The organism is Kitasatospora sp. NPDC057518 (genome assembly GCF_042802075.1).
GTDB lineage: Bacteria > Actinomycetota > Actinomycetes > Streptomycetales > Streptomycetaceae > Kitasatospora.
Map to the genome: position 1 here is coordinate 1 of NZ_JBHVEU010000001.1, position 54120 is coordinate 54120.

Annotated in this window: 56 protein-coding genes (1 of these 56 only partly in view); 35 read left to right on the forward strand and 21 right to left on the reverse strand. The window is 74.6% G+C overall.

What is annotated here, in order from left to right:
* Positions 1-34 precede the first annotated feature (34 nt).
* On the reverse strand, positions 35-1123 hold the full coding sequence (locus ACFU7Z_RS00005) for an NADH:flavin oxidoreductase (RefSeq protein WP_380774942.1): 1089 nt from the start codon (positions 1121-1123) through the stop codon (positions 35-37).
* Between the two features lie 382 nt (positions 1124-1505).
* On the opposite strand from ACFU7Z_RS00005, the gene ACFU7Z_RS00010 reads away from it, so the two are divergent.
* From ACFU7Z_RS00010 to ACFU7Z_RS00040, 7 genes are all read left to right on the forward strand, one after another.
* Positions 1506-2258, forward strand: coding sequence for an oxidoreductase (locus ACFU7Z_RS00010; RefSeq protein WP_074002290.1), 753 nt, complete (start codon positions 1506-1508; stop codon positions 2256-2258).
* A 29-nt stretch (positions 2259-2287) separates the two neighbouring features.
* The gene (locus tag ACFU7Z_RS00015; protein ID WP_049658615.1) at positions 2288-3484 is read left to right on the forward strand and encodes a cytochrome P450; all 1197 of its coding nucleotides are present in this window, start codon (positions 2288-2290) and stop codon (positions 3482-3484) included.
* Complete coding sequence (gene car, locus ACFU7Z_RS00020) at positions 3481-6966, forward strand: carboxylic acid reductase (RefSeq protein ID WP_380774944.1); 3486 nt, start codon at positions 3481-3483, stop codon at positions 6964-6966. Before ACFU7Z_RS00015 ends, car begins: the two co-directional genes overlap by 4 nt.
* A gap of 12 nt (positions 6967-6978) precedes the next feature.
* Positions 6979-7326: a nuclear transport factor 2 family protein gene (locus tag ACFU7Z_RS00025; RefSeq protein ID WP_049658964.1), complete on the forward strand. Its 348-nt coding sequence runs from the start codon at positions 6979-6981 to the stop codon at positions 7324-7326.
* A gap of 96 nt (positions 7327-7422) precedes the next feature.
* Positions 7423-8466 carry a glycosyltransferase gene (locus tag ACFU7Z_RS00030; protein WP_380774946.1) on the forward strand — a complete coding sequence of 348 codons (1044 nt, stop codon included), beginning with the start codon at positions 7423-7425 and terminating at the stop codon, positions 8464-8466.
* A gap of 123 nt (positions 8467-8589) precedes the next feature.
* Positions 8590-10200 (forward strand): cytochrome bc complex cytochrome b subunit, encoded by a 1611-nt coding sequence (locus ACFU7Z_RS00035; protein WP_380774948.1) that lies wholly within the window; start codon positions 8590-8592, stop codon positions 10198-10200.
* Between the two features lie 31 nt (positions 10201-10231).
* Complete coding sequence (locus tag ACFU7Z_RS00040) at positions 10232-10708, forward strand: PPOX class F420-dependent oxidoreductase (RefSeq protein ID WP_074002287.1); 477 nt, start codon at positions 10232-10234, stop codon at positions 10706-10708.
* 146 nt (positions 10709-10854) lie between these two features.
* On the opposite strand, the gene ACFU7Z_RS00045 is transcribed toward ACFU7Z_RS00040, so the two are convergent.
* Positions 10855-11124, reverse strand: a complete 270-nt coding sequence (locus ACFU7Z_RS00045) for a DUF1876 domain-containing protein (protein WP_049655118.1) — start codon at positions 11122-11124, stop codon at positions 10855-10857.
* 178 nt (positions 11125-11302) lie between these two features.
* On the opposite strand from ACFU7Z_RS00045, the gene ACFU7Z_RS00050 reads away from it, so the two are divergent.
* The 4 genes from ACFU7Z_RS00050 to ACFU7Z_RS00065 all read left to right on the forward strand — a co-directional run bounded on the left by ACFU7Z_RS00050 (position 11303) and on the right by ACFU7Z_RS00065 (position 15193).
* Positions 11303-12208, forward strand: a complete 906-nt coding sequence (locus ACFU7Z_RS00050) for a YndJ family protein (protein WP_380774950.1) — start codon at positions 11303-11305, stop codon at positions 12206-12208.
* A complete protein-coding gene (locus tag ACFU7Z_RS00055) occupies positions 12205-12717 on the forward strand; it encodes a DUF1990 family protein (protein ID WP_380774952.1) in 513 nt (170 codons plus the stop codon). Before ACFU7Z_RS00050 ends, ACFU7Z_RS00055 begins: the two co-directional genes overlap by 4 nt.
* A 1070-nt stretch (positions 12718-13787) precedes the next feature.
* Positions 13788-14435 carry a hypothetical protein gene (locus tag ACFU7Z_RS00060; protein ID WP_380774954.1) on the forward strand — a complete coding sequence of 216 codons (648 nt, stop codon included), beginning with the start codon at positions 13788-13790 and terminating at the stop codon, positions 14433-14435.
* On the forward strand, positions 14432-15193 hold the full coding sequence (locus tag ACFU7Z_RS00065; RefSeq protein ID WP_380774956.1) for a hypothetical protein: 762 nt from the start codon (positions 14432-14434) through the stop codon (positions 15191-15193). Before ACFU7Z_RS00060 ends, ACFU7Z_RS00065 begins: the two co-directional genes overlap by 4 nt.
* On the opposite strand, the gene ACFU7Z_RS00070 is transcribed toward ACFU7Z_RS00065, so the two are convergent.
* Genes ACFU7Z_RS00070 through ACFU7Z_RS00080 form a run of 3 tightly spaced genes read right to left on the reverse strand, consistent with a single transcriptional unit; the run spans position 15161 to position 17116 of the window.
* Positions 15161-15922 (reverse strand): zf-HC2 domain-containing protein, encoded by a 762-nt coding sequence (locus ACFU7Z_RS00070; RefSeq protein ID WP_380774958.1) that lies wholly within the window; start codon positions 15920-15922, stop codon positions 15161-15163. The genes ACFU7Z_RS00065 and ACFU7Z_RS00070 overlap by 33 nt on opposite strands.
* Positions 15919-16491 (reverse strand): sigma-70 family RNA polymerase sigma factor, encoded by a 573-nt coding sequence (locus ACFU7Z_RS00075; RefSeq protein ID WP_082345936.1) that lies wholly within the window; start codon positions 16489-16491, stop codon positions 15919-15921. Before ACFU7Z_RS00075 ends, ACFU7Z_RS00070 begins: the two co-directional genes overlap by 4 nt.
* A 46-nt stretch (positions 16492-16537) precedes the next feature.
* Complete coding sequence (locus ACFU7Z_RS00080) at positions 16538-17116, reverse strand: hypothetical protein (RefSeq protein ID WP_380774960.1); 579 nt, start codon at positions 17114-17116, stop codon at positions 16538-16540.
* A 188-nt stretch (positions 17117-17304) separates the two neighbouring features.
* Here ACFU7Z_RS00080 and ACFU7Z_RS00085 point away from each other — a divergent pair, with 188 nt between their 5' ends.
* Entirely contained in the window at positions 17305-17694 is a 390-nt protein-coding gene (locus ACFU7Z_RS00085; RefSeq protein WP_049655132.1) for a co-chaperone YbbN, read from the forward strand.
* Between the two features lie 99 nt (positions 17695-17793).
* Here the strand turns inward: ACFU7Z_RS00085 and ACFU7Z_RS00090 are convergent, their stop codons facing one another.
* Positions 17794-18756, reverse strand: coding sequence for a helix-turn-helix transcriptional regulator (locus ACFU7Z_RS00090; protein ID WP_380774961.1), 963 nt, complete (start codon positions 18754-18756; stop codon positions 17794-17796).
* Between the two features lie 174 nt (positions 18757-18930).
* On the opposite strand from ACFU7Z_RS00090, the gene ACFU7Z_RS00095 reads away from it, so the two are divergent.
* From ACFU7Z_RS00095 to ACFU7Z_RS00115, 5 genes are all read left to right on the forward strand, one after another.
* Positions 18931-19665: an alpha/beta fold hydrolase gene (locus ACFU7Z_RS00095; protein ID WP_375875211.1), complete on the forward strand. Its 735-nt coding sequence runs from the start codon at positions 18931-18933 to the stop codon at positions 19663-19665.
* 144 nt (positions 19666-19809) lie between these two features.
* On the forward strand, positions 19810-20148 hold the full coding sequence (locus ACFU7Z_RS00100) for a hypothetical protein (RefSeq protein ID WP_117487249.1): 339 nt from the start codon (positions 19810-19812) through the stop codon (positions 20146-20148).
* The gene (locus ACFU7Z_RS00105; protein WP_380774962.1) at positions 20145-21668 is read left to right on the forward strand and encodes a dihydrolipoyl dehydrogenase family protein; all 1524 of its coding nucleotides are present in this window, start codon (positions 20145-20147) and stop codon (positions 21666-21668) included. The genes ACFU7Z_RS00100 and ACFU7Z_RS00105 overlap by 4 nt, the downstream gene beginning before the upstream one ends.
* A gap of 128 nt (positions 21669-21796) precedes the next feature.
* Positions 21797-22891 (forward strand): glycosyl hydrolase, encoded by a 1095-nt coding sequence (locus ACFU7Z_RS00110; protein WP_074002277.1) that lies wholly within the window; start codon positions 21797-21799, stop codon positions 22889-22891.
* A gap of 124 nt (positions 22892-23015) precedes the next feature.
* Positions 23016-23765 carry a GNAT family N-acetyltransferase gene (locus ACFU7Z_RS00115; protein ID WP_380774963.1) on the forward strand — a complete coding sequence of 250 codons (750 nt, stop codon included), beginning with the start codon at positions 23016-23018 and terminating at the stop codon, positions 23763-23765.
* Between the two features lie 84 nt (positions 23766-23849).
* On the opposite strand, the gene ACFU7Z_RS00120 is transcribed toward ACFU7Z_RS00115, so the two are convergent.
* Positions 23850-24812, reverse strand: a complete 963-nt coding sequence (locus tag ACFU7Z_RS00120) for a DUF4436 family protein (RefSeq protein WP_375875214.1) — start codon at positions 24810-24812, stop codon at positions 23850-23852.
* 156 nt (positions 24813-24968) lie between these two features.
* Here ACFU7Z_RS00120 and ACFU7Z_RS00125 point away from each other — a divergent pair, with 156 nt between their 5' ends.
* The gene (locus ACFU7Z_RS00125) at positions 24969-25979 is read left to right on the forward strand and encodes a LacI family DNA-binding transcriptional regulator (protein WP_049654763.1); all 1011 of its coding nucleotides are present in this window, start codon (positions 24969-24971) and stop codon (positions 25977-25979) included.
* Between the two features lie 85 nt (positions 25980-26064).
* On the opposite strand, the gene ACFU7Z_RS00130 is transcribed toward ACFU7Z_RS00125, so the two are convergent.
* The 3 genes from ACFU7Z_RS00130 to ACFU7Z_RS00140 all read right to left on the reverse strand — a co-directional run bounded on the left by ACFU7Z_RS00130 (position 26065) and on the right by ACFU7Z_RS00140 (position 27785).
* On the reverse strand, positions 26065-26583 hold the full coding sequence (locus tag ACFU7Z_RS00130) for a GNAT family N-acetyltransferase (protein ID WP_049654760.1): 519 nt from the start codon (positions 26581-26583) through the stop codon (positions 26065-26067).
* Positions 26584-26702: 119 nt separating this feature from the next.
* Positions 26703-27164 (reverse strand): molybdopterin-dependent oxidoreductase, encoded by a 462-nt coding sequence (locus ACFU7Z_RS00135; RefSeq protein WP_074002275.1) that lies wholly within the window; start codon positions 27162-27164, stop codon positions 26703-26705.
* A gap of 153 nt (positions 27165-27317) precedes the next feature.
* Entirely contained in the window at positions 27318-27785 is a 468-nt protein-coding gene (locus ACFU7Z_RS00140; protein ID WP_074002590.1) for a MarR family winged helix-turn-helix transcriptional regulator, read from the reverse strand.
* Positions 27786-27915: 130 nt separating this feature from the next.
* On the opposite strand from ACFU7Z_RS00140, the gene ACFU7Z_RS00145 reads away from it, so the two are divergent.
* Positions 27916-28698, forward strand: a complete 783-nt coding sequence (locus tag ACFU7Z_RS00145) for a dioxygenase (RefSeq protein WP_380774965.1) — start codon at positions 27916-27918, stop codon at positions 28696-28698.
* 36 nt (positions 28699-28734) lie between these two features.
* Here ACFU7Z_RS00145 and ACFU7Z_RS00150 read toward each other — a convergent pair whose 3' ends face one another.
* Positions 28735-29382: an NAD(P)-dependent oxidoreductase gene (locus ACFU7Z_RS00150; protein ID WP_049654755.1), complete on the reverse strand. Its 648-nt coding sequence runs from the start codon at positions 29380-29382 to the stop codon at positions 28735-28737.
* Positions 29383-29573: 191 nt separating this feature from the next.
* Between ACFU7Z_RS00150 and ACFU7Z_RS00155 the strand changes: the two genes are divergently transcribed.
* Positions 29574-30191, forward strand: a complete 618-nt coding sequence (locus ACFU7Z_RS00155) for a maleylpyruvate isomerase N-terminal domain-containing protein (protein WP_380774967.1) — start codon at positions 29574-29576, stop codon at positions 30189-30191.
* 9 nt (positions 30192-30200) lie between these two features.
* On the opposite strand, the gene ACFU7Z_RS00160 is transcribed toward ACFU7Z_RS00155, so the two are convergent.
* Genes ACFU7Z_RS00160 through ACFU7Z_RS00170 form a run of 3 tightly spaced genes read right to left on the reverse strand, consistent with a single transcriptional unit; the run spans position 30201 to position 31592 of the window.
* Positions 30201-30587: a VOC family protein gene (locus ACFU7Z_RS00160; protein ID WP_049654752.1), complete on the reverse strand. Its 387-nt coding sequence runs from the start codon at positions 30585-30587 to the stop codon at positions 30201-30203.
* 4 nt (positions 30588-30591) lie between these two features.
* Positions 30592-31137, reverse strand: coding sequence for a GNAT family N-acetyltransferase (locus tag ACFU7Z_RS00165; RefSeq protein WP_241852856.1), 546 nt, complete (start codon positions 31135-31137; stop codon positions 30592-30594).
* Positions 31134-31592 carry a group II truncated hemoglobin gene (locus ACFU7Z_RS00170; protein ID WP_049654748.1) on the reverse strand — a complete coding sequence of 153 codons (459 nt, stop codon included), beginning with the start codon at positions 31590-31592 and terminating at the stop codon, positions 31134-31136. Before ACFU7Z_RS00170 ends, ACFU7Z_RS00165 begins: the two co-directional genes overlap by 4 nt.
* Before the next feature lie 242 nt (positions 31593-31834).
* Between ACFU7Z_RS00170 and ACFU7Z_RS00175 the strand changes: the two genes are divergently transcribed.
* Genes ACFU7Z_RS00175 through ACFU7Z_RS00185 form a run of 3 tightly spaced genes read left to right on the forward strand, consistent with a single transcriptional unit; the run spans position 31835 to position 34644 of the window.
* Entirely contained in the window at positions 31835-32599 is a 765-nt protein-coding gene (locus ACFU7Z_RS00175; RefSeq protein ID WP_380774968.1) for an SDR family NAD(P)-dependent oxidoreductase, read from the forward strand.
* A 20-nt stretch (positions 32600-32619) separates the two neighbouring features.
* Positions 32620-33057: a MerR family transcriptional regulator gene (locus ACFU7Z_RS00180; RefSeq protein ID WP_380775017.1), complete on the forward strand. Its 438-nt coding sequence runs from the start codon at positions 32620-32622 to the stop codon at positions 33055-33057.
* Positions 33058-33108: 51 nt separating this feature from the next.
* Positions 33109-34644, forward strand: a complete 1536-nt coding sequence (locus ACFU7Z_RS00185) for an AMP-binding protein (RefSeq protein WP_380774969.1) — start codon at positions 33109-33111, stop codon at positions 34642-34644.
* Between the two features lie 18 nt (positions 34645-34662).
* On the opposite strand, the gene ACFU7Z_RS00190 is transcribed toward ACFU7Z_RS00185, so the two are convergent.
* Entirely contained in the window at positions 34663-35487 is an 825-nt protein-coding gene (locus ACFU7Z_RS00190) for a LuxR C-terminal-related transcriptional regulator (RefSeq protein WP_380774970.1), read from the reverse strand.
* Positions 35488-35634: 147 nt separating this feature from the next.
* On the opposite strand from ACFU7Z_RS00190, the gene ACFU7Z_RS00195 reads away from it, so the two are divergent.
* The 3 genes from ACFU7Z_RS00195 (at position 35635) to ACFU7Z_RS00205 (ending at position 37707) form a co-directional block, all read left to right on the forward strand.
* The gene (locus ACFU7Z_RS00195) at positions 35635-36453 is read left to right on the forward strand and encodes a TIGR03084 family metal-binding protein (protein ID WP_380774972.1); all 819 of its coding nucleotides are present in this window, start codon (positions 35635-35637) and stop codon (positions 36451-36453) included.
* A gap of 71 nt (positions 36454-36524) precedes the next feature.
* The gene (locus ACFU7Z_RS00200) at positions 36525-37139 is read left to right on the forward strand and encodes a hypothetical protein (protein WP_380774974.1); all 615 of its coding nucleotides are present in this window, start codon (positions 36525-36527) and stop codon (positions 37137-37139) included.
* 85 nt (positions 37140-37224) lie between these two features.
* Positions 37225-37707: a hypothetical protein gene (locus ACFU7Z_RS00205; RefSeq protein WP_380774976.1), complete on the forward strand. Its 483-nt coding sequence runs from the start codon at positions 37225-37227 to the stop codon at positions 37705-37707.
* Between the two features lie 57 nt (positions 37708-37764).
* On the opposite strand, the gene ACFU7Z_RS00210 is transcribed toward ACFU7Z_RS00205, so the two are convergent.
* The 3 genes from ACFU7Z_RS00210 to ACFU7Z_RS00220 form a co-directional block, all read right to left on the reverse strand.
* A complete protein-coding gene (locus ACFU7Z_RS00210; RefSeq protein ID WP_380774978.1) occupies positions 37765-41013 on the reverse strand; it encodes an error-prone DNA polymerase in 3249 nt (1082 codons plus the stop codon).
* Between the two features lie 121 nt (positions 41014-41134).
* A complete protein-coding gene (locus ACFU7Z_RS00215; protein ID WP_380774980.1) occupies positions 41135-42823 on the reverse strand; it encodes a DNA polymerase Y family protein in 1689 nt (562 codons plus the stop codon).
* A gap of 1 nt (position 42824) precedes the next feature.
* Positions 42825-43460 carry a hypothetical protein gene (locus ACFU7Z_RS00220; protein WP_380774982.1) on the reverse strand — a complete coding sequence of 212 codons (636 nt, stop codon included), beginning with the start codon at positions 43458-43460 and terminating at the stop codon, positions 42825-42827.
* Between the two features lie 383 nt (positions 43461-43843).
* On the opposite strand from ACFU7Z_RS00220, the gene ACFU7Z_RS00225 reads away from it, so the two are divergent.
* From ACFU7Z_RS00225 to ACFU7Z_RS00235, 3 genes are all read left to right on the forward strand, one after another.
* Positions 43844-44503, forward strand: coding sequence for an ArsR/SmtB family transcription factor (locus ACFU7Z_RS00225; RefSeq protein WP_380774984.1), 660 nt, complete (start codon positions 43844-43846; stop codon positions 44501-44503).
* Positions 44500-45255: an SRPBCC domain-containing protein gene (locus tag ACFU7Z_RS00230; protein WP_380774987.1), complete on the forward strand. Its 756-nt coding sequence runs from the start codon at positions 44500-44502 to the stop codon at positions 45253-45255. The genes ACFU7Z_RS00225 and ACFU7Z_RS00230 overlap by 4 nt, the downstream gene beginning before the upstream one ends.
* A 104-nt stretch (positions 45256-45359) precedes the next feature.
* The gene (locus tag ACFU7Z_RS00235; protein WP_074002260.1) at positions 45360-45932 is read left to right on the forward strand and encodes a dihydrofolate reductase family protein; all 573 of its coding nucleotides are present in this window, start codon (positions 45360-45362) and stop codon (positions 45930-45932) included.
* A 58-nt stretch (positions 45933-45990) separates the two neighbouring features.
* Here the strand turns inward: ACFU7Z_RS00235 and ACFU7Z_RS00240 are convergent, their stop codons facing one another.
* Positions 45991-46830: a class I SAM-dependent methyltransferase gene (locus ACFU7Z_RS00240; RefSeq protein ID WP_380774989.1), complete on the reverse strand. Its 840-nt coding sequence runs from the start codon at positions 46828-46830 to the stop codon at positions 45991-45993.
* 123 nt (positions 46831-46953) lie between these two features.
* On the opposite strand from ACFU7Z_RS00240, the gene ACFU7Z_RS00245 reads away from it, so the two are divergent.
* Positions 46954-47544 carry a DinB family protein gene (locus tag ACFU7Z_RS00245; RefSeq protein WP_049653774.1) on the forward strand — a complete coding sequence of 197 codons (591 nt, stop codon included), beginning with the start codon at positions 46954-46956 and terminating at the stop codon, positions 47542-47544.
* A gap of 76 nt (positions 47545-47620) precedes the next feature.
* Here the strand turns inward: ACFU7Z_RS00245 and ACFU7Z_RS00250 are convergent, their stop codons facing one another.
* Positions 47621-48178, reverse strand: coding sequence for an ATP-binding protein (locus tag ACFU7Z_RS00250; RefSeq protein ID WP_380774992.1), 558 nt, complete (start codon positions 48176-48178; stop codon positions 47621-47623).
* A 358-nt stretch (positions 48179-48536) separates the two neighbouring features.
* Between ACFU7Z_RS00250 and ACFU7Z_RS00255 the strand changes: the two genes are divergently transcribed.
* The 5 genes from ACFU7Z_RS00255 to ACFU7Z_RS00275 all read left to right on the forward strand — a co-directional run bounded on the left by ACFU7Z_RS00255 (position 48537) and on the right by ACFU7Z_RS00275 (position 53237).
* Positions 48537-49133: a hypothetical protein gene (locus tag ACFU7Z_RS00255; RefSeq protein WP_241852854.1), complete on the forward strand. Its 597-nt coding sequence runs from the start codon at positions 48537-48539 to the stop codon at positions 49131-49133.
* A gap of 125 nt (positions 49134-49258) precedes the next feature.
* Positions 49259-50395 carry an SUKH-4 family immunity protein gene (locus ACFU7Z_RS00260; protein ID WP_074002256.1) on the forward strand — a complete coding sequence of 379 codons (1137 nt, stop codon included), beginning with the start codon at positions 49259-49261 and terminating at the stop codon, positions 50393-50395.
* 117 nt (positions 50396-50512) lie between these two features.
* Positions 50513-50836, forward strand: a complete 324-nt coding sequence (locus ACFU7Z_RS00265; RefSeq protein WP_049653768.1) for a DUF6191 domain-containing protein — start codon at positions 50513-50515, stop codon at positions 50834-50836.
* Between the two features lie 439 nt (positions 50837-51275).
* Entirely contained in the window at positions 51276-52337 is a 1062-nt protein-coding gene (locus ACFU7Z_RS00270; protein ID WP_380774994.1) for a DUF2332 domain-containing protein, read from the forward strand.
* A gap of 141 nt (positions 52338-52478) precedes the next feature.
* Positions 52479-53237, forward strand: a complete 759-nt coding sequence (locus tag ACFU7Z_RS00275; RefSeq protein WP_375875231.1) for a MerR family transcriptional regulator — start codon at positions 52479-52481, stop codon at positions 53235-53237.
* Between the two features lie 171 nt (positions 53238-53408).
* On the opposite strand, the gene ACFU7Z_RS00280 is transcribed toward ACFU7Z_RS00275, so the two are convergent.
* Positions 53409-54120, reverse strand: partial view of an FtsX-like permease family protein gene (locus ACFU7Z_RS00280; protein WP_380774997.1) — the 3' portion only. It continues 1682 nt past the right edge of the window; only the last 712 of its 2394 coding nucleotides appear in the window; the start codon falls outside the window, past its right edge; it ends in the stop codon at positions 53409-53411.

Genomic DNA, 54120 nt, shown 5'->3' on the forward strand with positions numbered 1-54120 from the left:
CCTCCTTCTGTCAGCCGGTCAGCCGGTCCGGTGGTCAGACCAGGGTCGCGAGCACCGACGGGTCGTACGGGACCGCCCCGGCCAGCCCGCCGCCGAGCGCCCGCTCCGCCCAGTCGGGGTTGGCCAGCAGCGGCCGGCCGACCGCGACCAGGTCGAACTCGTCGCGTTCCAGCCGCTCGACCAGCTCCTCGATGCCGGTGAGCCCGGCCGGCCGGGTGAAGCCGTCGGTGAACACGCCCTCGCCGTACTGGCGGTCCAGGCCGACCGAACCGACCGTCACGGCGGCCCTGCCGGTGAGCTTGCGCGCCCAGCCCGCCAGGTTGAGGTCGCTGCCCTCGAACTCGGGCAGCCAGTAGCGGCGGGTGGACGCGTGGAAGGCGTCGACCCCCGCCTCGGCCAGCGGGGTCAGCAGCTGCTCCAGCTCCTCCGGGCTCTCCGCGATCCGGGCGTCGTAGCGGCCGACCTTCCACTGGGAGAGCCGGAAGAGGACCGGGAACCCGGGGCTCACCGCCGCCCGGACGGCCTGCACCACCTCGGCCGCGAAGCGGGCCCGGGAGGCCGGGTCGCCGCCGTAGCGGTCGGTGCGGCGGTTGGTGCCGTGCCACAGGAAGTCGTCGATCAGGTAGCCGTGCGCGCCGTGCAGTTCGACCCCGTCGAACCCGAGCCGCTCGGCGTCCGCGGCGCCGCGCGCGAACGCGGTCACGGCGTCGTCGATGTCCTGCTGGCTCATGGCCCGCCCGGCCGGGCCGCCGTCCAGGCCGATCCCCGAGGGCCCCTCGGCGGGCGGTTCGGTGCCCGGGCGCTGCACCCCGGTGTGCCACAGCTGCGGGACGATCCGGCCGCCGGCCGCGTGGACCAGCGACACCACCCGGGACCAGCCCGCCAGCGCCTCCTCGCCGTGGAAGTGGGGGACCCCGTCGTAGGCCGCGGCGGCGGGGCGGCCGATGTAGGTGCCCTCCGTGACGATCAGCCCCACCCGGTGGGCCGCACGGCGGGCGTAGTACTCCGCGACGTCCGGGCCCGGCACCCCTCCGGGGGACTTCATCCTGGTCATCGGCGCCATCACGATCCGGTTCGGGACCGTCAGGTCGCCCACGGTGAACGGCTCTCCCAAGCCCGCCATTGTTCCTCCCGAGTTCGTCTGAATTCCGGGCCGGACACCCCGGTCGATATCCCGCCGAACCGCGGCGGTGTTTCCGTCCGTCTCATACCGGAGGTCCGTGCGTCGGCAATTCGACGATTATCGGGGCTATCGTTCCCGGCGTCCAGCGGCATCGGCCCGCCCGGCGGCCGACCGCCTTTCTGCACCGCGCCAGGCGATGCACTGCATCGACACAATCTTCTTGACCTTGCCGAAGCGGGTCGCGGATAGTGGTCCGCGGTGGTTCCGCGCCGCCCTTCCGCACCGGCACCGGGCCGTACCCGCCCGTACGCCGAAAAGCGTCTCTTCTGCCGAAAGGCGTCGCGGACAGGTTTTCCGACCAGGGAGAGGCGGCGGAACCGGAATGGAACGGGAATTGGCCGGAAAGCGGGCGGTGGTGACCGGCGGAAGCCGCGGCATCGGCGCCGGCATCGCACGGAAGCTGCTGGAGAGCGGCGCCACCGTCGTCACCACCGCGCGCAAACCGACCGGGGACACCCCGGCCGAATCCGCCTTCGTACCGTCCGACCTCAGCACGGCGGCCGGTGTCCGGGAATTCGCCGACACCGCGCTGGAAATCCTCGGCGGCGTGGACATCGTGGTCAACAACGCCGGCGGCTGTCGGACCTTCCAGAGCGCACTGGACATCGAGAAGGACTGGCAGTACACCGTCGACATCAATTTCCTCTCCGCCGTCCGGCTCAATTCCGCACTCGTCCCCGCGATGCGTTCGGGAGGCGGCGGCGTCATCGTCCACATGTCCTCGATCGCCACCGTCTCGTCCTATCCGGTGATCCTGCACTACGCCGCCGCGAAAGCCGCCCTGGAGGTCTACCACAAAGGGCTGGCGACCGAACTGGCGCCGGACGGCATCCGGGTCGTCGCGCTTTCCCCCGGGAACGTCATGACGCCGGGCGCGGACGAGGCCCGGGACGGGATCGCCGACTACCTCGGGCTCGGGACGGACACGGCGGACTGGGCCGAGGGGATCCCGCTCGGCCGGATCGGGCGCACCGAGGACATCGCCGAGGCCGTCGGGTTCCTGGTGTCCCCGCGCGCCTCCTGGATCACCGGCAGCAACCTCGTCATCGACGGCGGGCGGATCGCGGCACTGTGACCGCCCCCGGGACCGGAAGGACTGACAACATGACCGCGACGGACGACGGGCCCCGCGCCTATCCGTTCGGCCCGACGCACCGGCTCGACATCGACCCGGAGCTGGCCGCGGTCTGCGGCGAGCAGCCCGTGCTGAGGGTCCGTCTGCCGTTCGGCGGGGACGCCTGGCTGGTCAGCCGCTACGCCGACGTCCGCGCCGTGCTGGCCGACCCCCGGTTCAGCCGCGCCGAGGCGGTCGGCGACCACGTGCCCCGCACGGTCTCGGCCGGCCTCCCCCGCACCTCGATGCTGAGCATGGACCCGCCCGAGCACACCCGGCTCCGGCGCCGGGTGGCCAACCCGTTCACCCTCCGCCGGGTCGAGGCGCTGCGGCCGCGCGCCCAGGAGATCGTGGACGAGCTGCTGGACGCGATGATCGCGTCGGGCTCGCCGGCCGACCTGACCAAGGCCCTGACCTGGCCGCTGCCGGTCACCATGATCTGCGAACTGCTCGGGGTGCCGCTCGCCGACCGCGACCGGTTCAACTCCTGGGTCGACGGCCTGCTGACGCTCTCCGACCCCGAGCTGTCCGCCCGCGACCGCGGGCACCTGAACGACTACCTGGCGGGCCTGGTCGCCGAACGCCGGGTCCACCCCACCGCCGACCTGCTCGGCGAACTGGCCTCCGTCGAGGGCGAGGAGAACGCGCTCACCGAGGAGGAACTGGTCGGCCTCGGGGTCAGCCTGCTCTCCGCCGGCCAGGAGGCCACCGCCAACCAGATCGGCAACTTCGTCTACACCCTGCTGACCCGCCCCGAGCTGTGGCGGGAGCTGGTCGCCGATCCCGGCCTGATCCCCGGCGCGGTGGAGGAACTCTCCCGGGTCGTCCCGATCAGCGCCACCGCCGGGTTCACCCGGATCGCCGTCGAGGACCTGGAGCTCAGCGGGCAGAAGATCCGCGCCGGCGACGCCGTGGTCGCCGAACTCGGGCTGGCCAACCGGGACCCGGAGGTCTTCGAGCAGCCCGACCGCATCGACTTCCACCGCAGCGCGTCCCCGCACGTCACCTTCGGGCACGGCGTGCACCACTGCCTCGGCGCGCAGCTCGCCCGGATGGAACTGCGCACCGTGCTCGGCTCCCTGGTCCGCCGTCTGCCGGGGCTGCACCTCGCCGTCCCGCCCGAGCGGATCAGCTGGCGCACCGAACGCCTCATCCGCGGGGCCGACGCCCTGCCGGTCGCCTGGTGAGCTCCGCCACGGCCGGGGCCGGCCACCGTCCGGGCGCGACGGGGCAGTCGGAAGGGCCGGGCGCGACGGGGCAGTCGGAGGCCGTACGGGCGGCGCTCGCCGATCCGGCCACCAGCCCGGCCGAGATCATGGCGACCGTCATGGCGGCCTACCGGGACCGGCCCGCCCTCGGCGAACGCGCCCGCGACCAGGCGACGGGGCGGCTGCTCCCGAGGTACGACACCGTCAGCTACGGGGAGTTGTGGGCGCGCGTCCGGGCGCTCGCCGGGGCCTGGGCGCACGAGCCCGGGTACCGGCTGGCCCCGGGCGACCGGATCTGCGTCCTCGGCTTCAGCAGCACCGACCACGCCACCGTCGACCTGGCCGGCGTCCACCTGGGCCTGGTCTCCGTGCCGCTGCACGCCAGCGCGCCGCTCTCCCAGCTGGCGCCGATCGTCGCGGAGACCGGGCCGCGGCTCCTCGCCACCAGCGTCGAACGGCTGGACACCGCCGTCGCCGCGGTGCTCGGGCAGTCGTCGGTCCGCCGCCTCCTGGTGTTCGACCACCACCCCGGGGTCCCCGCCGAGCGCGCCGCCGTCGAGGCCGCCGCCCGGCGGCTGGCCGAGGCCGGCGGCACCGCCGTGCTCGACACGCTCACCGCCGCGGTCGGGCGCGGCGCCCTGCTGCCCGACCCCCCGCTGCACGTCCCCGCCCCGGGCGAGGACCCGCTGGCCCTGCTCCTCTACACCTCCGGCAGCACCGGCGCGCCGAAGGGGGCGATGTACCCGCAGCGCCTCGCCCGCAACGCGTGGTGGGGATTCGTCTACGGGCCCGCCGACGTGCCGTCCGTCGTCGTCCACTACATGCCGCAGAGCCACCAGGCGGGCCGGATGTCGGTGCTGGGCACGCTCGCCCGGGGCGGCCTGGGCTGCTTCACCGCCAGGAGCGACCTGTCCTCCCTGTTCGAGGACATCGCGCTGGTCCGGCCCACCGAGCTGACCATGGTCCCCCGGATCTGCGACATGCTCTTCCAGCGGTACCGCGGCGAACTCGACCGGCGGGCCGGCGAGCCCGGCGACGTCGACGCGGCCGTCAAGGCCCACCTGCGGGAGACCGTCCTGGGCGGGCGGGTGGCGAAGGCCTTCTGCGGGACGGCGCCGCTGTCCGCCGAGGTCGCGGAGTTCGTCGAGTCCTGCCTGGGACTGCACCTGTACACCGGGTACGGCTCGACCGAGGCCGGCGGGGTGCTGCTGGACACCGTGGTGCAGCGCCCGCCCGTCCTCGACTACAAGCTGGTCGACGTCCCGGAGCTGGGCTGCTTCCGCACCGACCGGCCGCACCCGCGCGGCGAGCTGCTGCTCAGGACGAGCGCCGCCATCCCCGGGTACTACCGCCGGCCCGAGCTCACCGCCGCCGTCTTCGACGAGGACGGCTACTACCGCACCGGCGACATCATGGCCGAGGTCGGGCCGGACCGGCTGGTCTACGTCGGCCGCACCAAGGACGTGCTCAAGCTGTCCCAGGGCGAGTTCGTCACCGTCTCCCGGCTGGAGGGCGTCTTCCTCGGCAGCCCGCTGGTCCGGCAGGTCTTCGTGTACGGCAACAGCGAACGCTCCCACCTGCTCGCCGTGGTGGTGCCCACCCCGGAGGCGATCGCCCGCGCCGACGGCGACCCGGCCGCGCTCAAGCTGCTGATCGACCGGGAACTGCGGCGCACCGCCCGGGAGAACGGGCTCAACCCGTACGAGGTGCCCCGGGACTTCCTGGTCGAGACGGAGCCCTTCAGCCCGGCCAACGGCCTGCTCTCCGACAGCCACAAGCTGCTGCGCCCCCGGCTCCATGAACGCTACGGCGCGGCCCTGGAGCGCCGCTACGCCGAACTCGCCGACGAACAGGGCCGGCAGCTGCGGGAACTGCGCCGGACCGGTGCCGACCGGCCGGTCCAGGAGACCGTGAACCGGGCCGTGCGCGCCGTCCTGGGCCGGGCCGACGCCGGCGCGGACACCGGCGCGCGGTTCACCGAGCTCGGCGGCGACTCGCTCTCCGCGCTGTCCTTCACCACCCTCCTGAAGGAGGTCCTGGACGTCGAGGTGCCGGTCGGCGTCGTCCTCGGCCCGGCCACCGACCTGGCCGGGGTGGCGGCGTACGTCGAGGCCCGGCGCACCGCCCCGGGGAGCAGGCCCACGGCCGCCTCCGTGCACGGCGGCGGCGCGACCGAGGTCCGGGCCCGCGACCTCACCCCGGACCGGTTCATCGACGCCCCGACCCTGGCCGCCGCGCCGGGCCTGCCCGGCCCCGCGGAGTCCCCCCGGACCGTCCTGCTGACCGGCGCCAACGGGTTCCTCGGCCGCTTCCTCTGCCTGGAGTGGCTCCGCCGGCTGGCCCCGTCCGGCGGCCGGCTGGTCTGCCTCGTCCGCGGCCGCACGCCCGCCGACGCGGCCGAGCGGCTCGACCGGGCCTTCGGCGCCGGGGGCGAGGCGTCCCGGCGGTACCGGGAACTGGCCGCCGGCACGCTGACGGTCCTCGCCGGGGACCTCGCCGAACCGCGCCTGGGCCTGGACCGGGCGGTGTGGAACGGGCTGGCCGAGTCGGTGGACCTGGTCGTCCACCCGGCCGCGCTGGTCAACCACGTGCTGCCCTACGCCGAGCTGTTCGGCCCCAACGTCGCGGGCACCGCCGAACTGGTCCGGCTGGCGCTCACCGAACGGCTCAAGCCCGTCACCTACCTGTCCACCGTGGCCGTGCGCGGCGGAGCCGGGCCGTCCGCGCTCGACGAGGACGCCGACGTCCGGGAGGCGATCCCGCGCCGCCGCCTCGGCCGCGGCTACGCCGACGGGTACGCCGCGGGCAAGTGGGCGGGCGAGGTGCTGCTGCGGGAGGCCCACGAACGGTACGGCCTGCCGGTCACCACGTTCCGGTCGGGCATGATCCTCGCGCACAGCAGCTACCCGGGACAGCTGAACGTGCCCGACGTGTTCACCCGGCTGGTCCTCAGCCTGGTGGCCACCGGGATCGCGCCGCGGTCGTTCCACCGCGGCGGCGCGCCCGCGCGGTACGACGGCCTCCCGGTCGACTTCCTCGCCGAGGCGGTCACCGCGCTGGGCACCCCGGGCCCGGACGGCTACCGCACCTACAACGCCTGGAACCCGCACGACGACGGCGCCTCCCTGGACACCCTCGTGGACTGGCTGGTCGAGGACGGCCACCCGATCCGGCGCGTCGACGACTACGACGACTGGTTCGCCCGCTTCACGACCGCGGTCCGGGCCCTGCCGGAACGGCAGCGCACCCACTCGGTGCTGCCCCTGCTGCACGCCTTCGAGCAACCGGGCGAGGACCGGCCCGCCCCGGCCCCGCGGTTCCGGGAGGCCGTCCGGGCGGCCGGGATCGGGCCCGACCGGGACGTGCCGCGGCTGTCCCCCGCCCTCGTCACCAAGTACGTCACCGACCTGCGCGGCCTCGGCCTGCTCGACCGGCACCCCTCCCCTTCCCGCCCGCACTGAACGGAGAAGCCCATGGACCAGGACCTCGACGCGACGGTGGACGCCGGACTGCGGCTGCTGGAGGCACGCGACCTCGCCGGCTTCCGGGCCCTGTGCACCCCCGGCGCCACGGTGTGGCAGAACGACGGCGACGGCACCCGGCCGATCGACGCCCGGCTGGAGCGGATCGCCGCGTTCTTCGCCACCGTCGACTCCCTGCGGTACGAGGTCGTGCGCCGCTTCCACAAGCCCGACGAGGTGCTCCAGCAGCACGTCCTGGTGCTGGAGGCGCCGGACGGCACCCGCAGCCGGGTCCACGCCACCACCTACTTCCGCTTCGAGGACGGGCTGATCGCCGAGATCGAGGAGCACCTGCAGTAGTCCCGGCTCCCTGGTTCCCTGGATCCGGGGGTCCGTGGGTCCGGGGATCCGGGGGTCCCTGTTCCGCTCAAGTCGCTGGTTCGTCAAGGAGGTTCGGTGACCGGCCGAGTCGTCTACGCGTCGTTCGAGTTCCAGTTCCCGCTGGGCGGCATCCGCGTCCTGAACCAACAGGTCGCGCTGTTGCGGGCCGCCGGCGTCGAGGCGTACCGCTGGACGCCCACACCGGGCTTCCGCTACACGTGGTTCGACGACGACGTGCCGACGCTGTCCGGGATGACCCTGGACCTCGGCCCCGAGGACGTCCTCGTGCTGCCCGAGGTCAGCGTGCTCCCGGGCCGCGACCCGGCGCCCGGCGGCCGCAAGGTCGTCTACTCGCAGGGGCACTACGTCCACTTCCTGACCTGCCCCGCCCCCGGCCCGTACCCGGGCTGGTCGGCCCGGCCGGCCCTGTGGACGGTCTCGAAGGCGGGCGCCGACATGCTCCGCCGCGCCCTGCCCGGGTTCGAACCGCACCTGGTGCCGAACACCGTCGACACCGGGCTGTTCCGGCCGGCGTCGACCGGGCGGGTCCGGCGCATCGCGTGGATGTCCCGCAAGCGCCCCGTCGAGAGCACGCTGCTCCACCGTCTGCTCCACGCCGACCCGCGGTCCAGGGGCGTCGAGCTGTACGACATCCACGCGGTTCCGCACGAGGAGGTCGCCCGCGTACTGTCGGACACCTCGGTGTTCATCGCGCTGGGAGCGCCAGAGGGCGAGGGCTTCGGCCTGCCGCCGGCCGAGGCGATGGCCAGCGGCTGCCTGGTGACCGGTTACGCCGGCGGCGGCGGAGCGGAACTGTTCGACTCGCCGTCCGCGTGGCGGATCCCGGAGCTCGAAACGGACCGGCTGGCGGACCGGGCCCTGGAACTGCTCGACCTGCCCGGCCAGGACGAGGTGCGGCGGGCGGGCCGCCGCTGGGTCTCCGAGCGGTACACCACCGAGGCCGCGGTGGAGGCGCTGCTCGACGGCATCCGCAAGGCGCGCGCCCTGCCCGGCGGCGCGGCTCCGGCCACCCATCCGACCGCCTGGATGGAGGAGTTGCTGAGGCGCTTTCCGATCCCGCCGGAGGCGTACGCCCGGATGGAACCACCGACCGTCTAGGACCCGCCGCCCTCCGGCGCACCGACCACCCCGAATGGAAATGGGGATTACCCCCCGGTTATCGTGGGCACCAGTGCGAACCGGGGACTCCTCCCCGCTTCCTTCGGACCAAGGTGCGTGCACATGACCCGGAATCAGAGCCCTGGGCGGGGGCAGCGGGCCGCCGACTGGGCGGACGGCCGGCTGGGGATCTACTCCCTGGCCAGGGCGAACCTGCGGAAGATCTTCCCGGACCACTGGTCCTTCATGCTGGGCGAGATCTGCCTCTACACCTTCGTCATCATCATCCTGACCGGTGTCTGGCTGACGCTGTTCTTCAAGCCCAGCATGGGCGAGGTGGTCTACGCCGGCTCGTACGTGCCGCTCAAGGGCGTCCCGATGTCGGAGGCCTACGCCTCCACCGTGGACATCAGCTTCGAGGTGCGCGGCGGCCTGCTGATCCGGCAGATCCACCACTGGGCGGCGATCGTCTTCGTCGCCGCCATGTTCGTCCACATGATGCGGGTGTTCTTCACCGGCGCCTTCCGCAAGCCCCGCGAGATCAACTGGGTGTTCGGCTTCCTGCTGCTCTTCCTCGGCATGCTGGACGGCTTCTTCGGCTACTCCCTGCCCGACGACCTGCTCTCCGGCACCGGCATCCGGTTCATCGAGGGCTCGATCCTCGCCGTGCCGCTGGTCGGCACGTACATCCAGATGTTCCTGTTCGGCGGGGAGTTCCCCGGCCACGACATCGTGCCGCGGTTCTTCACCATCCACGTGCTGCTGATCCCGGGCATCATGCTCGGCCTGCTGGTGGCCCACCTGATCCTGGTCTTCTACCACAAGCACACCCAGTGGGCGGGCCCCGGCAGGACCGAGAAGAACGTCGTCGGCATGCCGCTGATGCCGGTCTACCTGGCCAAGGCCGGCGGGTTCTTCTTCCTCGTCTTCGGCATCGTCGCGCTGGTCGCCGCGATCGCGACCGTCAACCCGATCTGGGCATACGGCCCGTACCGCCCCGACCAGGTCTCCACCGACGCCCAGCCCGACTGGTACATGGGCTTCGCCGAGGGCCTGATCCGGATCATGCCCGGCTGGGAGATCGGACTGTGGGGGCACACCCTCAACCTCGGGGTGCTCATCCCGTTCGCGCTGTTCCCGCTCGTCCTGGGCGCCATCGCCGTCTACCCGTTCATCGAGAACTGGGTGACCGACGACAAGCGGGAGCACCACCTGCTCGACCGGCCGCGCAACGCGCCCGTCCGCACCGCGCTCGGCGCCGCCTGGATCAGCCTCTACCTGGTGGCCCTGGCGGCCGGCGGCAACGACCTGATCGCCACCCACCTGCACCTGTCGCTCAACTCCATCACGTACGCCGCCCGCGTCGGCTTCTTCGCCGTCCCGGTCGCCGTCTTCGTCCTCACCAAGCGCTGGTGCCTCGGCCTCCAGCGCCGCGACAGGGAGAAGGTGCTGCACGGCCGCGAGACGGGTGTCATCAAGCGCCTGCCGCACGGCGAGTTCACCGAAGTGCACGCCCGGCTCACGCCGCGGGAACTGCACCGGCTCACGGCGCACGAACAGCCCCGCCCCCTCGAACTGCCCGCCCCGGTGGACGAGAATGGAGTGGCCCGCCCGGCGGGGGTGCTCACCCGCACCCGGACCCGGCTCTCCCGCGGGTTCCACGGCGAGGGCGGCCGGATCCCCAAGCCCACCGCCGAGGAGTTCCACGAGATCACCGAGGGCCACGGGCACTGACCCGCACCCCCCGATGGCACAGGGAGGACAGGTGCACGACCGAACCGACCGAAGCGACCGGACCGACCAGGTCGACCCGACCGACCGGATCGCCGACAGCAGGTACCTCCTGCTCACCACCTTCGGCGAGGACGGCAGCCGGCTGGAGTCACAGCTCTGGGTGGTGCAGGACGGCACGGCCCTCGGGGTCTGGACCCCGGCCCACTCCGGCGAGGCCGAACGGATCCGCCGCCACCCCCGGGTGCTGATCGGCCCCTGCGACGCCCACGGGCGCCCCACCGGCCGCCGGATCCCGGCCCGGGCCCGGCTCTGCGACGCCGACGACACCGCCCGCTACCGCACCTCGCTGATCAACAAGTACGGCCTGACGGCGCTGATCGCGCTCGCCCGCAGCCGGTTCCGGGTGGGGCTGGCCGGGACGGTCGGCATCCGGATCACGCTGAACGAACTGGAACAGCGGCTGGTCGGGCCGGAGTGGCTACCGCCGGCCACCTACTGCGTCAACTGACGGGCCGTCGCGTCCGGCCGTCGCGTCCCGTCCGATCGTCTCGCCTGATCGTCAACCTCCGTCGAGTGCCGGGGCCTTGAGAAGGTCTGCTCCGGCACTCGACGCTTTCCGGCACCTCGACGCGACTGCTGGCAGCGGGCCGGAGGTCACGACAGCGGGTGGGTCGGGACCGGACTGACCTCCTGGATCTCGGCATGGGCCTTGGTGAGCAGCTGCGAGGCGAGCTCGTTGAGCGCGCGGGCCCCCGCGATCTCCTCGCCGACCCTCAGCTGTTCCGGGTCGGAGGGGTGGCGGCTGCTGTAGCCGTGGGCGCGCAGTTCGCTCCCGTCGCGCAGCCGCAGCAGTGCGGCGGCGCTGGTCCGTGCCCCCTCTTCGCGGAACTCCATCTCGATGTGCCAACCGACCAGAGTCTGCATGGCGGATCACCTCCATCGGTTACCCCTCCAGAGTGCGCCGCACCCACCGTGAACACCAGGCCAGCCGGTCCGGGCGACATCGGGGGGCGACATCGGCACTGAGTTGAACACGTTCAACTCAGCCGCGTAGAGTCGGCGGCGCAAGCTATTTGAACGCGTTCAAGGGGGTGTGTCCACGATGGCTTCGCTCACGACAGCTGTGTCCGCGATGGGCCCGGGCACCACGGAACTGGTCGACCTGCTGGTCCTGCTCGGCATGGGAGCCGTCGTCCCGCTCGGCCTCGCCCTGGTCGACGAGCCCGGCCTCGCCCGGATCCGCCGGCTCTGGCCGCTCGCCGCCGTCCCCGGCGCGCTCTCGCTCTGGCTGCCCCGCGGCGGCGGCCTCGCCACCGGCTGCGCCCTGCTCTACGCGCTCGGCACCCTGGCCGTCGCCCTGCACGCCCCCCTGCGGCTGGCCCGCACCCGCTCGCTCGCACCCGCCGAGGTCGCGGTGCTCACCGCGCTCGCCGCACCCTCGGTCGCCGGGGTCGCCCTGGTCGCCGAACGCTCCGGCTACCCGCTGTTCGGCTTCGAACCGCACATCCTGGCGCTCACCGTCCCGCACTTCCACTACGCCGGATTCACCGCCGCCCTGGTCGCCGGACTGGTCTGCCGCGCCGCCCGCCCGGGCTCCGCCCCGGCCCGCTGCGCGGCCCTCAGCGTCCCGGCGGGCACCCTGCTGGTACTGGCCGGCTACTTCCTCGGCAACTGGTGGCAGTTCGCCGGAGCCGCCGTCCTGACCACCGGAATGTGGCTGGTCGGCCTGGTCACCTGGCGCGACCTGCGCCCCCGCACCGGCGACCGGACCACCGCCCGCCTGCTCGCCGCCTCCTCGGCCGTCCTCGCGCTCACCATGCTGCTCGCCCTGTGGTGGGCACTCGGCCGAGCCGCCGGACTCCCCCACCCCACCCTGACCTGGATGGCCGCCACCCACGGCGTCGGCAACGCGCTCGGCTTCGCCCTCTGCGCGCTGCTCGCCTGGCGCCGGATCACCGCGGACCGGGCCAACGCCACCCGGACCGACACGACGGAGACCCCCCGATGAACGACTACAGCTACCCCGAACAGGGCGCCAGCCACACCGGCCACCTCCCCGCCGGCTACAACCACCTGCGGCACAGCGCCCTCATCGGCCACGGCCGCCCCGCCCTGGAAGCCGCCGGCGCCGCCCTGCTCGACTGGCGGATGCACCGGCTCGCGGGCGTCCGCATCGACGCGACGGCCGACCGCGCCGCCCCCGGCGTCGCCGTGCACTGCGCCATCGGCCTCGGCCCCCTGCGGGCCGGCGCCCCCAACCGGGTCCTGGCCACGGTCGACGGCCCGGACCGGTACGGCTTCACCTACGGCACCAGGACCGGCCACCTGGCCCAGGGCGAGGAAACCTTCCTGGTCGCACTCACCCCCGACGGCGAAGTCCGCTTCTCCGTCACCGCCTTCAGCCGCCCCGTCGCCTGGTACGCCCGCCTCGCCGGCCCACTCCTCCCCCTCTCCCAACGCGCCTTCGCCCACCACTGCGGACGCGTCCTCACCCGCATCGCAGCCCAGGCCACCTGACCAGCGCCCCACCACCATCAACCCCCCGATCCCCCCGATCCCCCCGCTCGCCACCACCGTCATCAACCAGCCCGCCTGACACTTCGGGCCCACACTCACCCACATCGCGGCGCAGACCGCCCAGGCGATGGCGGAGTGGCCACCCGAGCGCCTCGCGAAGGCCAGTCGGACGGCGAGTCGGTCGAGCGGCAACCGCCCGACGGCAGAGGCCGGTCGGGAGAAGCTCTGCCCGAAACCGAAGGCCCGCAACTGGCCCACATCCCGACACGCGCCGTCCAAACGACGGCGGCAGGCGTCGGCGGGCTGGCTGGCTGAGCCCCCTGGCCGGTCGGATGGCAAAAGCCGATCAGGTGGCGTGCTGATTGAGCGGCACTCCGCCCGACCCTGCGGGCCCTCACTGGCCCGCATCGCGGCGCAGACCGCCTGGAGGGGCATCTCACCGCCACCACCATCAATCAACCGGTCCACCTGGCCCACCCATTCACCAACCCACAGCCCCCGCGCGCCCAACCCATAGCCGCCCGACGATGTGGGCTCGTACCGGCCCGCAGTGCGGCACCGACCACCGGGGCGACGGCGGAGGGCTCCGGCTGGGCAGCAGAGCCACCCGAGCGCCTCGCGGACGCCAGTCGGATAGCGAGCCGGTCGAGCACAACCGCCCAACACCAAGGACTGGTCGGGCGGTGGAGACCGGTCGGGAGGAGTTCTGCCTGACACAGCCGGCCCGCACTGGCCCGCATCGCGGCACAGGCCGGCCGAGCGACGGCGGCGGGCATCGGCTGGATGACAGGGCCACCCGAACCATAGTGAAGGCCCGCTCAACGACGGCCGCCGGGCAGCGGAGGTCGATTGGGGGCGGCGCCCCGCCCGACACCGCCAGCCCACACTCACCCGCATCACGGCGCAGACCGCCCAGGCGGGGGCCGGTCGGAGGGCGGGCCGGCTGGACGGCAGCCGCGAGGTGGGTGGCCGAGGCCGAGCAGGTGGTGGCGGAGGCCGGCTGGGTCCAGGGCGGGGGTGGGGCGTAAAACGGCTGGTCGGGGCGGGGGTGTGTTCGGGATGATCGGCGGATGATGTCGATGCGACCGGTCCTGGAGATCTTCGCCTCCGACGGCTTCACGCTCTGGCCGACGGCCGAGCTCGGGCCGTACGGGGATCTCGCGCTGGACGGGCGGTTGACGTCGGACGAGGTGGGCACGGTGGTGTGGCGGCTGGCGGGCTGCAACGACGTCGAGCCCGACCCCGGGCAGGCCGAGGGGCGCGGTCCCCGGCCGGCGGACCCGTTGGGCGCGTTCCTGCACGCGCTGTTGACCGAGCCGCACCCGTACGCCCCCGGCGGGCTGGTGGTGACCGACTCCGCCACCGGCGCCGTCTTCAGGCCGGGCTGCTGCAACGGGCTGGAGGACTGGCGCGAGTGGCTGAACGTCACGGACGGGTCCGGCACCGCCTGGTTCGGCCACGACCCCGACGCCCGGGCCGAGTGCGTCGGCCGGGTAGTCCGGCTGATCCAGGACGCCGAGGGCGACGAGGGCCCGGTGGTCGAGTTGCCGGTGGACGAACTGCGCCGGCTGCTCGCCGGAGTCGAGCGGGACCTGCGCGACTTCCTCGCGCTCGCGGCGGGCTGGGCCGAGCGGCAACTGCCCGGGCACGCCGCCGCCGTCACCGCCGCGCTCGCCCGAGCCCTGGACCTGGACCCGGACCTGAAGCCGCCGTCATGACCAGCTTCCACACCCACCGGGCCCGGGTGCACGACGCCTCGCTCCCGCCGTACCGGCGGCACAGCGCACTGCGCACCTGCCTGACCCGCTTCGCCCCGTACGGCCTGCGGGCGACGTACCACCACCTCACCGTCAGCGCCCGGATTCCGCGCTTCCTGGAGGCCGACCCGGACACCCTGGTCCGCGCGGTGGACGAGTTGCACGAGGCGCGCGAGCTGTGGCGGGCCAGGGCCGAGGAGTACGCGGAGCGGCGCCGGGCGCAGAAGCGGGCCGGGCGGCGACTGCCTCCGGAGACGGCCTGGTGGCACGTGCGCTGGTGGGGGTCGCCGAACGCGGCCTGGGAGCACGACCCGTTCCTGCACCCGCCGTTGCGGCTGCCCGACTACGTCCGGCGGCAGAACGCGCTGCTGGACGGTGCCGTGCTGCCCGGGTGCCCGGCCTGCGGGGAGCAGGGCCCGCCGGTGCCGCTCCCGACCGGCCCCGGCGACGACCGCGGCGACGGTCACGGCCACGGCCGGGCCGAGCTGTGCCGCTGCTGCGCGCGGGTGCTGACGCCCTGCGGTTGCGGGCGGTGGCACAGCTTCGAGCCGGCGCTGCGGACCGGCTGGAGCCGGATCCGGGGTCGGGAGCACATGACCGGCGGCGGCGAGCCGAGCCCGTACTGGCCGGGTGTCCGGGGCGAGGCCCGGGTGGAGCGGTTGGAGTCGTACACGATCCACTGGGGGTCAGGGGTGGTGTACGGGGATCGCGACCAGTAGCGCGCCGCCGTCCTGGACGCGGACCTCGAAGTGGTCGATGTCCGCCAGTCGGAAGGCCGCGCCGCCGGTGGTGCGCACGGTGCCGTCGCCGCTCCCGCCGCCGTTGCCGTAGCCGCCCGCCGGGACGGACCAGGTGGTGACCGTCTGCTGCTCGCCGGTGTGCGAGACGGCGACCAGGCTGCAGGTCAACGGGCCCTGGACGCCGGAGAGTTGCAGGCTGACCTGGGTGCCCCAGGTGGTGCCGTCCAGGCCGACGGTCGCGTGCGCGCCGGTGCCCGGGTCGGTGGCGCTGAACTGCTCGGCCACCGCGACCACGGCGGGGGTGTTGTCGGCGGTGAGCACCGCGGCGGTGACGGCGGGGCCGGCCGCCACCATCGCGGTGGCGGCCAGGGCCAGCACCAGCCGCCGCACCCGGCCCCGCCGCCGGGTGGCGCCGACCTCGGCGACCAGCCGGTCCAGCAGTCGGGAGTCGGGCTGCGGAGCGGGACCGGCCGGGTCCGCCCCGGCCGCCCGCGCGGTGGCCGCGTACTCGGCCAACAACGGCTCCACCGAGCCGAGTTGGGTCACCTGCTCGGCGCACTGCGGGCAGTCGGCGAGGTGTTGCTCGAAGGCGGCGCGCTCGACGGGTTCCAGCAGGCCGAGGACGTACGCGCCCGCGTCGACGTGCACCGGGCCACCAGGCACCCGGTCGGGGTCAGGGGTGGGGTCGCGGTCGGGGTGCCTGGTCACGATGTCACTCCCCGTTCCTCCAGCGCGAGCCTGAGCGAGCGCAGCGCGTAGAACACCCGCGAGCGCACCGTCCCGGCCGGGATGCCGAGTTCGGCGGCCGCCTCGTTGGCCGTACGGCCCTTCAGGTAGGTCTCGACGATGATCTCCCGGTGCACGGGCGAGAGGTCGCCGAGCGCGTCCGCGACGGTCATCATCCGCAGCGCCCGGTCGATCTCGTCCTCGGCGGGCAGCTGCTCCAGTGCCGAGGCGTCCACCTCGCGCGGCCGGGCCATGGCGCCGCGGTGGCCGTCGATCACGATCCGCCGCGCGACGGTGACCAGCCAGGGCCGGAGCGAGCCGGCCTCCGGGTCGAGCCGGTGGATGTTGCGCCAGGCGCGGAGCAGGGTCTCCTGCACGACGTCCTCGGCCCGCTGCCGGTCCCCGGCGACCAGGTGGAGCACGAACCCGAACAGCGGACCGGCATGCTCCCGGTACAGGGCGCGCATCAGGTCCTCGTCCGGCGCCCCCGTGTCGTGGCCGCCGGTGCGGCCGACGGGGTGCTCCTCGGTCACCACTTCATCGTTGCGCACCCGGGCCTCCTGGGCGAGGGCGGTCGGAGCCGGTCATCGGAACCGGTCAGTAGCCCGGGGTACTGGGCGTCGGGTTGCCGGGTGCCGGGGTGCCGGGCGTCGGGTTCATCGGGCCGGAGTTCGCGGCGCCCGCCCTGCCGCCGGTCGGGGTCAGGGCGAACCAGGTGCCGGCCACGCCCTGGCCCTTGGTGTCGCCGGGCTTGGTGTCCGGCGAGTAGCGGTAGGCCGGCCAGCCGTTCAGGGTGACCTGCTTGGTGCCGTCGTCGCGGGTGACGGTGCCGACCAGCTTGCTGTCGATGCCCTTCACCGTGACGTTGCCGTTGCCGTCGGCGTGCTCGGGCGGCCAGATGGCGGCGCAGCTGCCGTTGCAGTAGGACTCCGGCGGGCTGTTCCGGTCCTGGTCGAAGCGGTAGAGCGTGAAGCCCGCGCTGTCGGTGACGATCGTGCCCAGCTTCGGGTCCTGGGCGGTCTGCAGGGTGACGGCCGCCGGGGTACCCGGACCGCTCGGGCTGCTCGACGGACCGGAGGAGCCGCCGGACGATCCGCAGCCGGCGATCAGGGCGGCCGCCGCGATGCCGGACGCGGTCAGCGCGAGCGTCCGCCGGGTGCGGAGTGTGCTGCGCATGGGGTGCCTCCCTCGGGGGGAAGGGGTCGGAACGGACCGGACACCCTTCCGTACGGGCGGCGGCCGCCGGCTGCTCACTCCCTGGCTCCGGCAACCGCCGGAACGCCGCCGGAATACCCCGTCGACCGGGACGGTTGTGGCGGGCACATGGCCTGAACCGCCACGTCCGGAAGGGAAGGAATCACGAGATGAGCAACACGGTCGAGCTGACCAAGGAGAACTTCGACGAGATCGTCCCGGGCCCGGAGGGCAAGGACTTCGTCTTCATCGACTTCTGGGCCGGGTGGTGCGGGCCGTGCCGCCAGTTCGCCCCGGTGTACGAGAAGGCCGCCGAGCGCCACTCGGACCTGGTCTTCGCCAAGGTGGACACCGAGGCGCAGCAGGAGCTGGCGGCCGCGTTCGACATCCAGTCGATCCCGACGCTGGCGATCATCCGTGAGGGCGTGCTGGTCTTCTCGCAGCCCGGTGCGCTGCCGGAGGCGGTGTTCGAGGACCTGATCGGCCAGGCCCGCGAGCTGGACATGACCGAGGTGAAGCGCAAGGTCGCCGAGGAGCGGGCGGCCGGCGGCCAGGCCTGATCCGGACGTCCGAAGACAGGCCCCAAGGCCCGGGGAGTCGAAGCTCCCCGGGCCCTCGGCATGCCCGCTCCCCAGAGCCGTCCGCCGCCGCACCCGCCGTCACGACGGCTCGGCACCCCAGGCGGCGAGCCGGTCCGCGAGCGCCCGCACCTCGGCGCGCAGTGCGGCGGGTTCCCGGACGGTGAACGGCCACCCGAGGCCGGCCAGCAGCACCGCGACGCCGTCCAGGTTCTGCGCCCGGGCCCGCAGCAGCACCCGGTCCTCGGCGAGTTCGGTGAGCGTGCCGACGGCGGGCGGCAGTCGGCGGCGGGCCTCGGCGAGGGTGGTCCGCAGTTCGACCTCCACCCGGTGCCGCCAGGGCGCGCAGGCCAGTGACTCCACGACCCGCTGGACCGGGTCGTAGTCCTCCGGCGGCTCGAAGCCCGCCTCGCCCTGTTCGACCCGGGTGATCCGGTCCAGCCGGAAGGTGCGCGGCTCGCCGCTGCGGTGGTCGAGCCCGGTGGTGTACCAGCGCCCGGAGTGGAAGACCAGCCCGTACGGGTCGAATTCGCGTTCGCTGGGCCGGTCCTCCCGGTCCCGGTAGGCGAGCCGCACCCGGCGACGGCGGCGGGCCGCCTCGGCCAGGGTGAACAGCGCGGCGGCGGCCGGGCCGGGGCCGGTGGCGGGGGTGGCGGTCAGTCCGAGGGTCTGTTCGACGGCCGCCACGCGCTCGCGCAGCGGCTGCGGCAGCACCCGCTGGATCTTGGCGAGGGCCGTCCCGGTGGCCTCCTCCCCCACCGACAGGCCGGAGCTGCGGCCGGCCAGCAGGCCGAGCACGACGGAGGCGGCCTCGTCCGGGGTGAGCATCAGCGGCGGCAGCCGGTAGCCGGGCCGCAGGCGGTAGCCCCCGTAGCGGCCGCGGTCGGCCTCGACGGGGATGCCGAGTTCGGTCAGCCGGGCGACGTAGCGGCGGACGGTGCGCTCGTCCACGTCGAGCCGGGCGGCCAGGTCGGCGCCGGTCAGGCCGGGGCGGTCCTGGAGCAGTTCCAGCAGGGCGAGGACGCGGCTGACCGGGTGTTCCATCGCGCGCACTCCCTTCCTCGGCGGAAATCCGGGCGACTTCTGTCCGGATCCGATCCTAGAGTCGGCGGTGGAGGAGGCCCCGCCTCGACGGAGCCCCTCGCGGGCCGCCCGTCGAGACGTCCACGGCTCGTCGCGGCCTCCCCGGACTTCCCACCGACGAAGGAGCGATCCGCCATGAGCACGTTCGTACTGGTCCCCGGATTCTGGATCGGCGCCTGGGCCTGGGACGAGGTGGCCGCGCCGCTGCGCGCGGCCGGGCACCGGGTGTACGCCGTCAGCCTGCCCGGAGTGGGCGAACGCGCGGGCGAGGAGGGCGAGTTCGGCCTGGAGGACCACATCGCCGACCTCGCCGGACTACTGGTCCGGGAGGACCTGTCGGATGTCGTCGTGGTCGCCCACAGCGGCGCCTGCGCCCCGGTGGGCGGGCTCGCGGACCGGATGCCGGAGCGGATCCGCCGGGTGGTCTACCTGGACAGCGGCCCGCTGATCGACGGCTCGTCGGTGTACGACCTCTGGCAGCCCGACTACCAGAAGACGGCCGAGGCCTCGGTGGTCGACGGCCGCCTCCCGCTGCCGTCCTGGGAGTACCTGGGCGAGCAGGGCACGAGCACGGCGGGGCTGGACGAGGCCGCCCTCGCGTCCATCCGCTCCCGCTCCACCCCGCACCCGGCCGGGGCGTTCCGGGACCGGCTGCGGCTGACCGGCGCCGGGGCCGCGCTGCCCCAGGCGCTGGTCTCCTGCTCCTTCCCGCTCTCCCAGGTGCGCGAGCTGATCGCCGCCGGGCACCCGTACTTCGCCGGGATGTCCGGGCCGAACTGGGAGCTGCGCGAACTGCCCACCGGGCACTGGCCGATGTTCTCCCGCCCGGCCGACACGGCGGCGTTGCTGGCGGAGCTCGCCGCGCTCTGAACCCGCCGGTCCGGCTTCCCGCCCTGTCCTGTCCGTGCCCGGTGGTGCGCCCCACGGCGCCCTCGGCGTGTCCGTCCGTCGCGCAACCGCGCCCGGACCGGCAGGATGGGGCCCACGCCGTACCCGAGCGAGGAGCGAGCACCCGTGCGCGAGCAGCCCAGCCGGACCGAACCGCCGGACGCCGTGCCGGAGTTCCGGCCGGACGGCGGTCCGGGGCCGGCCGGCCCGCGGCGTGCCCGGCTCGGCTCCCGCGCCCCGCTCACCCCGCGCTCCCTTCTCGCCCCACGCGTCCCGCGCTCGCGCGACCGGCGCGAGAAGTGGCCGCGGTGGGCGGTCCGGGTCACGCTCGGGTACGGAACCGCAGGCGGCAGCGGCGGGCCCGGGGTCGGGCGCGACAGGCCGCTCGACACCCGTGGGCGCACGCCCGCCGCCCCCGCCCGGCGGGCCGGGGCGGCCATCGAGACGACGGAGGACAGGGCATGACCAGCACCGCCGAGGAGTACGACGTCATCGTCCTGGGGGCCGGTCCGACCGGCGAGAACGTGGCCGACCGGACGGTCGCCGCCGGGCTGCGCACCGTGATCGTGGAGGCCGAGCTGGTCGGCGGCGAGTGCTCGTACTGGGCCTGCATGCCGAGCAAGGCGCTGCTGCGGCCGGTGGCCGCGCTGGCCGACGCCCGCGCGGTGGCCGGCTCCCGGGAGGCGGTCGGCGACCGGCGGCTGGACCCGGCCGCGGTGCTGGCCCGGCGGAACTCCTTCACCTCCGACTGGAAGGACGACGGCCAGGTGGAGTGGCTGCGGGACACCGGCATCGAGCTGGTGCGCGGCCACGGCCGGCTGGCCGGGGTGCGGACGGTGACGGTGGAGGCCGAGGACGGCAGCGAGCGGGTGCTCACCGCCCGGCACGCCGTCGCGGTGTGCACCGGCAGCCGCCCGGTGCTGCCCGCGCACGTGCCGGGGCTCGCCGAGGCCCACCCGTGGACCAACCGGGAGGCGACCGGGTCGCAGACCGTCCCCGGGCGGCTGGCGGTGGTCGGCGGCGGGGTGGTCGGGGTGGAGATGGCCGCCGCCTGGCGGGCGCTCGGCTCCGAGGTGGTGCTGCTGGTCCGCGGTGACGGGCTGCTGCCGCGGATGGAGCCGTTCGCGGGCGAGCTGGTCGCGGAGGGCCTGCGGGCGGCCGGGGTGGACCTCCGCTTCGGCACCGAGGTCACCGCGCTGGAGCGGGTGGACGGCTCCGGGCCGGTGACCCTCACCCTCGCCGCCCGGGACGGCCGGAACGGGGACGGAAAGGGCGGGGACGGCCAGCACGGGGACGGCCAGGGCGGGACCGGGACGCTGACCGTCGACGAGGTGCTGTACGCGACCGGCCGGGCCCCGCGCACCGCCGACATCGGGCTGGAGCAGGTCGGCCTGAAGCCGGGCGGCTGGCTGGAGGTGGACGACAGCTGCACGGTGCTCGGCGTGGACGGCGCGGAGGGTGTGGACGGCGCGTGGCTCTACGCCGTCGGGGACGTCAACCGCCGGGCGCTGCTCACCCACCAGGGCAAGTACCAGGCCCGGATCACCGGCGCGGCGATCGCCGCCCGCGCCGAGGGGCGCCCGCTGGACACCTCGCGCTGGGGCGCGCACTCCGCGTCCGCCGACCTGGCGGGCGCGCCCCAGGTGGTGTTCACCCAGCCCGAGGTCGCCGCCGTCGGCCTGACCCGGGCCGCCGCCGAGGCCGCCGGACTGCGGGTGCGGACCGTCGACCACGAGATCGACTCCGTCGCCGGGGCCTCGCTGTACGCCGACGACTACCGCGGCCGGGCCCGGGTGGTCTTCGACCTGGACCGGCAGGTGATCGTCGGCGCCTGCCTGGTCGGCCCCGGGGTCGCCGAACTGCTGCACTCGGCGACCGTCGCGGTGGTCGGCGAGGTGCCGATCGACCGGCTCTGGCACGCGGTGCCCTCGTACCCGACGATCAGCGAGGTCTGGCTGCGGCTGCTGGAGGACTGCCGGGGGTAACGGCACCCCCGGCACGGACGGCCCCCGGGCGGTCGGCGCGGCGAGATGTGACCACCGGTGGACGGCGGGACACTGGCACTCGGGGGCCGTCCCGGGGGGCCGTTGCTCGTGACCAGGTGGTGTGAGACATGACCGAGGTGCTGTTGGCCGTCGGAACCGAGAAGGGCCTCTTTCTCGGCCGCAGCCGCGACCGGCTGACGTGGGAGTTCAGCGGGCCGCACTTCCCGATGAACGCGATCTACTCCGTCTCCGTCGACCGCCGCGACGGCCGGACCAGAGTGCTGGCCGGCGCCGACAGCAGCCACTGGGGGCCGTCGATCTGGCGCTCCGACGACCTCGGCGCGAGCTGGTACGAGCCCCCGCGGCCGGCCATCCGCTTCCCGGAGTCCACCGGCGCCTCGCTCACCCGGGTCTGGCAGCTCCAGCCCGCCGGGGCGGAGGCCCCCGGCGTCGTCTACGCGGGCACCGAGCCCGCCGCGCTGTTCCGCTCCACCGACGGCGGCGAGACCTTCGCCCTGGTCGAGGCGCTCTGGAACCACCCGCAGCGGCCGCAGTGGGGCGCCGGCTACGGCGGCCAGGGCCTGCACACGATCCTGACCGACCCGCGTGACCCGCAGCGGCTGCTGGTCGCCGTCTCCAGCGGCGGCGTCTACCGCAGCAAGGACGGCGGCGACAGCTGGCAGCCCTCCAACACCGGCCTGCGCGCCGAGTTCCTCCCGGAGGAGAGCCAGTACCCGGAGTTCGGCCAGTGCGTGCACAAGATCGCCCCGGACCCGGTCCACCCGGACCGGCTCTACCTCCAGAACCACGGCGGCGTCTACCGCAGCGACGACTGGGGCGCGAGCTGGCGCTCGATCGTGGACGGCCTGCCCGCCGAGTTCGGCTTCGCCGTGGCCGCCCACCCCCGCCGGGCCGACACCGCCTACGTCTTCCCGCTCGGCGGCTCGGACGACCGCATCCCGCCCGGCCGCCGCTGCCGGGTCTTCCGCACCACCGACGCCGGCACCAGCTGGCAGCAGCTCGCCCACGGCCTGCCCGGCGAGGACCACTACGGCATCGTGCTGCGCGACGCCCTGCGCACCGACGACGCCGACCCGGCCGGGATCTACTTCGGCAACCGGACCGGCGACGTGTACGGCAGCCGGGACGAGGGCGAGAGCTGGTCCCTGCTGGTCTCCCACCTGCCGGACGTGCTCTGCGTCCGGGCGGCGGTGGTGGCCTGACCCGGTGGCTGCCCGATGCGGTGCCGGCCCGACGCGGTGGTGGCCGGAAATAACCGGTTGCCGGACGGCGGGGCCTCGGTGAACATGGCCGCCGACGAACGATCACGCGATTGTGGGGTGGGCCATGGCCGAGGACTGGGTGGTCAGGCGGGGTGCCGACGGCGAGCCGGTGCTGCGCTACCTGCTGGACGAGCGGGAGGGCCGGCCCTGGGCCGACCTGCTGGAGGTCCTGGACGAGTCGGTGGACGCCGCCGCGTTCGTCCGGGCCGAGCTGCCCGGCTGGGTGGTCTCCGGCCCGCCCGGGCTCGGGCAGGAGCTGGTGGCGCACGGCGCGCGGGTGCTGCGGCACGCCCACACCTTCCGCCGCGACCTGCGCGCCGACCCCCCGCCCGCCGACTGGGCCGGGACGCCGCTGCGCGAGGGCCTGCGGGCGGTGCCCTGCGACCGCGCGCCCGAGGAGCTGTACGAGGCCTGGCGGGCCGCCTTCGCCCCCGACCACGTCGACTTCTACCCGGGCGAGGACGCCCGGGTGGTGGCCGAGCGGATCACCCCGCTGCTGGAGGGCGAGGTCATCGGCCCGGTGCTGCCGTCCAGCCTGCTCGCCGTGGACGCCGAGGACCGCGTGGTCGCCGGGCTGATCCTCACCGACCGCGACGGCCTGCCCTGGATCGGCGACGTCTTCCGCCACCCGGAGCGCGGCTACCGCGGCCTCGGCGCCGACCTGCTGCGCCGCGCCGTCGGGGACGCCGCCGAGCGCGGGCTCGCCGACGTGACGCTGGTGGTGTCCGAGGGCAACCCGGCCCGCCGGGTCTACGAGTCGCTGGGCTTCCGGCTCCAGGAGACGTCACTGACGGTGGTCGTGCCCGACGCCTGAACCCCTGAGCCTCCGGGCCTCCGAACCCCTGAACCTCTGACCCCCTGAGCCGAGTGGCCGGGCCGCCGGACACGTGCGCCCGGGCTACTCCTTGTGCCCGCCCTCGATCCGGGCGCCCCGCACCACGACCATGGTCAGGCCGACCGCGACCAGCAGCTCCGCCCAGAAGAACGCCGCGTAGTCCAGCAGCGAACCGATCGGCGGGCTGCCGGGCGCGGCGTTGCGCATGCCGACCAGGGCGAACAGCGTGGCCGCCATCCAGCCGAGGGCGGGCCAGACGATGCCGCGCCGCTGGCGGACGATCAGCCAGGCCGCCACCAGCACGGACAGCGCCAGCGCCCACATCGCGGCCATCATGAACCAGGCCAGGATGAAGGTGCTGCGCGAGCGGCTGATCCGCTCGGTCACCACGACGGCGCCGCCCTCGCTCTGCTGCTCGGCCTGCTTGAAGACGAAGAAGGGGTCGGCTTCCTCCACGCCGATCACCACCGGGACGGGCTGCCCGCCGGCGGTGGCCTGGAAGCCGATCAGCGCGTGGTAGTGGTCGAAGGGGTAGTCGGTGACCCGGCCGTCGAGGAGGCTGAACGCCACCGCGCTGGAGGCGACCTGCTGCCCGGCCGGGTACCTGAGCACGGTCTGCTCCAGCGAGGTGGTCTCCAGCACCACGTCCCGGGCCGGGACCAGCAGGCTGTCCGGCTGCTCCAGGGCGCCGTGCGGGTGGACCAGGACCTTCGCGGTGAGCGTCTGCGCCGCCGCGTCCACCCGCTGGAGCGTCACGTCGACCTCCAGGAAGTCCGGGCCGGGCACCGTCCCGACCACCTGGACGCGGCCGCGACTGGAGCGTTCGTCGAGGTAGAGCAGCAGCCCGGCGACGACGGACAGCACGATCGCCGCCACCACGGCGTACGCGCGCCAGGGCCTGACCTTCGGCCGGGGGGCGGTGCCCGCGCCGCGCGCCCGGGCGTGGACGCGGACCCGCGGCCGGGCCGCCGGGCGCGTGCGCCGGACGGCCCGCCGGTGCGGCGGCGCGCCCATCGGCCTGTTCATCGGCCTGCTCCACGGTCGGCGGTGGCGGCTGCGGGTGCCGCCTGTCCCGCCACCCTCCGGGCGGCCGCGGCCGGGGCGCAACCGCAGAGGGCCGATCGGGCGGGCCCGAGACTCGGCAAAGACGCTGGTCGGAGGGGCTGTGTAGGCTCAACGGTCATGGCGAGGGTGACACGGGACGATGTGGCGCGGGTGGCGGGGACGTCCACGGCGGTCGTGAGTTATGTGATCAACGACGGGCCGCGGCCGGTGGCGGCGGCGACCCGGGCGCGGGTGCTCGCGGCGGTCGAGGAGCTCGGCTACCGGCCGAACCGGGTCGCCCAGGCGATGGCCCGGCGGCGGACCGACCTGCTCGGGATGGTCGTCCCGGACGCCCGCCAGCCCTTCTTCGCCGGGCTCGCGCACGCCGTCGAGCAGGCCGCCGCCGAGCACGGCCGGCTGCTGCTGATCGGCAACTCCGACTACGCCGACGAGCGCGAGGCGCACTACATCCGCGCCTTCCTCGGGATGCAGGTGGACGGTCTGGTCCTGGTCACCCAGGACCCGGCCACCCCCGGGCTGACCGGCTTCGACGTGGCCGACGGCACCCCGGTGGTGCTGCTGCACCACCGGGCGGAGAGCACCGGCGGCGTCGCCGTGGTCGCGGACGACCAGGGCGGCGCCCGCGAGGTGGTCCGCCACCTGCTCGGGCACGGGCACGCCGAGGTGCACTGCTTCGGCGGCACCCTCGCGCTCAGCCCGCACGACCCGGTCACCGGGCGGACGGCCGGCTGGCTCGCCGCGCTGGAGGAGGCCGGGCTGCCCACCGAGGGACGGCTCACCCCGGCGCCGTTCGACCGGGTCCGGGCGCACGCCGAGGCGCTCGCCCTGCTCGCCCGTCCCGACCGGCCGTCCGCCGTGTTCTGCACGACGGACGACCAGGCGATCGGCCTGCTGCGGGCCGCCGACGACCTCGGCATCCGGGTGCCGGAGGACCTCGCGGTGGCCGGCTTCGACGACATCGCCGAGGCGGTGATCGCCGGGCCCGCGCTGACCACCGTCACCACGGCGCAGGACGAGATGGCCCGGGCCGCGGTGGAGCTGGTCCTCGGCGGGCCGGAGCGCCGCGCCCAGGGCGCCCGCACCTTCCCGGCCCAGCTGGTGGTCCGGCGCTCCTGCGGCTGCCCGTAGGGGACGGCACGGGGCTGAGGCCGGGGGCGACCCCGGACCGGCCGGGCAGCGGCGCGGGGCTGGCGTCGGGGACGGCGCGGGCGCCTCAGCCTTCGAGCAGTTCGTCCGCGAGCAGGTCCATCAGCAGGTTGTCGTGCCAGGTGCCGTCCGGCCCGCGCTCGTACTGGCGCATGGTGCCGACGGTGCGGAAGCCGACCTTGGTGTAGCAGCGGATCGCGGCGAGGTTGTCCGCGGCCGGGTCGATCACCAGCCGGTGGTAGTGGTGGTCGTGCACCAGGTACCGGGCCATCGTGCGCACGGCGTCGGTGCCCAGGCCCAGGCCGTGCACCGTCGGGTCGAGGTAGAGGTCCATCCCGGCGTGCCGGTACTCGTCGTCGTTGTTGGCGTACCACTGGATGGCGCCGACCACCTTGCCGCCGAGGTCGATCGCGAAGGTCTCGGTGCCGGGCGACTCCAGGTCGTTGGCGACCTCGTCGGCCAGGTCGTCACCGCCACGCCAGCGTTCGAACACCTCGGGCGTGCCGCGGATGGCCGCCAGCGCCGGGATGTCGTCGCCGGTGGCCGGGCGGAGCGTGACCAAGGTGCCGTGCAGAATCGTCCCCATATGGGGCATGTTGGCACGGAAACCCGGCTCCGGCGAGTGTTTTCGACCCGCCGTCCGGCCCCTTCCGGCGTGCGGCCTCGGGGCCGGGGCCGCACGCGCGCGAGGCGGGCGCCCGGGCGTCAGGCGGTGGGGCGCGCCGGGTCGCCGAGCGGGCCGAGCCAGACGGCCGTGACGGCGCTGACGTAGCGGGCGCCGCAGTGGTCGCCGGGGACGACGAGCTGCGGACCGGCGGCGTCCAGCGGGGCGCCGTCCATGCTGGTGGCGAGCAGGATCTGCTGGCCGCCGAAGTCCGGATCGATCTCGGCCCAGGAGACCACCGCCCGGTGGCCGTCGGCGCCGGCCACCGAGAGCAGGAAGCGCAGCCGCTGCTTGCGGCCGGAGAAGTCGATCCGGGGCCGGGCCGCTCGCAGCACGTCCAGCAGCGCCGGGCCCTCGTAGCCGTGGCGCTGCTCGCCCGCGGTCCGGCAGTCGAAGCTGACCTCGACCCGGCGGGCGGGGAGGGCACGCAGCTGCGCCACCGTCAGCTCGGCGGGGCGGTCGAGGTGGCCGTGCAGTCGGACGGTGGGTCTCGCCGGGGTCATGGGTGCTCCCTCCTCCCGGGCCACGGCGCCGCGGCCCGGGAGGAGGAGTACCCGAGCGGCGGCCGGAGCATTCGCAGATGCGATGGATCAGGCGGACTTCCACTCGCAGGTGCGGGCCCTGGGCCCGGGTGGCGGCTGTCGGCGGGGCCGGCCCTACGGGGTCTCGTCCTGGCGCAGCCGGGCACTGACGGCACCGAGCCCCTCGGCGAGCACCGCGAGCTGCTCGCGGCTGAGCACGTCGATCAGCAGCTCGCGCACCAGGGCGACGTGCCCGGGCGCGGCCTGGCGCAGCGCCTCGCGGCCCTGGTCGGTGAGTTCGGCGATGACGCCGCGCACGTCGCTGGGGCAGGAGCGGCGGGCGACCAGGCCGGCCCGCTCCAGCTGGGTGACCTGGTAGGTGAGGCCGCTCTTGGAGGTGACCAGCCTGTCGGCGAGCTCGGTCATCCGCAGCGAGTCGCCGGGGGCGGCGGACAGGTGCACCAGGATCTCGTACTGCTGGTGGGAGAGTCCGGAGTCGTCCTTGAGCTGGCGTTCCAGCCGCCGGTTCAGCAGGTTGCTCGCGACGACGAAGCCCCGCCAGGCGGCCGCCTCGTCCGGGTCCAGCCAGCGGGGTTCGTTCAGTGTGGACATGGGGTGAAGCCTACTCCTGTTGTTCAAATTCGAACGAAGGTGTACCGTCGGTTCCGTAAAGGTTCAAATTTGAACTACCTGTCGGACTACCTGCCGGTCGAACGGCCCCGAGGAGGACGCCATGAGCACCGCGGCCCCTGAGCGCATGCCCGCCCTGTACCTGTCGCACGGCGCGCCGCCGCTGGCCGACGACCCGGTCTGGCCGGGCGAGCTGGCCGCCTGGTCCGCCGACCTGCCCCGGCCCAAGGCCGTCCTGATGGTCTCCGCCCACTGGGAGGAGGCCCCGCTCGCCCTCGGCGCCGTCACCACCGTCCCGCTGGTCTACGACTTCTGGGGCTTCCCCGAGCACTACTACCGGGTCCGGTACGCCGCCCCCGGCGCGCCGGACCTCGCCGAGCGCGTGCGCAAGCTGCTGCGCGCCCCCGGCACGCCCGTCCAGGACATCCCCGACCGCGGGCTCGACCACGGCGCGTACGTCCCGCTGGTGGAGATGTACCCGGACGCCGACATCCCGGTGCTCCAGGTCTCGCTGCCCACCCTCGACCCGCAGCGGCTGATGGAGATCGGCCGCAAGCTCGCCCCGCTGCGCGACGAGGGCGTGCTGATCGTCGGCAGCGGCTTCTTCACCCACAACCTGCGGGCGCTCAGCAGCGACGGCCGGATCACCTCGGTGATGGCCGAGTTCGACGACTGGGGCCGGCGCGCCCTGGAGGCCCACGACCTCGACGCGCTGCTCGACTTCGAGCACAAGGCCCCGGCCGGACGCCTGGCCCACCCGCGCACCGAGCACTTCGCCCCGCTGTTCGTCACCCTCGGCGCCGGCGAGGCCGACCTGGACAGCCAGCGCAGCGTCATCGACGGGTTCTGGATGGGCCTGGCCAAGCGCTCGATCCAGCTGGGGTGAACCCCTCACCTTCGAACGCCCCGCCTGCCGGACCCCTCACAGGGAGCAGCAGGTGAACCGCTCGCCGATGTGCTCGGGCTGCTCGATCTCGTCCACCAGGGCGACCGCGTAGTCCGCCACCGAGATCCGGCTCTGCCCCTCGGCATCGGTGAGCAGCTGGTCCAGGCCGGTGCGGTAGCGGCCGGTCCGCTCCCCCGGGCCGATCTCGGCGGCCGGGCTGAGCACCGTCCAGCGCAGGTCGGAGACCGTCCGGTAGTAGTCCAGCGCCGCGCCGTGGGCGTGCATGATCTGGAGGAGCGGCTCCGGCAGGCCCGGGGCGTCCCAGACCCGCACGCCCGGCGCGGTCTCCAGGTTGCCCGCCCCGCCGACCGCGATCAGCCTGGGGGCCGCGCCGCCCAGCGTGCGCAGGCCTTCGACCAGGGAGCGGGCGGCGGGCTCGACCAGCGCCTGGTGGCCCGGGCCGTCGCCGCCGCCGACGGCGCTCACCAGGACGTCCCGGCCGGCCGCGACCCGGGCCACGTCCGCCGGGTCCAGCACGTCCGCGCGCTCCACGGCGGCGGCCGCGCCCCGGTAGCGGTCCGGGTCCCGGACCACCGCGGTGACCTCGTGCCCGCGCGCCGCCGCCTCCCTGACGACCGCGCTGCCGATGGTGCCGCCGGCGCCGATCACGGCGATTCTGGCCATGGGTACCTGCCTGGGTGCTCGCGGGTGGGGCGGCGTCGGACCGCGGGACGCTGGATCGCAGGGCGCCGGACGCCGGACGCCGGACGCGCCGGACAGGACCGATTATCGGATGAACTCCCGGCGCGAGCCGGGGCACTGGGCCTATCGTGTGACGCCCCGGACACCCCGGACGCCCCGTCGAAGGAGTGGTCATGCGCAACGGCGACGCCGTACCAACCGCCAACGGCGACGCCGTACGGACCGCCCTGGACGCCGCCCTGGCCGTCCTCGCCCCGCACACCGGGAACCGCGACTGGGACGCCCCCGCCGGACTCCTGGAGTGGAGCTGCCGCGACACCGCCGCCCACATCGCCCACGACCTGCTCGCCTACGCCGGCCAGCTCGCCGCCCGCCCCCGCGACCGCTACCTGCCGCTGGACCTCACCGTCCGGCCCGAGGCCGACCCGGCCCAGGTGCTCACCGTGGTCACCGCCGCCGGGCACCTCCTCGCCACCGCCCTGGACGCCGCCCCGCCCGAGCTGCGCGCCTACCACCACGGGCCCTGCGAACCGCTCGGCTTCGCCGCGATGGGCGTCGCCGAGACTCTGCTGCACACCCACGACATCACCCGCGGCCTCGGCCTGCCCTGGCAGCCGCCCGCCGAACCGTGCCGCTTCGCGCTCGACCGGCTCTTCCCGCACGCACCGCGGGAGCCGGATGCCCACCCGGCGGAGGTCCTGCTCTGGTGCACCGGGCGCGGGGAACTGAACGGCCGCCCGCGCAAGTCCTCGTGGACCTGGCGGGCGGCCATGGGCGAGTGGCCGGACTGATCCGACCGGTCAGGCGCTCCCGGTGGCGATCCGCTCGGCCTGGCTGCGCTCGATGCAGAACTCGTTGCCCTCCGGGTCCCCGAGGGTGACCCAGCCCTTGCCGTCCGGGAGGCGGTGGTCCGCCAGCACGGTCGCCCCGAGGGCGACCAGGCGCTCCACCTCCTCGTCCCGGCTGCGGTCCTGCGGCTGGAGGTCGAGGTGGACCCGGTTCTTCGCCGCCTTGCCCTCGGGCACCCGGATGAAGAGCAGCGAGGCGCCGGCGGAGTTCACCACCGCCTCCTCGTCGCACGGGTTGTCGTCCTCGCCCAGGGTGCCGTCCAGCGCCTGCGCCCAGAAGGAGGCCAGGGCGTGCGCGTCGCCGCAATCGATCGTCACATGTCGTACCAGAGATGCCATCCGCCTACTCTGACCTGCGCGGTTCGGGTTCGTCCAGCCATTTGCGGGAGTGCCGGTGGCCGTCCAGCGGAAAGGGCGGGAAGGGCGGGAGCAGTTCCACGAACGGGTAGCCGGCCTTCTCCGCGACCCGGCAGGAGGCGGGGTTGTCCACCTGGTGCAGCAGGTCGATCCGGCGCAGGCCGCCCTCGGCGAAGGTGGCGAAGGCCCAGGCGGTGAGGGCCTCCACCGCGCGCGGGGCCACCCCCCGGCCGCGGGCCGGGGCCGCCGTCCAGTACCCCACCTCGGCCGTCTCCCCACCGGGAGTGGGGTACTTGAGAGCGACGTTGGCGACGAGCTCGGCGCCGTCCAGGACGGCGAAGCTGTACCGGGTGCCCGCCGCCCGGCCCTCCTCCTGGAGGCGCAGCCAGTGCGCGGCCTCCTCGGCGTCGCCGACCGGGGTCCGGGTGAAGCGGCGCAGGGTCGCGTCCCGGTAGGCCTCGATCAGGGCCGGCGCGTCGGCGTCCTCGAAGGGGCGCAGCAGCAGGCCGTCGGCCGTCAGGGCGGCGGTCACTTGAGGCCCTCCCAGCCCCAGCGCGGGGTCGGGCCGGGATCGCCGAGGTCGGTGCCGGCCGGGGAGCCGGAGACGTCCTCGGCGATCCGGGTGCCCCAGTCGAAGTACTCCAGCACCCGGCGGCGCAGCAGTTCGTCCCCGGGCAGCTCCGCGCGGACGGCCTCGGCCATCAGCTCCATCCAGCGCAGCCGCTGCTCCTCGGTGACGGCCAGGCCCAGGTGGGCGCGGAGCAGCGCCTGGTGGCCGCCCAGTCGGTCGGTGTAGCCGGTCGGGCCGCCGAACACCTCGGCCAGCCAGACCGCGACGTGCTCGATGTGGGTGGGGGTGAAGTCGGCGAAGACCGGCGCGAGCAGGGGGTCGGCGAGGGCGCCCCGGTAGAAGGTCCGGCTGAGCCGGCGCAGGACGTCGATGCCGCCGACGGCCTCGTAGAGCGTGCCGGGCCGTTGGTCGTTCATGGCTGTGCTCCCCGTGGGTGAACCGTACGTTGCGACCTTCCTAGCAGCCGGAGGGCCCGGTCGGCGCGGCCCCGGGCCCGCTGTTCGCGCCGGGCTCGGCGGGCGGAGGCCCGGACTCCCCCGCCCGGGCCCGGGTGGCGGGCGGGGTGGGCCCGGGTGCGCGGTGTCCTGGCGGACCGACCCGACGGCTCCGCCGTTCCCGCTTGACCCTGACGCTGGCGGCAGGGTCGGAGGGTGGGCCCATGGACGACGAGAGCGGGACGCGGAGCCGGGTCGTGGTGGTCACGGGGGCCGGGACGGGGATCGGGCGGGAGACGGCGCTGGCCTTCGCCGCCGAGGGGGCGCGGGTGCTGGCGGTGGGGCGGCGGCCGGAGCCGCTGGCCGCGACGGCCGCCGCGTACCCGGCGCTGATCGAGCCGCTGGCCGCGGACGTGACCGGGCCGGGCGCGCCGGAGGAGATCGTCCGGGCGGCACTGGAGCGGTTCGGACGGCTGGACGTGCTGGTCAACAACGCGGCGATCGTGCGGAGCGGGCAGGGGATCGGCGGCTTCGACCGGGCGGGCGTCGAGGCGCTGCTGGCGACCAACCTGGTCGCCCCGGTGCTGCTCGGCCAGGCCGCGGTGCCGGCGCTGAGCGGGAGCCGGGGCGTGGTGGTCAACGTCAGCACCGCCGTCGGGCAGCGCGGCTGGCCGAGCAACTCGGTGTACGCGGCGACCAAGGCGGCGCTGGAGACGGTCACCCGCAGCTGGGCGGTGGAGCTGGCGCCGCGCGGGATCCGGGTGGTGGCGGTGGCACCCGGGGCGATCGACACCCCGATCGGCGACCACTCCGGGTACGGCCCCGAGCAGCGGGCGGCGATCCGGAAGTGGCAGATCGAGCACACCCCGCTGGGCCGGATCGGCCGCCCCGAGGAGGTCGCCTGGGCGATCACCCGACTCGCCTCGCCGCGGGCCTCGTTCGTGACCGGCGTAGTGTTGCCGGTGGACGGCGGCGCACTGGTGGGCTGACCGGGAGGGGACGGGTGGCGGTGCGGATCGGCGAGCTGGCGACCCGGACCGGCAGTACCGCGCGCGCTCTGCGGCACTACGAGCAGGCCGGGTTGATCGACTCCGAGCGCGCGCCGAACGGCTACCGCGAGTACGGCGAGCCGGCGGTCGTCCGGGTGCGCAACATCCGTGCGCTGGTGGCCGCCGGGCTCACCCTGGAGGACGTCCGCCCGCTGCTGGGCTGCCTGGACGGGGACGTGCTGGCGGTCCGGCCGTCCGAGCAGGTGCTGGGGATCGCCCGGCGGCGGCTGGCGGTGCTGGAGCGCCGGATCGCCGCCCAGACGGAGGCCCGGGACCGGCTGGCGGCGGCGCTGGCGGCGGCCGGGGTGAGCGCGGACGGAGCCCACGCGGACGGAGCCGAGATGGACGGGGCGGTGGCGGGCGGGGTGAGCACGGACGGGGTGGGCGCGGACGGGTGACACCCCCGATCGGGGGTGTGCAGGGGGCGGGTGGGGGAGGACAGTGGCCCCATGCAGATTCCACTCTCCGTGATGGACTTCCTCGACCGGGCCGAGCTGGTCTACGGCGACCGGGTCGGCATCGTCGACGAGCCCGTGCAGCCGGCCGAATCCTGGGGCGAGCTGAGCTACCGCAGGGTCGCCGAACTGGCCCGGGCCCAGGCCGCCGGGCTGGACCGGCTCGGTGTCGGGCCGGGCGAGCGGGTCGCGGTCGTCTCGCACAACTCGGCCCGGCTGCTGACCTCCTTCTTCGGGGTGAGCGGGTACGGCCGGGTGCTGGTGCCGGTGAACTTCCGACTGAAGGCCGAGGAGGTGTCGTACATCGTCGAGCAGAGCGGCGCCTCCGTGCTGCTGGTCGACCCCGAGGTCGCCGACGCCCTGGACGGGGTGGTGGCCAAGCACAAGTTCGTGCTGGGCGCGGACAGCGACGCCGTGCTGTACGACACCGACGCCACCCCGCGGCGGTACGCGGTGGACGAGAACGACACCGCCACCATCAACTACACCAGCGGAACCACCGCCCGCCCCAAGGGCGTTCAGCTCACCCACCGCAACGTCTGGCTGAACGCGACACTGATGGCCCTGCACTACGGGGCCGGCGACCGGGACGTCTACCTGCACACCCTGCCGATGTTCCACGCCAACGGCTGGGGCCTGCCGTTCTCGCTCACCGGCCTGGGCGCCCGGCACATCGTGCTGCGCAAGGTGGACGGCGCGGAGATCCTGCGCCGGGTCGAGCGGCACGGGGTGACCTTCCTGTCCGGCGCGCCCGCCGTGGTCCAGATGGTGCTGGACGCGGCCGCCGACTGGGACGGCCCGGTGCCCGGCCGGGACCGGGTGCGGCTGGTGGTGGCCGGCGCCCCGCCGCCGACCTCGGTGATCCAGCAGGTCGAGGAGCAGCTGGGCTGGGAGTTCATGCAGCTCTACGGTCTGACCGAGACCTCCCCGGTGGTCACGGTCAACCGCTCGCGGGCCGAGTGGGACGCGCTGCCGGCCGCCGAGCGGGCCGAGAAGCTGGTGCAGGCCGGCTCCCCCGCGCTCGGCACCCGGCTGCGGGTGGACGCGTCCGGCGAGGTGCTGGTGCGCTCCAACACCGTGCTGGACGGCTACTGGCAGCAGCCGGAGGCCTCGGCCGAGGCACTGCGGGACGGCTGGTTCCACACCGGCGACGGCGGCACCCTCACGGACGGCCTGCTGACCATCTCCGACCGCAAGAAGGACGTCATCATCAGCGGCGGGGAGAACGTCTCCTCGATCGAGGTGGAGGACTGCCTGTACGACCACCCGGCGGTCGCCGAGACGGCGGTGATCGGGGTGCCGCACGAGAAGTGGGGCGAGACGGTGAAGGCGCTGGTGGTGCTCCGGGAGGGCCACGAGGCCGTCACCGAGGCCGAGTTGATCGCGCACTGCAAGCAGCGGCTGGCCGGCTACAAGTCGCCCACCACGGTGGAGTTCCGGGACGCCCTGCCGCGCACCGCCACCGGGAAGCTGCAGAAGTTCCGGCTGCGCGAGCCGTACTGGACCGGGCGGGAGCGCCGGGTCAACTGAGGCCGCGCCGGGGGCCCGTCAACCGACGAGCCCCGACTCCCTCGCCGCGAGGGCGAGTTCGGTCCGGTTGCGGACGCCGAGCTTGTGCATCGCGGACTTGAGGTAGCCCGTCACCGTGTTGCAGGTCAGGCCCAGTCGGGCGGCGATCTCCGGGTTGGTCCGGCCGGTCGCCGCCCAGCGCAGCACCTCGTGCTCGCGCGGGGTCAACGGCGGTACGGGGGCGGCCGTCCGGGGCTTGTCGAAGGGCTTTCCGCAGGACTGCTCGCAGGGCTTTCCGCCGGGCCGTTCGCGGCTCCAGGCGGCGGCCCCGGCCAGTGCCCGGGTCGCCGCCTTCGCCAGGGTGCCGACCGCGGAGATCCGCACGTCCCCGAACGGGACGACGGCGCGCAGCGAGGCGTACACCACGCCGTGCACGGTGTCGCCGTCCATCAGCGGGACGGTGAGCATCGCGTACAGGTCCTCGGCGGCCACGGCCGCGTCGTAGTGGTGCGAAATGGTCGTCGCCGCACGGTAGTCGGGCACCCAGCTGGGCGCGCGTTCGGCGAGCGCCCGGCCGCCGAGGCCGAGTCCGGCCGGGACGGGCACGTCGTGCAGCAGGTCGGCCCGGGTGCCGGCCCAGTGCCGCAGCACCATGCCCTCGCTGCCGGGACGGCTGCCGGGCAGCGGCTCGGGCACGCCGACCAGGCCGACGTCGGCGCCGCACTCGGCCACCACCCGGCGGGCGAGGTCGCCGAGCACGGCGTCCCGCACCAGCTCGGCGGCGCGCGCGGCGAGTTCGGGGTCCTCGGGTCGCGCGGCGTCGGCGACGGGGTGCGCAGGATGGGGGTCCGCAGCCCTGGTCATCGCGGAATTGTCACACGCGGTGCGGCCGGTGGCGAGAGTCCTGACGTGCGTGTTTCGTGGAGTGGCGGACGCCGCCGCCGGGCCGGGAGTAGTGTCCGGCCGTACGCTACCGGCGGGTAGCAACTGCCGTGACCGGAAAGGGAGCCGATGACCGAGCCGAACGCGCCGGGCGACGTGCTGGGCGGCCTGCTGGCGGACCTGCGGGCCGAGAGCGCGGTGCTGGACGACCTGGTCGCCGGGCTGCCGGCCGAGGAGTGGGCCCGCCCGACCCCCGCCGAGGGCTGGACGGTGGCGCACCAGATCGCCCACCTGGCCTGGACCGACGACTGGACGGCCCTGGCCGCGCGCGACCCGGAGGGCTTCGGCGCGTCGCTCGGCGGGCACTTCACCGAGCTGCTGGCGGCCGGCGCCGACCCGGTCGAGGACGGCGCCCGCGCCGGACTGTCCGCCGGGCCCGCGGCGCTGCTCGCCCGCTGGCGGGCCGGGCGGGCGGAGGTGCTGGCCGCGCTCGGCGCCGCTCCGGCCGACGCCCGGCTGCCCTGGTTCGGCCCGCCGATGAAGCCCGCCTCGATGGCGACCGCCCGGCTGATGGAGACCTGGGCGCACGGCCAGGACGTCGCGGACGCGCTCGGCGCCACCCGCGAGCCCACCGACCGGCTGCGGCACATCGCCCACCTGGGGCTGCGCACCCTGGGCTTCGCCTTCACCCTGCACGGACTGGCCGCGCCCGAGCGCCCGGTCCGGCTCGACCTGACCGCGCCCGACGGCGGGTCCTGGTCCATCGGCCCGGCCGGGGCGCAGGACGTGGTGGCCGGCCCCGCCCTGGACTTCTGCCTGCTGGTGACCCAGCGCCGGCACCGGGACGACCTCGCCCTCACCGCCACCGGGCCCGTCGCCACCGCCTGGCTCCCGATCGCCCAGGTCTTCGCCGGGGCGCCGGGCAAGGGGCGGCCGCCCGGGGCGTAGGGGCGGCGCACCAGGCAAGGCACGGCGGCCCGGGGCGCGGGCGGACCGCCGGGGTTGGTTGAATGGCGCCCATGGACAACCTGCTCAACCGACTGCCCGCCATCCCCGACCTGCGCGACCGCTGCCGCGCCCTCGCCACGCTCGACGCGATCCTCAGCCCCGACGACTGGGAGGCGCGGTACCACTCCTTCGACGCCTCCTGGGACGAGGGCGAGGAGTTGGCCTCGATGCGCGACGGCGAGGGCGACGACTGGTGCCTGGTCTTCTCCCCCGTCGGCGCCTACGGGCGCGGCTTCGACCACGAGGCGCCCAACGCCCCGGAGCTGCTCGCGGCCGTGCCCGAGGAGTTCCGCCGTTTCGCCGAGGAGCCCGCCTTCGGGGACGAGGACGGTCCGACGGTCACCCGCTGCTTCTGGCGCGCCCACGAGGACGGCGCCTGGCGGGGCGCGGCCGCCGAGCGGGGCGCGGAGGGCCTCTTCGACCTGCTGCTGGACGGCTCGGCCGCCGGGTACCGGGCCTGGGCCACGGAGTACTTCGAGCCGGAGCACGAGCTGGACCTCGCCGCGATCGAGCACGTCCTGGCGCTGCGCCCGCTCACCCCGGCCGTGCTGGCGGCGCTCAACCCGGACATCGACGAGGAGGAGCTCGCCGTCGACCTCGCGGAGATCGGCTACCCCGCCGCCTGACGTATCGTCACATCTGTTGGGCAGTACGGGTACACCACTCCTTCCGGCGATGGGCCGGAGCCTTCCGGGGTGGTGGAATGCCCGCATGATCCGTACACGTGCCATGCGCACCGCACTGTCCTTCACCGCCGCCCTGCTCGCCGTCGGCGGCCTGGCCGCCACCCCCGCCCAGGCCGCCGTCGCGGCGCCCGCCCCCGTGGTCGCCGGGGCCCAGGTCCGGGCGGCCACCCCGGCCGCCCAGCAGGTGCTCACCTTCCTGGAGGCGTACCGCAACGCCGTGGAGGGCGGGGGCGGCACCGAGAGCCCGCGGCAGGTCCGCGAGCAGTACCTCTCCCCGTACCTGAACTACCGGCTGGACCAGTGGGCGATGCGGAACGACGCCGATCCGGTGTTCCGCGCGCAGAACGTCCCGGCGAGCTGGTCGGCCCAGCAGGTCAAGGAGGAGGAGGGCTACGCCTCCGTCCGGCTGACCGAGTTCTGGAGCGGCGGGGGCAGCCAGGACGTCTGGTACACCGTCCGCCTCACCGACCTGCGGATCTTCGACCTCGGCGACCGGCCCGCCTTCTAGCCGTACCCCGACGCGTCGACGCGCGCCGCCTCACAGGCACACGCCGGCCCGCCCCGTTCAGAGGCCGATCCGGAGCGGGGTGAGCCGGGTGGCGACCAGGTTGGTCGCACCCCGGTCGCGCTCGACGCGGCCGTGCACCAGCAGTCCGGCCCGGTCCAGGGCGGTGCGGCGCTGGGACTCCCAGACCGGGCGGTTGCAGATCACGTTGATCAGCCCGGTCTCGTCCTCCAGACTGAGGAAGAGCACCCCGCCGGCCGTCGGCGGCCGCTGCCGGTGGGTGACCAGACCGCCGACCACCACCTCCGTTCCCGGTGGCACATCCGGGAGTTGGGCGGCGCTGAGCGCGCCGCCGCGGTCCAGGTGGGCGCGCAGGTGCTGGAGCGGGTGGCTGGTGGCGGAGGTGCCGGTGGCCCACAGGTCGGCGATGGTCTCCTCGACCGGGCTCATGCCGGGCAGCTCCGGCGCCTCGGTCCCGGGGGTGGTGCCGGGGATCAGGCCGTCCGAGATCCCGGCGAACGCCCCCGCCGCCCACAGTGCCTGACGCCTCGTCAGTTCGAAGCAGTCGAAGGCCCCCGCCGTCGCCAGCGCCTCCAGGGCGGGACCGGGCAGGCCGGTGCGGCGGGCGAAGTCCTCCAGGTCGGCGTACGGCTGCCCGGCCACGATCGCCTCGGCCTGCGGGGTGCCGATGCCGCGCACCGTCTCCAGGCCGAGCCGGATCGCCGGCTGCGGGCGCCCGGCGGTCAGCGGCGGTTTCGGGGTCGGCCCCCGGTACGGCTCCAGGGTGGGCCGCGCCCCGCTGGCGTTGACGTCCACCCCGCGCACCCGCACGCCGTGCCGCCGGACGTCCGCGACCAGGCTGAGCGGCGAGTAGAAGCCCATCGGCTGGTTGGCCAGCAGGGCGCAGGTGAAGGCCGCCGGGAAGTGGTGCTTCAACCAGGCGCTGGCGTACACCAGGTAGGCGAAGCTGATCGCGTGGCTCTCCGGGAAGCCGTAGTTGGAGAAGGCCTCGATCTTGCCGTAGACGTCCTCGGCCACCTCGGCCGGGATGCCGCGCTCGGCCATCCCGGTGAGCAGCCGCTCGCGCAGCCGGGCGACCCGCTCGTGCGAACGCTTGGCGCCCATCGCCTGGCGCAGCCGGTCGGCCTCCTCCGGGGTGAACCCGGCGCAGTCGATGGCGAGTTGCATCATCTGCTCCTGGAACAGCGGCACCCCGAGGGTCTTGCCGAGGGCGTTCTCCATCAGCGGGTGCGGGCAGCCGGGCGGCTCCGCCCCGGCGCGGCGGCGCAGGTACGGGTGGACGGAGCCGCCCTGGATCGGGCCGGGGCGGATCAGCGCCACCTCGACCACCAGGTCGTAGAAGTGGTCCGGCTTGAGCCGGGGCAGGGTCGCCATCTGGGCCCGGGACTCGACCTGGAACACCCCGACGGTGTCCGCCCGGCGCAGCATCGCGTACACGCCCTTGTCGTCGTCCGGAATGGTGGCCAGGTCGTAGCGCAGGCCGTGGTGCTCCGCGACCAGGTCGCAGGCGTCGTGCAGGGCGGCGAGCATGCCCAGGCCGAGCAGGTCGATCTTCACCAGCCCGGCGCCGGCGGTGGACTCCTTGTCCCACTGGAGCACGGAGCGCCCGGGCATCCGGGCCCACTCGGTGGGGCAGATCTCGCCGATCGGCTCCTTGGTGAGCACCATGCCGCCCGAGTGGATGCCCAGATGGCGGGGCAGGCCGTGGAGCTGGGCGGCGAGTCGGAGCACGTCGGCGGGGATGACCGCGTCCGCGCCGGGGGCGGAGCGGAAGTCGGTCTGCCGGCTGAACGCGTCCACCTGCCCCTGCGGGTAGCCGAGCACCCGGGCGGCGTCGCGGATCGCCAGCCGGGGCCGGTAGGTGATCACGTTGGCGACCTGGGCGGCGTGCTCGCGCCCGTAGCGGCGGTAGACGTACTGGATGACCTCCTCGCGGCGGCGGTTCTCGATGTCCAGGTCGATGTCGGGCGGCCCGTCCCGGGCGGTGGAGAGGAAGCGTTCGAACAGCAGCTTGTAGTGGACCGGGTCGACGGCGGTGATCCCGAGGGCGTAGCAGACCGCCGAGTTGGCGGCCGAGCCGCGGCCCTGGCACCAGATGTCCCGGCTCCGGCAGAAGTCCACGATGTCGTGCACGATCAGGAAGTAGCCGGCCAGGTCGAGGTCCTCGATCACGTCCAGCTCCTTGGCGAGCTGACGGCGGGCGGCCGCGTTGCCGGAGCCGAAGCGGGCCGGGCCGCCGGCCGCGACCAGGGCGCGCAGGTGGCCGATCTCGGTCCCGCCCGCGGGGACGGGGAAGCCTGGCAGCTCCGGGTCCAGCCGGGCGAAGTCGAAGGCGCAGGCCCGGCCGAGCTCGGCGGTGGCCCGCTGCACCCCGGGGAAGCGGGCCAGCCGGCCGGCCATCTCCCGGCCCGAACGCAGGTGCGCGGTGCCGGCCGCGCTGGTCCAGCCGACCGCGTCCTGGAGGGTGCGGCGCTCGTGCAGGGCGGCGAGGCTCTGCGCGAGGCGGCCCTGGGCGGGGCCGGCGTGGTGGGCGTTGGTGGAGGCGACGACGGGGAGCCGCGCCTTCGCCGCGAGGGCGGCGAGGGCGTCGTTGCGCCGGTCGTCGCCGGGCAGCCACTGGTCGATCAGCTCGACGTGGACGTTCTCCGGGCCGAACGCCTCGGCGAGGGTGCGGAGCCTGCGCTCGGCCTCGCCCTGGTCCGGGCCGTGCCTCCCGGCGAGCGCGGCGGGGACCCGGCCGAGGCGGCAGCCGGTGAGCACCGCCCAGTGGCCGTCGTGCGCCCCGGCGAGCGCCCCGAGGTCGTACACCGGGTTGCCCTTGGCGCCGCCGGCCAGCTGGGCGGCGGCGATCGCGGCGGAGAGGCGGCGGTAGCCGGCCGGGTCGCGGGCGAGGACCAGGAGGTGCTCCTCCGTCCCGCCGTCGCGGATCGTCAGCTCGGCGCCGAACACGGTGGCCAGGCCCGTGCCCCGGGCCGCCTCGGCGAGCCGGACGGCGGCGTACAGGCCGTCGTGGTCGGTGATCGCGAGGGTCTCCACGCCGAGCCGGACCGCCTCGGCGACCAGGTCCTCCGGGTCGCTGGCGCCGTCCAGGAAGCTGAAGGCGGAGTGGACGTGCAGTTCGGCCCAGGGGGTGGCGGGCTGCTCCGGTGCGGCGGGCTGCTCCGGTGCGGCGCATTCGGGAGCCGGGGCGGGGCGGCGCAGCGGGACGACCGTACGGTCCGGCGCCGCGCCGGTCAGCCGGCGGTGCAGCTCGCTCCAGGGGAGCGTGGGGTGGCTGGTGAAGCCCATCGGGGGTTGCCTTCGTCGTTCTCGTGCTCGTCCTGCTCCCCCCTGCTCGCCTACTCGGCCTTCTCGGCCCGCTCCCTTCGGCCCTGCCCTTGCGGCCTGCTCCGTTCGGGTGCCGGGGCCGCTAGTCGTAGCCGGCCTCCAGGTACCAGGCACCCCCCTCCACGGTGAGCAGCAGCGCCCGGCCGCCCTCCACCACGACCTGGAACCGCGCCCGGCGCCGGGCCAGCGACTGGTCCCACCAGTACTCGACCGCCGGCCAGGGCCCGGTCCAGCCGTCCACCCGCTCCTCCCGGCCCCGGACCACGACCAGGGCCGGCCGGGCCGACACCCCCGCCCGGCCGTCCACCATGACCGGCCGCCCGGCCCCGTCCAGCACCCGCACCGGCGCCGGCTCCCGCAGCACCACGGCAGGCCACACCTCCGGCAGCCGCCCCGGCCACGGCGCGTCGGACGGCACCGCCGCCTCGTACGGCTCGCCCCACGGCACCTTCACCGCCTGCTCGCCCGGGCCGCGCCCGCCGGCCGGCTCGATCCGGCGCAGCCCGGCGTGGCCGAGCACCGCCTGCACCCGGGCGACCGCCCGCTCCACCCGGTCGTCCGCGACGGCCTGGCCCCACAGCGCGAGCTGGCGGCCCTGGTCCGGGGAGAGGCCGTCGGGGGCGAGCCGGAGCAGGGTGAAGCCGGTGTCCTCCCCGCCGTTGCCGTCGCCGTCGCCTGTGCCGGTGAAGGTGCCGGTGCCGGTGCCGGTGAAGGTGCCCGCGCCCTGCCAGGCCTGGAGCTGCCAGCGGACCCGCTCGGCCAGCGCCGTCGCGGACAGCCGGCCCTCGTGCCGCCACAGCCGGGAGGCCGTCCGGCCGTCCGCGCAGGCCACCTCGACGGCCACCCGGCGGCAGGTCAGCCCGGCCCCGGCCAGCCGCTGGTGCAGCTGCTCGGCCAGCGCGCGGGCGACGAACACCAGCGGTTCGGCCGACGGCTCCGGCGGGTCGAAGCGCTGCTCGACGGCGAGGTCCGGCTCCTCGTCGCGGGGCACCAGCGGACGCGGCTGCAAGCCGCGGGCCAGCCGGTGCGCGACCGTCCCGGACGGGCCGAAGCGGTCCGCGACCGACTCGGCCGGCAGCGCGGCGAAGGCCCCGACGGTGGGCAGGCCGAGCCGCCCGAGCAGTTCGGCCAGCGCCTCGTCGCCCAGCGCGCTCACCGGGTACGGGGCGAGGAACTCCGCCGTCCGTCCGGCCGGGACCAGCACCCCGGCCCGGGCGGCGAGCACGGCGGCGAACAGGCCGTCGGCGACACCGACCCGGGCCCGGGGGGCGGTGGTGGCCGGTGGAGGGGCGGTGGGCTGCCGCTCTTCGACGGCCGGCGCGCCCGGGACGGCGTCCGGGATGAGCGGCTGCCCGAGGGCGTCCGCCACCGCCCTGCCGACCTTGGCGGCCAGCGCCTCCTCGCCGCCGAAGTAGCGGCCCGGGCCCTTCACCGGGATCGCGCACAGGCCCGGGCGGATCACCTCCACCCGGGGCGTGAACGCCTCCACCGCCGCGACCACCGGCTCGAAGCGGCGGGTCTCCGCCTCCGGGTCGCGGTCGCGCAACTCCAGCTCCGGGCAGAGCCGTTGGGCCAGCTTGAGCCGCTGCCCCTGCCGCACCCCGGCCGCCCGGGCGCCCTCCGAGCAGGCGAGGATCCGCCCGCCCTCGGTCACCGCGACCGGGTCGTCGCCGGTGACGGCCGCCACCGGCCAGTCCGGGCACCAGACCACCAGCACCCGGGGGGTCCTGTCGTCCGCCGTCCCGGATGCCATCGCTGTCTCGGCCGTCACCTCAGACCACCGCCGCCACGCGGGGTGCCATCGGCTCCGCCGCCGGTATCACCGTGGGTTCCGCCACCGGCTGCGGCTGCTCCTGGAGCGGACGCACCGCGCCGTACTCGTCCGGCAGCCAGAGCCGGGCCGTCCGGCCGCGCACCGCCGAGCCGCGGCCTTCGGCCACCACCTCCACCTGTCGGCCGACGAGCTGTCCGTGGCCGTCGCCCAGCCCGAACCAGCGCCCGGAGCGCACCCCCAGCCGCAGTGCCGCGCCCGGCCACGGTCCGGCGACCAGCAGCACGCAGCCGCTGCGCCGCAGCACCGCCGCCAGCCGGGCGGCCAGCTTCGGCGGCACCGGCCCGTCCGGGCGCAGCATGATCAGCTCGACCGCGCCGGCCAGCACCGAGACCACCTCGGCCCAGTGCGGCCCCGGGTCGTCCGCGACCAGCAGTCGGCGCAGGTCCAGCCCGTACCCCTCGGCGGCGGCCAGCCCCAGGTCCGGCAGTCCGACCGCCGCGGCCCAGCCGCCCTCGGTCTCCTTCACCCCGGCGGCGAGCGCCAGCAGCAGCCCGGTGTCCCCGCCCGCCACCGACACCGCCGTCCCCCGGCGCAGCCCGGCCTCGGGCAGCACCTCCCGCAGCGCGGACGGCACCGGCAGCAGCCCCCGCCCCTCCCTCTGCTCCCCGTCCTCCCCCTGTTGCCCCCGTTTTCCCGACACGGCAGCCGGGGACGCCACCGGGCGGAGCACGGGGCGTGCGGTCTGCTCGGCGGTGGATTCGAAAAAAGGTTCGAAAACGGGCACACCCCCAGGATCGAACATTCGTTCGCAAAGATTCAAGTCCGATCCGTCCACCCCACCCGTCACTCTCCGCTGTCCCGCCTCGGCGGGGCTGCGCGGATCGCGGCGCGGGGCTGCGCACCTCGGCGCGGCCGCCGGAGGCTCCGGCACCGGACGGGCGACACCGTTCGTCCGACCGGACTACCGACAAACGTTCTTTCCTTGACAAATTTTTTTGTCGGACAGATGCTGGAAGGGTGCTGGAAGTCGCCGTGATCGAAGAACCCGCCGCGGCCGAGGCCTCGCTGGACCCCCTGCGGTCACGCCTCCTCGCCGCCCTGACCGAGCCCGCCTCGGCCGCCATGCTGGCCGCCCGGCTGGGCCTGCCCCGGCAGAAGGTCAACTACCACCTGAAGGAACTGGAGCGGCACGGCCTCGTCGAACTCGACGAGGAACGCCGCAAGGGCAACGTCACCGAACGGGTGTACCGCGCCACCGCGGCCTCCTACGTGATCTCCCCCAGCGTCCTGGCCGCCGTGAGCCCGGACCCCGCCCGCTCCCCCGACCAGCTCTCCGCCCGCTGGCTGCTGACGCTCGGCTCCCGGCTGGTGCAGGAGGTCGGGGCCCTGCTGACCGGCGCCTCCCGGGCCCGCCGGCGGGTCGCCAGCTTCGGCATCGACGCGCAGGTGCGGTTCGCCTCCGCCGCCGACCGGGCCGCCTTCGCCGAGGAACTGGCCCAGTCCGTGGCCACCCTCGTCAGCCGCTACCACGACGAGTCCGCCCCCGGGGGCCGCAGCCACCGGGTGATCGTCGGACTCCACCAGATCCCCGCCGCCCAGCCCGGCCCCGGGGCGGAGCAGGACGGACCCGGCACGGAACAGGACGTCACCCGGGCGGACCAGGAGGACCCACGATGACCCACCCGTTCGAGATCGAGCTGGAGACCTCCCTGCCGGCGAGCCCGGAACAGGTCTGGGAGGCGATCGCCACCGGACCGGGGATCGACTCCTGGTTCATGGGCCGCAACGAGCTGGACCCGCGCGAGGGCGGCACCGCCGTCATGGAGACCGGGGGCCACCGCGCGGAGGCGGTCGTCACCGCCTACGAGCCTGGCAAGCGCCTGGCCACCCGTACGGCCACCGGCGAGGACGGCCGGTTCATGGCCTTCGAGTACCTGATCGAGGGCCGGGACGGCGGCGCCACCGTGCTCCGCGTCGTCCACAGTGGCCTGCTCGGTGACGACTGGCAGGACGAGTACGACGCGCTGCGCCGCGGCTGGCCCTTCCACCTCCACACGCTCCGCGAGTACCTCACCCACTTCCCCGGCCGTACCGCCGTCCCCGTCTTCGCCGCCGCACCGTCGGGCGGCCGGACGGAACCGGAGGTCCGGGCCCTCCTCGCCCGCGCCCTGTCGCTGCCGCTCCCGGTCGCCGCGGGCACCCGGGTCCACGGCGAACCGGCAGGCCTGCCGCCGCTGGACGGCGAGGTGGTCTGGGCGGACGACGAGCGCTTCGAGGTCCGCACCGCCGACGGGCTCTACACCTTCCACCACGGCTCCGGCCTGGTGCTGATGTTCCACCACCTCTTCGGCCCGACTCCGGACGGGGCCGGGACCGGGGCCGAGGCCGAGGCCGCCTGGCAGCGGTGGCTGGCCGGAGCCCTCGCCTGACCTTTCGGACCTTCGGGCCATCGGACCTTCAGACCTTCAGATCTCCTTCAGACCTCCTTCAGACCCGACAGAAGCAGAACCGCACGAGAACCGAGGTACCACCCATGCGCTCCCTGATCAGCACCGCCTTCATCTCGCTCGACGGCGTCGTCGAGGGCCCCGGAGGCGAACCCGGCTACCGCAACTCCGGCTGGACCTTCAAGGACATCGAGTTCCTCCCCGAGGCGTTCGAGATCAAGGGGCGGGAGCAGGAGGAGGCCACCGCGATGCTGCTCGGCCGGGCCAGCTACCAGGCGTTCAGCCCGGTGTGGCCGGACATGGCGGAGTTCGCCCACTACAAGACGCTGCCGAAGTACGTCGTCTCCACCACCCTCGCCGAGGCCGACCTGGTGTCGAACTGGGGTGAGACCAGCATCCTGCGCTCGCTCGACGAGGTCGCCGCGCTGAAGGAGACCGAGGGCGGCCCGATCATCGTCCACGGCAGCGCCACCCTGAACCACGCCCTCTCGGACGCCGGCCTGATCGACCGCTACCACCTGCTCGTCTTCCCGCTGCTGCTCGGCGCCGGCAAGCGCCTGTTCAGCACGACGGACAAGGACGCCCAGAAGCTGAAGCTGGTCGAGTACGGGGCCTACGGGAACGGCATCCAGAAGCAGGTCCTCGACGTGGTCCGCTGACCGCTCTCCACTCCTCCTCTCCATCCTCCCCCGTGGGAGCGTTGACGGCCCCGGACCGTCAACGCTCTTCCGTGGTGCGCCAGATGAACACCTCACTGCTCGGCTGCCGCTCCGAGAAGAGCCCCGACGGCGAGGTCCGGGCGAGGAGGCGGCGGAGGTCCGACTCGAAGGCCGGACGGCGATCGGCGAAGAGGTGCGGGGCCGAGGAGGAGAGCGCGAAGACGCCCGCGACCGCGTCGTCGGCCGTGCGCTCCAGCGGCCGTCCGCCCGGGACGACGATCCGCTGCGGGCCGGCGAAGCCCGCCCGGGCGAGGACGGCGGCCTCGTCGCCCGGCGTGCCGTGCGGCAGCAGCCCCTGCCCGGCGCGGCGGACCGGGCCGAGGTAGCGCCGGACCAGCCCGTCGATCGCGGCGTACGGGACCGGCGGGTGCGGCAATCCCTCGGTGGGACGCGGTTCGCCCTTCAGGTCCGAGACGTGCGCCAGGGCGCCGCCGGGCCGCAGCATGCGCCGTACGGTCGCCGCCACCAGGTCGCGGTCCATCCAGTGGAAGGACTGGCCGAAGACCGCCAGTGTGAAGGTGCCGAGGCCCGGCGGCAGTTCCTCGGCCCGGGCCCGCGCCCAGGTGGCCTTGGGCTCCTCGGCGCCCACGCGGCGCGCCTCGGCGATCATCCCGGCGTCCGGGTCCACCCCGACGACCTCGCCGAACAGGTGGGCCAGCCCCAGCGCCAGCGTGCCCGGCCCGCACCCCACGTCGAGCAGCCGCCCCCGCCCGTCGAGCCCCAGCGCCCCGGCCAGCGCCTCCGCCAGTCCGGGGGCGTACGGGAGCCTGCCCCGGGTGTAGTGGGCGGCCGTTCCGGCGAACAGCGTCTCGTCCCAGGACCAGGCGTCGCCGGTCATGGCTGCTCCTCACAGGTCTGTTTCGGGTGAACAGGCTTGATCATGGCACGGGTTGACGCCTGGTCGGGGCGGGTGGGACCGGAAATCAATGGACAGGCATCATGCGATCAACAGACTGATCCCATGACCACTGCAGATGACAAGAACGACCTCCGGATCTACATCCAGGACGCCCGCGACGCCCTGCTCTGGAAGCTCGAAGGCCTCTCCGAGTACGACCTGCGCCGCCCGCTCACCCCCACCGGAACCAACCTGCTGGGCCTGGTCAAGCACGTCACCGGCGCCGAGGCGCTGTACTTCGGCGACACCTTCGGCCGCCCCTTCCCCGAGCCGGCCCCGGTGTGGATCACCGGCCAGACCGAGCCGAACGGCGACCTGTGGGCGCGGGCCGACGAGAGCACCGAAGAGGTCGTCGGGCGCTACCGGCGGGTCTGGGCGCACTCCGACGCCACCATCGAGGCCCTGCCGCTGGACGCCGTCGGCAAGGTGCCGTTCGGCGCCCGCCATGAGCAGACCCTGCACCGGGTACTCGTCCACATGATCGCCGAGACCCACCGCCACGTCGGCCACGCCGACCTGGTCCGCGAACTCGTCGACGGCGCCACCGGCCAGCGCTCCGACGGCGCCAACACCGCCCCCGGCGACACCGACTGGTGGCGGGCCCACCACGACCGCGTGGAGCGGGCGGCCCGGGAGGCCGGCGGCCTCGCCTGAGCCGGAGAACGCCGGGAGGGCGGCAGCATCGCCTGAGCCGGAGAGCACCGGGAGGACGGAGGAGCGGCCGGGGATCTCAGCCTCCGTGCCGGGCGGGCGTGCCGACGTGCCGCACGACGGCCGCCGCCCGGTCGGCGAGCGGCCCCGGAGCGATCGGGACGCACACGTACCCGAACCCGGCATAGGCCTCCCGGTGGATCCGCTCGAACCGCAGCGACTCCTCGTACGAGATGCGCCGCGCCTCGGTCGGGGTGACGAAGCCCGGGCTCTCCACGAAGAACACCTCGCGTTCGTACACCTCCTCCGCCCGGATGCGATTCAACTCCCGGGCGAGGAAAGGGGTCACGGGATGACCGAGGTACACCGCCAGGGCGTACGTGCACACCGGCGAGCGGTCGAAGAACCGCACCTCCCCCGGCCCGCCGACGGCCCCCTCCTGCCGCTGCCGCTGCAGGGAGACCACCGCGTCCACGAACGACGGGTCCGTCCACGGCTCCGGCACGCCCTGGGCCTGCCGCAGCGCGATGACGTCCGTGGCGGCCTCCTCGACCACCGGGTAGCCCGCGCACTCCAACCACCGCAGGACCGCCGTCTTCCCGGCCCCCGGGGTGCCGGTCAGCAGATAGCGCTTCATCCCCGCACTCTACGGGGCCGGGGGTGGCGGGTGCGGGGCGCCGTAGGGTGTCGGACATCGGGGGCAGGGCACGGGCACACGGGAGCATGGGGCATGGGGGCATCCGGCGTGACGGACGAGGGGCAGGGCGCGAGGACGGCCGTCCGGTGCCCGGACTGCGGGGGCACCGCCGTCCGCAGCGTCGGCCAGTTCCTGCTGCACGGGCGGGAGTTGCGGTGGGATGCCGAGCGGTTCTGCCCCCAGTGCGTAGCCGTCTGCTGCGACCGGGCCAGGAGGCCGCGCGGGGCTCCCGCTCCGGCAGACCCGGGAACTCCTCGACGAGCTGAGGGACTTCGGCCTGAGCGGGACGGCCGTCGAGATGGCGTACTGGCGAGTGCGGCTGACCGAACGGGGAGTCGCGACGGAGACGGCGGACGGCTTCGGACGGGCGTACCGGTACGTGGGACCGCCGGAACTGTGGCCGGGGGACGACGGCGGGACGGGCACCGGACGCGGCCAACCGGTACGGACAGCAGGCGAGTTCGCCGCCTGGGCGGAGGAGCGGGCGGAGCGGACGGCGGCGGAGCTCGCGGAGCCGTTCACCTTCGTGGTCGGCCTCGGCGGCACACTGCGGCTTGCTCCGCACCGTAGCGAGCATGTGGCCTGCGCGGGTGGTGAGTTGGTGCTGAGCGCCGGGGAGATCGGGTTCCGGCGTTCGCGGGACGGCTGGGAGGTCGAGACGGTCGGCAACCATTCCACCGGCTACTGCCCCGACACCACCTCCTGGCCCGCCGTCGCCGCCGCCCTCACCCTCGTCGGACTCCCGCACCCCGGCGCCTTCACCCACGCCGCGGTCTTCCGCCGCTGCCCGCGGTGCGGCAACTGCAACCTCGTCCGCGAGGAGCACTACGCCTGCGCCTTCTGCGACGCGGACCTGCCCGAACACTGGAACGTCGACGAGGTCGCGCTGCCGTGACCCGGGCGGGCCACCGCACACCTCCCCCACCCACAGCACACCTCAGCACTGTCAGGCCGGACCGCTAGGGTCTGTGGGTCACGGGGCAGGCCGGGAAAGGGTGGGGGCACGTGAGGTGTGAGCGGGTGGCGGAGCTGCCGGGTGGGGTGGTGCACGCGGGGAGCCGGGAGTTCCTGGTGCGGGAGGGGCTGCCTGCGGCCGGGGCGTTCCTGGACTTCGAGGCGCTCCGGGGCGGGGAGCTGACGGCGTTCCCGGCGGAGGCGGAGCGGCTGTTCGTCCTCGGGGAGACGGAGTACTGCACGCCGTTCGCCGCCGGCGGCAGCCTGGTGCTGCTGGACGGGGTGACCGGTGAGGTGTTCCTGGACAACGGCGGCCCGCGGCGCGACCTGCTGGCCTCCGGCCTGACCGCGCTCGCGGGCCTGGTGCGCGAGGTCGACGCGGTGGCCGAGGCGGCGCTGCGCCCGGAGGCGCTGGACGGGCGGCGCGGACCGGCCGTCCTGGCCGAGGTGCTGGCGGGGGCCGAACGGCGGATGCGGGAGATCGATCCCGGCCTGTTCGGCGACGGCTCCGCACCGCCCCCGCACTGGGGCACCGCGCTGCTGGTGCGGGCGCTGGGCTGGGGCGCCCTGCCGGGCGGTCCGGGCGGGCCCGCGTACGCGATAGCCCCGGAGCTGGTGGCGGAGCTGGCCGCGCTGACGGACGAGGACGGCGGCCCCGGCCGGGTGCACCGCTTCCGGCCCGCCGAGCTGCCCGCCGCCCTGGTCCACGAGCCGACCCGGCGGCTGCTGACCGAGGTCGGCCTGCCGCTGGGCGGGGCGATGTTCGGGGTGTGCGAGGAACCGCTGGTCACCATGGGCGAGGCCTACCCCGAGTACTTCGACGGCGAGGAGGAACGCCCGTACCAGCGGGACTTCCTCGCCCTCGGGGACTGGCCGACCGACCTCACGATCGCCCTGGACGGCGCCACCGGCCGGCTGGAGCTGCCGGACTGGTACGACGACGGCCACCCCGAGGCCTACCTCAACCGCGACCTGTCCGCCCTGCTCTACGCCCTCTGGACGTACGAGCGGCTGCGCGCCGAATGGGACCGCTGGGACTACGGCCGGGCCCGGGAGACATGGTCGGTGTTCGATCCGCAGGCGCTGCTGAGCGCGGTGGTGGACCGGCTGGTGGAGGCCGTCGACCCGGAGGCGTTCGCCTCGCCCGGCTGCTCCTGGCGGCTGCTCGCCGAGGACGGCCACATGGGCGGCCTGCTCGGCTGAGCACCCAGGAGCCGTTGCCGCCAGTGGGCGACAAGCCCGGTCGGCGGCCGATCGGCGCCGCCGTGGACGGCGGCAACGGCCAGGAACGGATGTGTCACCTCCACGCGTTGGACCGACATGGTGATGATGGCGGGTCTGCTCCTCATGGCAGTACTGGTGATCGTGCCCTTCACACTGGCCTCGATCCGGCATCTCGTGGTTCGATCGGGCAGCCCGCGATGGTTGTGCCGCCGTCTGACCACCCGGACGCGAAGGAGCGGGCTCGGCCTTGGCGCCACCGCGACCGAGGAGTTGCACGCCTTCTTCAATGCCAACAAGCGCGTGCAGATCGAGCAGCGGCGGACTCAACTGGTCCTACGGGACGACGACCACGCCGGCGCCCCGCCTCGCCTGGGTGTCGACTTGGGCGCCGGCACCGCAGTCGTCCGACAGCAGCGGTAGTTCACCCTCCTTCTCCTTGCGCCCGACGCGTGCTGGAGCCTGCCGAACTCGCGGACGAGCCCTGGGCAGCGGCCTGGGGAGCTGTTCCTGGACAATGACGCGCTCGCCCTCGCCGTTGGGTTCCTCGAAGGCGGCGAAGTGGCGTTCCAGGAGGTCATCGGAGACGGTGACGCTGTTCACCGCAGGCCCGACACCGAACTCATGCTCACCCGACGGGCCACCTGCCGGTCACCCGGTGGCCGATCCGCCGGGCCGGTACGCCCCGAACCCAGTCGCTCCCAAGGCCGTGAGCTCCCCACCACCCGGCGGTCACGGCGGACCGCGCCACTCCTGCTTCACCGTCCGGGAGAGCGCTTGGGGTCAGCGGGTGGCACGTCGGTCCGGGCGTAGGCTGGGCCGATTCGATCACTCGCGAAGGCGTCGAAAGGACCGGTGGGGGATGCGCGGCGACACGGAGGAGCTCTACCGGGCGTTCGCGGAGCGGGAGGCGCGCGGGAACTCGCCGATCTACCAGGAACTGGCCGAAGGCGTCGCCGGGGACGGGGAGTTGCGCGCACTGCTGGACGGGCTTCCGGCCGTGAAGCGGCAGCCGAACCTGCTGTTCGGCGCGGTCCGGCACCTGGGTGGGCCGGTGACGGAGGGCTGGCCGACCTTCCGCGACTGGGCGGCGCAGCGGTGGGCCGAGGTCTCGGCGACGATGCTGGAGCGGCGGACGCAGACCAACGAGGCGGGCCGCTGCGCCACCCTGCTGCCGCTGCTGGCCGCGCTGCCGCAGCCGCTCGCCCTGATCGAGGTGGGCGCCTCGGCCGGGCTCTGCCTGTACCCGGACCGGTATCGGTACCGGTACCTGGCCGGGGACCGGGACAAGGACGGGCAGCGGGACGGGGACGGGCAGGGGGACGGGGACGGACATGAGCGTGGGGCCGGTGCCCCGGTCGCCGAGTTCGGCGCCGCCGCGAGCCCGGTGACGCTGGACTGCGTGGTGAGCGGGCCGGTGCCGCTCCCCGGCTCCCTGCGGGAACGGCTGCCCGAGGTGGTGTGGCGGGCCGGGATCGACCTCAATCCGTTGGACGTGCGGGCCGAGGAGGACATGCGCTGGCTGGAGTCGCTGGTCTGGCCCGAGCAGACCCATCGGCTGGAGCGGCTGCGCGGCGCCGTCCGGGTCGCCCGGGCCGAACCGCCGCTGCTGGTGCGCGGCGATCTCAACGCGACGGTACGGGAGTTGGTCGCGCGGGCCCCGGCGGGGGCGACGCCGGTGGTGTTCCACAGCGCGGTGCTCGCGTACCTGCCGCCGGAGGAGCGGGAGGAGTTCGCGGCGACGATGCGTGAGCTGCCCGGGCACTGGATCTCCAACGAGGCCGTCTCGGTGCTGCCGGCCGTCGCCCGACGCCTCCCCCGCCCGGCGGCCGTCGCCGGGTTGTTCGCGCTCGCCCTGGACGAGCGGCCGGTGGCCTTCACCGGACCGCACGGGCAGTCCCTGGACTGGTTCGGCGAGGTCTGAGCGGCCGTACGACAACGTGCGGGCAGCGTGGAAGTCCCGGGCTTGAAGCTGCCGCAGCGGCAGCTTCTACCGTCGTGACCAGGGCCGGAGAACCGGCCCTGGTCCACGCGAACGTGGGATGTGGAAACGAGGGAGGCAACCATGGCCTGGCCCATCGCCGAGGTGGCCCGGATGTCCGGTGTGACGGCCAGGACCCTGCGGCACTACGACGAGATCGGGCTGCTGCCCCCGGCCTGGATCGGCTCCAACGGCCACCGCTACTACGAGGAGCGGCAGCTGCTCCAGCTGCAACAGATCCTGGTACTGCGGGCGCTGGGCGTGGGGCTGACCGAGATCGCCCGGATCCTGAGCGATCAGGTGGACGAGCTGGAGGCCTTGCGGGGCCACCGCCGGCGGCTGGTCGCCGAGCGCGACCGGCTCGACGCCCTGGCCGCCACCGTTTCCCGCACGATCGCCGACCTGGAACGTTCCCAGAAGGACGGCACACCCATGACCATCAACCGCCCCGAGAACCTGTTCGAGGGCATCCAGCCCGACGACGTCGACGCGAGCCTGCGCGACTTCCCCGAGCACGCCGAGGCGGCCCGGCGCGCGACCGCCGCGATGACCCCGGCCGAGATCGAGGCCGGGCAGCGCGAGCGGACCGCCCGCATGATCCGCCTGGCGGAGCTGAAGGCGGCCGGCCACCCGGCCGACGCCGAGGCCGTGCAGAGCACGGTCGAGGAGGAGTACCGGCTGCTCCACGACTTCCGGTCCGTCTCGACCGAGGAGTACCTGGCGATCGCCCGCTCCTGCACCGAGAACGAGCAGTGGAGCGCCGCGTACGAGGCCATCGCCCCGGGCCTGGCCGCTTACCAGCGTGCTGCCATGGAGGCGTACGCGGCGGCACGGCTGTCCTGATCCGGGCCTGGTCCGGGCCTGGTCCGGGCCTGGTCCGGGCCTGATCCGGGCCTGATCGGACGGCCTGGGTCGGCCCTGCCCGGCCCGGCCCTGTCTGGGAGCCTTACGGGGGGTTCCCAGACGGGGCCGGGTACCGGGTTTTGTTTCGTTTCCTGGCCCTCCCCCGCGTCGTCACTCCGTCCGCAGCGCCGTGACCGTCCTGGTGCGGGCCGCCCAGGTGGCCGGGAGGACGGCTCCGAGCAGGGCCAGCACCAGGCCGCCGAGTATCAGCGGCCCCACCACCGACGGGGCGAACACGGCGAGGTCGGCGTCCGGCACCCCGATTCCGGCGGCCCGTGCCATCGCGGGCATCACCCGGTGGTGCACCAGGATGCCGATCGGGACCCCGATCACCCCGGCCGCCAGCCCGCTGCCGCAGACCGAGGTGAGCACCATGCCGACGGTCTGCCGGGGTGACATCCCGAGCGCCTTGAGCACCCCGAGGTCGTGCACCCGCTCCCGGGTGTCCAGCAGCACGGTGTTGAGCACCCCGAGTCCCGCCACCACGGAGAGCAGCAGCGTGAGCGTGCCCGCCAGGGTGTTCATCGCCAGCACCACGATGCTGAGGTGCTCCTCTCCGGGGTCGGCGCTCAGGCCCAGCGGCTTCACGGCCTGGTCCAGCCCGTCGGCGTAGGACTTCGCATCGGTGCCCGGGGTGAGGTCGATGTGGAAGGTGAGCGCCTCGGCGTGGATCGCGCCGCCGAGCGGCGCCAGCGTGGACCGGTCCGTGAACACCAGGTCGTTGGTGGTCAGGACCTCGCCGGTGATCTTCGCCGGGGTGCTGCGTCCGTGGTCGGTGAGGGTGACGGTGTCACCGACCTTCGCCTGGGTGGCCCGCAGGGTG

What these genes read in the sequence shown, in the direction of transcription:
- ACFU7Z_RS00275 (WP_375875231.1), top strand. Translation starts at nt 52,479, where the DNA reads ATGGCCTGGCCCATCGCCGAGGTGGCCCGGATGTCCGGTGTGACGGCC.
- ACFU7Z_RS00200 (WP_380774974.1), top strand. Translation starts at nt 36,525, where the DNA reads ATGGACAACCTGCTCAACCGACTGCCCGCCATCCCCGACCTGCGCGAC.
- ACFU7Z_RS00170 (WP_049654748.1), bottom strand. Translation starts at nt 31,592, where the DNA reads ATGAACGACCAACGGCCCGGCACGCTCTACGAGGCCGTCGGCGGCATC.
- ACFU7Z_RS00110 (WP_074002277.1), top strand. Translation starts at nt 21,797, where the DNA reads ATGACCGAGGTGCTGTTGGCCGTCGGAACCGAGAAGGGCCTCTTTCTC.
- ACFU7Z_RS00195 (WP_380774972.1), top strand. Translation starts at nt 35,635, where the DNA reads ATGACCGAGCCGAACGCGCCGGGCGACGTGCTGGGCGGCCTGCTGGCG.
- ACFU7Z_RS00210 (WP_380774978.1), bottom strand. Translation starts at nt 41,013, where the DNA reads ATGGGCTTCACCAGCCACCCCACGCTCCCCTGGAGCGAGCTGCACCGC.
- ACFU7Z_RS00145 (WP_380774965.1), top strand. Translation starts at nt 27,916, where the DNA reads ATGAGCACCGCGGCCCCTGAGCGCATGCCCGCCCTGTACCTGTCGCAC.
- ACFU7Z_RS00130 (WP_049654760.1), bottom strand. Translation starts at nt 26,583, where the DNA reads ATGGGGACGATTCTGCACGGCACCTTGGTCACGCTCCGCCCGGCCACC.
- ACFU7Z_RS00175 (WP_380774968.1), top strand. Translation starts at nt 31,835, where the DNA reads ATGGACGACGAGAGCGGGACGCGGAGCCGGGTCGTGGTGGTCACGGGG.
- ACFU7Z_RS00150 (WP_049654755.1), bottom strand. Translation starts at nt 29,382, where the DNA reads ATGGCCAGAATCGCCGTGATCGGCGCCGGCGGCACCATCGGCAGCGCG.
- ACFU7Z_RS00045 (WP_049655118.1), bottom strand. Translation starts at nt 11,124, where the DNA reads ATGCAGACTCTGGTCGGTTGGCACATCGAGATGGAGTTCCGCGAAGAG.
- ACFU7Z_RS00205 (WP_380774976.1), top strand. Translation starts at nt 37,225, where the DNA reads ATGATCCGTACACGTGCCATGCGCACCGCACTGTCCTTCACCGCCGCC.
- ACFU7Z_RS00155 (WP_380774967.1), top strand. Translation starts at nt 29,574, where the DNA reads ATGCGCAACGGCGACGCCGTACCAACCGCCAACGGCGACGCCGTACGG.
- ACFU7Z_RS00015 (WP_049658615.1), top strand. Translation starts at nt 2,288, where the DNA reads ATGACCGCGACGGACGACGGGCCCCGCGCCTATCCGTTCGGCCCGACG.
- ACFU7Z_RS00065 (WP_380774956.1), top strand. Translation starts at nt 14,432, where the DNA reads ATGACCAGCTTCCACACCCACCGGGCCCGGGTGCACGACGCCTCGCTC.
- ACFU7Z_RS00120 (WP_375875214.1), bottom strand. Translation starts at nt 24,812, where the DNA reads ATGAACAGGCCGATGGGCGCGCCGCCGCACCGGCGGGCCGTCCGGCGC.
- ACFU7Z_RS00115 (WP_380774963.1), top strand. Translation starts at nt 23,016, where the DNA reads ATGGCCGAGGACTGGGTGGTCAGGCGGGGTGCCGACGGCGAGCCGGTG.
- ACFU7Z_RS00090 (WP_380774961.1), bottom strand. Translation starts at nt 18,756, where the DNA reads ATGGAACACCCGGTCAGCCGCGTCCTCGCCCTGCTGGAACTGCTCCAG.
- ACFU7Z_RS00080 (WP_380774960.1), bottom strand. Translation starts at nt 17,116, where the DNA reads ATGCGCAGCACACTCCGCACCCGGCGGACGCTCGCGCTGACCGCGTCC.
- ACFU7Z_RS00055 (WP_380774952.1), top strand. Translation starts at nt 12,205, where the DNA reads ATGAACGACTACAGCTACCCCGAACAGGGCGCCAGCCACACCGGCCAC.
- ACFU7Z_RS00005 (WP_380774942.1), bottom strand. Translation starts at nt 1,123, where the DNA reads ATGGCGGGCTTGGGAGAGCCGTTCACCGTGGGCGACCTGACGGTCCCG.
- ACFU7Z_RS00245 (WP_049653774.1), top strand. Translation starts at nt 46,954, where the DNA reads ATGACCACTGCAGATGACAAGAACGACCTCCGGATCTACATCCAGGAC.
- ACFU7Z_RS00105 (WP_380774962.1), top strand. Translation starts at nt 20,145, where the DNA reads ATGACCAGCACCGCCGAGGAGTACGACGTCATCGTCCTGGGGGCCGGT.
- ACFU7Z_RS00160 (WP_049654752.1), bottom strand. Translation starts at nt 30,587, where the DNA reads ATGGCATCTCTGGTACGACATGTGACGATCGATTGCGGCGACGCGCAC.
- ACFU7Z_RS00095 (WP_375875211.1), top strand. Translation starts at nt 18,931, where the DNA reads ATGAGCACGTTCGTACTGGTCCCCGGATTCTGGATCGGCGCCTGGGCC.
- ACFU7Z_RS00250 (WP_380774992.1), bottom strand. Translation starts at nt 48,178, where the DNA reads ATGAAGCGCTATCTGCTGACCGGCACCCCGGGGGCCGGGAAGACGGCG.
- ACFU7Z_RS00240 (WP_380774989.1), bottom strand. Translation starts at nt 46,830, where the DNA reads ATGACCGGCGACGCCTGGTCCTGGGACGAGACGCTGTTCGCCGGAACG.
- ACFU7Z_RS00265 (WP_049653768.1), top strand. Translation starts at nt 50,513, where the DNA reads ATGGTGATGATGGCGGGTCTGCTCCTCATGGCAGTACTGGTGATCGTG.
- ACFU7Z_RS00010 (WP_074002290.1), top strand. Translation starts at nt 1,506, where the DNA reads ATGGAACGGGAATTGGCCGGAAAGCGGGCGGTGGTGACCGGCGGAAGC.
- ACFU7Z_RS00035 (WP_380774948.1), top strand. Translation starts at nt 8,590, where the DNA reads ATGACCCGGAATCAGAGCCCTGGGCGGGGGCAGCGGGCCGCCGACTGG.
- ACFU7Z_RS00235 (WP_074002260.1), top strand. Translation starts at nt 45,360, where the DNA reads ATGCGCTCCCTGATCAGCACCGCCTTCATCTCGCTCGACGGCGTCGTC.
- ACFU7Z_RS00025 (WP_049658964.1), top strand. Translation starts at nt 6,979, where the DNA reads ATGGACCAGGACCTCGACGCGACGGTGGACGCCGGACTGCGGCTGCTG.
- ACFU7Z_RS00135 (WP_074002275.1), bottom strand. Translation starts at nt 27,164, where the DNA reads ATGACCCCGGCGAGACCCACCGTCCGACTGCACGGCCACCTCGACCGC.
- ACFU7Z_RS00255 (WP_241852854.1), top strand. Translation starts at nt 48,537, where the DNA reads ATGGCGTACTGGCGAGTGCGGCTGACCGAACGGGGAGTCGCGACGGAG.
- ACFU7Z_RS00185 (WP_380774969.1), top strand. Translation starts at nt 33,109, where the DNA reads ATGCAGATTCCACTCTCCGTGATGGACTTCCTCGACCGGGCCGAGCTG.
- ACFU7Z_RS00230 (WP_380774987.1), top strand. Translation starts at nt 44,500, where the DNA reads ATGACCCACCCGTTCGAGATCGAGCTGGAGACCTCCCTGCCGGCGAGC.
- ACFU7Z_RS00190 (WP_380774970.1), bottom strand. Translation starts at nt 35,487, where the DNA reads ATGACCAGGGCTGCGGACCCCCATCCTGCGCACCCCGTCGCCGACGCC.
- ACFU7Z_RS00270 (WP_380774994.1), top strand. Translation starts at nt 51,276, where the DNA reads ATGCGCGGCGACACGGAGGAGCTCTACCGGGCGTTCGCGGAGCGGGAG.
- ACFU7Z_RS00060 (WP_380774954.1), top strand. Translation starts at nt 13,788, where the DNA reads ATGATGTCGATGCGACCGGTCCTGGAGATCTTCGCCTCCGACGGCTTC.
- ACFU7Z_RS00050 (WP_380774950.1), top strand. Translation starts at nt 11,303, where the DNA reads ATGGCTTCGCTCACGACAGCTGTGTCCGCGATGGGCCCGGGCACCACG.
- ACFU7Z_RS00085 (WP_049655132.1), top strand. Translation starts at nt 17,305, where the DNA reads ATGAGCAACACGGTCGAGCTGACCAAGGAGAACTTCGACGAGATCGTC.
- ACFU7Z_RS00125 (WP_049654763.1), top strand. Translation starts at nt 24,969, where the DNA reads ATGGCGAGGGTGACACGGGACGATGTGGCGCGGGTGGCGGGGACGTCC.